General features: G+C 46.0%; 60 protein-coding genes and 6 pseudogenes (1 of these 66 cut by a window edge). 20 read left to right on the top strand and 46 right to left on the bottom strand.

Features of this window, described 5'->3' with window-relative positions:
- From W03_RS12870 to W03_RS12750, 25 genes and pseudogenes are all read right to left on the bottom strand, one after another.
- A protein-coding gene (locus tag W03_RS12870; protein ID WP_279600102.1) for a CcdB family protein crosses the window boundary here: on the bottom strand, window positions 1–281 show its 5' portion. The gene continues 28 nt to the left of window position 1, outside the view; 281 of the gene's 309 nt are visible here — the first part of the coding sequence; its start codon is at window positions 279–281; its stop codon lies off the left edge, out of view.
- The gene (locus W03_RS12865; RefSeq protein WP_244073788.1) at window positions 281–532 is read right to left on the bottom strand and encodes a type II toxin-antitoxin system CcdA family antitoxin; all 252 of its coding nucleotides are present in this window, start codon (window positions 530–532) and stop codon (window positions 281–283) included. The genes W03_RS12870 and W03_RS12865 overlap by 1 nt, the downstream gene beginning before the upstream one ends.
- Window positions 533–1021: 489 nt before the next feature.
- Window positions 1022–1303, bottom strand: a complete 282-nt coding sequence (locus W03_RS12860; protein WP_244073787.1) for an antibiotic biosynthesis monooxygenase — start codon at window positions 1301–1303, stop codon at window positions 1022–1024.
- Window positions 1304–1718: 415 nt separating this feature from the next.
- Entirely contained in the window at window positions 1719–2051 is a 333-nt protein-coding gene (locus W03_RS12855; protein ID WP_244073786.1) for a HigA family addiction module antitoxin, read from the bottom strand.
- Between the two features lie 16 nt (window positions 2052–2067).
- Window positions 2068–2352, bottom strand: a complete 285-nt coding sequence (locus tag W03_RS12850) for a type II toxin-antitoxin system RelE/ParE family toxin (protein WP_279600101.1) — start codon at window positions 2350–2352, stop codon at window positions 2068–2070.
- Window positions 2353–2386: 34 nt separating this feature from the next.
- Complete coding sequence (locus W03_RS12845; RefSeq protein WP_244073785.1) at window positions 2387–2563, bottom strand: hypothetical protein; 177 nt, start codon at window positions 2561–2563, stop codon at window positions 2387–2389.
- 56 nt (window positions 2564–2619) lie between these two features.
- On the bottom strand, window positions 2620–2934 hold the full coding sequence (locus W03_RS12840; RefSeq protein WP_090541825.1) for a DNA-binding transcriptional regulator: 315 nt from the start codon (window positions 2932–2934) through the stop codon (window positions 2620–2622).
- A complete protein-coding gene (locus tag W03_RS12835; RefSeq protein WP_244073784.1) occupies window positions 2921–3301 on the bottom strand; it encodes a type II toxin-antitoxin system RelE/ParE family toxin in 381 nt (126 codons plus the stop codon). The genes W03_RS12840 and W03_RS12835 overlap by 14 nt, the downstream gene beginning before the upstream one ends.
- A gap of 134 nt (window positions 3302–3435) precedes the next feature.
- Complete coding sequence (locus W03_RS12830; RefSeq protein ID WP_244073783.1) at window positions 3436–5718, bottom strand: zincin-like metallopeptidase domain-containing protein; 2283 nt, start codon at window positions 5716–5718, stop codon at window positions 3436–3438.
- Window positions 5719–5752: 34 nt separating this feature from the next.
- A pseudogene (locus tag W03_RS12825) lies at window positions 5753–5866 on the bottom strand (conjugal transfer protein TraD); the annotation flags it as partial.
- Between the two features lie 97 nt (window positions 5867–5963).
- On the bottom strand, window positions 5964–6293 hold the full coding sequence (locus tag W03_RS12820; RefSeq protein WP_244073782.1) for a KfrB domain-containing protein: 330 nt from the start codon (window positions 6291–6293) through the stop codon (window positions 5964–5966).
- A 137-nt stretch (window positions 6294–6430) separates the two neighbouring features.
- On the bottom strand, window positions 6431–6871 hold the full coding sequence (locus tag W03_RS12815; protein ID WP_244073781.1) for a transglycosylase SLT domain-containing protein: 441 nt from the start codon (window positions 6869–6871) through the stop codon (window positions 6431–6433).
- 6 nt (window positions 6872–6877) lie between these two features.
- Window positions 6878–7606, bottom strand: a complete 729-nt coding sequence (locus W03_RS12810; RefSeq protein ID WP_244073780.1) for an OmpA family protein — start codon at window positions 7604–7606, stop codon at window positions 6878–6880.
- A gap of 26 nt (window positions 7607–7632) precedes the next feature.
- Complete coding sequence (gene trbL, locus W03_RS12805; protein WP_244073779.1) at window positions 7633–8775, bottom strand: P-type conjugative transfer protein TrbL; 1143 nt, start codon at window positions 8773–8775, stop codon at window positions 7633–7635.
- 36 nt (window positions 8776–8811) lie between these two features.
- A complete protein-coding gene (locus W03_RS12800; RefSeq protein WP_244073778.1) occupies window positions 8812–9006 on the bottom strand; it encodes a hypothetical protein in 195 nt (64 codons plus the stop codon).
- Between the two features lie 21 nt (window positions 9007–9027).
- Window positions 9028–9825 (bottom strand): P-type conjugative transfer protein TrbJ, encoded by a 798-nt coding sequence (trbJ, locus tag W03_RS12795; protein ID WP_244073777.1) that lies wholly within the window; start codon window positions 9823–9825, stop codon window positions 9028–9030.
- 18 nt (window positions 9826–9843) lie between these two features.
- Entirely contained in the window at window positions 9844–11211 is a 1368-nt protein-coding gene (locus W03_RS12790; RefSeq protein ID WP_244073776.1) for a TrbI/VirB10 family protein, read from the bottom strand.
- A 3-nt stretch (window positions 11212–11214) separates the two neighbouring features.
- Window positions 11215–11652, bottom strand: coding sequence for a conjugal transfer protein TrbH (locus W03_RS12785; RefSeq protein ID WP_244073775.1), 438 nt, complete (start codon window positions 11650–11652; stop codon window positions 11215–11217).
- Window position 11653: 1 nt separating this feature from the next.
- Complete coding sequence (gene trbG / locus W03_RS12780) at window positions 11654–12565, bottom strand: P-type conjugative transfer protein TrbG (protein ID WP_244073774.1); 912 nt, start codon at window positions 12563–12565, stop codon at window positions 11654–11656.
- Window positions 12566–12577: 12 nt separating this feature from the next.
- On the bottom strand, window positions 12578–13333 hold the full coding sequence (locus W03_RS12775) for a VirB8/TrbF family protein (protein WP_244073773.1): 756 nt from the start codon (window positions 13331–13333) through the stop codon (window positions 12578–12580).
- Window positions 13330–15864: a VirB4 family type IV secretion/conjugal transfer ATPase gene (locus W03_RS12770; protein ID WP_244073772.1), complete on the bottom strand. Its 2535-nt coding sequence runs from the start codon at window positions 15862–15864 to the stop codon at window positions 13330–13332. The genes W03_RS12775 and W03_RS12770 overlap by 4 nt, the downstream gene beginning before the upstream one ends.
- Window positions 15861–16172 (bottom strand): conjugal transfer protein TrbD, encoded by a 312-nt coding sequence (locus W03_RS12765; protein WP_244073771.1) that lies wholly within the window; start codon window positions 16170–16172, stop codon window positions 15861–15863. Before W03_RS12765 ends, W03_RS12770 begins: the two co-directional genes overlap by 4 nt.
- 2 nt (window positions 16173–16174) lie before the next feature.
- A complete protein-coding gene (locus tag W03_RS12760) occupies window positions 16175–16597 on the bottom strand; it encodes a TrbC/VirB2 family protein (RefSeq protein WP_244073793.1) in 423 nt (140 codons plus the stop codon).
- Between the two features lie 31 nt (window positions 16598–16628).
- Entirely contained in the window at window positions 16629–17591 is a 963-nt protein-coding gene (trbB, locus tag W03_RS12755; RefSeq protein ID WP_244073770.1) for a P-type conjugative transfer ATPase TrbB, read from the bottom strand.
- Between the two features lie 65 nt (window positions 17592–17656).
- Window positions 17657–17983 carry a helix-turn-helix domain-containing protein gene (locus tag W03_RS12750; protein ID WP_244073769.1) on the bottom strand — a complete coding sequence of 109 codons (327 nt, stop codon included), beginning with the start codon at window positions 17981–17983 and terminating at the stop codon, window positions 17657–17659.
- Between the two features lie 337 nt (window positions 17984–18320).
- Here W03_RS12750 and W03_RS12745 point away from each other — a divergent pair, with 337 nt between their 5' ends.
- The 5 genes from W03_RS12745 (at window position 18321) to W03_RS12725 (ending at window position 22724) form a co-directional block, all read left to right on the top strand.
- Window positions 18321–19187, top strand: a complete 867-nt coding sequence (locus W03_RS12745; RefSeq protein WP_107803763.1) for a ParB/RepB/Spo0J family partition protein — start codon at window positions 18321–18323, stop codon at window positions 19185–19187.
- 177 nt (window positions 19188–19364) lie between these two features.
- Window positions 19365–20393 carry a hypothetical protein gene (locus W03_RS12740; protein ID WP_107803762.1) on the top strand — a complete coding sequence of 343 codons (1029 nt, stop codon included), beginning with the start codon at window positions 19365–19367 and terminating at the stop codon, window positions 20391–20393.
- An 817-nt stretch (window positions 20394–21210) separates the two neighbouring features.
- A complete protein-coding gene (locus tag W03_RS12735) occupies window positions 21211–21558 on the top strand; it encodes a KfrB domain-containing protein (protein ID WP_107803761.1) in 348 nt (115 codons plus the stop codon).
- Between the two features lie 185 nt (window positions 21559–21743).
- The gene (locus W03_RS12730; RefSeq protein WP_107803760.1) at window positions 21744–22373 is read left to right on the top strand and encodes a ParA family protein; all 630 of its coding nucleotides are present in this window, start codon (window positions 21744–21746) and stop codon (window positions 22371–22373) included.
- Window positions 22374–22439: 66 nt separating this feature from the next.
- Window positions 22440–22724: a ribbon-helix-helix domain-containing protein gene (locus W03_RS12725; RefSeq protein WP_110341141.1), complete on the top strand. Its 285-nt coding sequence runs from the start codon at window positions 22440–22442 to the stop codon at window positions 22722–22724.
- A gap of 1297 nt (window positions 22725–24021) precedes the next feature.
- Here the strand turns inward: W03_RS12725 and W03_RS12720 are convergent.
- From W03_RS12720 to W03_RS13430, 3 genes are all read right to left on the bottom strand, one after another.
- Window positions 24022–24420, bottom strand: coding sequence for a PIN domain-containing protein (locus W03_RS12720; RefSeq protein ID WP_107803759.1), 399 nt, complete (start codon window positions 24418–24420; stop codon window positions 24022–24024).
- A complete protein-coding gene (locus W03_RS12715; RefSeq protein ID WP_107803758.1) occupies window positions 24417–24656 on the bottom strand; it encodes an AbrB/MazE/SpoVT family DNA-binding domain-containing protein in 240 nt (79 codons plus the stop codon). Before W03_RS12715 ends, W03_RS12720 begins: the two co-directional genes overlap by 4 nt.
- Window positions 24657–24768: 112 nt before the next feature.
- Window positions 24769–24900, bottom strand: a complete 132-nt coding sequence (locus W03_RS13430; RefSeq protein WP_258193062.1) for a hypothetical protein — start codon at window positions 24898–24900, stop codon at window positions 24769–24771.
- A gap of 24 nt (window positions 24901–24924) precedes the next feature.
- Here W03_RS13430 and W03_RS12710 point away from each other — a divergent pair.
- Window positions 24925–25769 (top strand): annotated as a pseudogene (locus W03_RS12710) (IS3 family transposase); the annotation flags it as partial.
- Between the two features lie 30 nt (window positions 25770–25799).
- Here the strand turns inward: W03_RS12710 and W03_RS13490 are convergent.
- Window positions 25800–26008: pseudogene (locus W03_RS13490) on the bottom strand (recombinase family protein); the annotation flags it as partial.
- Between the two features lie 124 nt (window positions 26009–26132).
- On the opposite strand from W03_RS13490, the gene W03_RS13550 reads away from it, so the two are divergent.
- Both W03_RS13550 and W03_RS12700 read left to right on the top strand, forming a co-directional pair.
- Complete coding sequence (locus tag W03_RS13550) at window positions 26133–26417, top strand: BrnT family toxin (RefSeq protein WP_107803756.1); 285 nt, start codon at window positions 26133–26135, stop codon at window positions 26415–26417.
- Entirely contained in the window at window positions 26392–26646 is a 255-nt protein-coding gene (locus W03_RS12700; RefSeq protein WP_107803755.1) for a BrnA antitoxin family protein, read from the top strand. Before W03_RS13550 ends, W03_RS12700 begins: the two co-directional genes overlap by 26 nt.
- A 138-nt stretch (window positions 26647–26784) precedes the next feature.
- Here the strand turns inward: W03_RS12700 and W03_RS12695 are convergent, their stop codons facing one another.
- The 5 genes from W03_RS12695 to W03_RS12675 form a co-directional block, all read right to left on the bottom strand.
- The gene (locus tag W03_RS12695; protein ID WP_107803754.1) at window positions 26785–27084 is read right to left on the bottom strand and encodes a type II toxin-antitoxin system RelE/ParE family toxin; all 300 of its coding nucleotides are present in this window, start codon (window positions 27082–27084) and stop codon (window positions 26785–26787) included.
- Window positions 27065–27358: a type II toxin-antitoxin system Phd/YefM family antitoxin gene (locus tag W03_RS12690; protein ID WP_107803753.1), complete on the bottom strand. Its 294-nt coding sequence runs from the start codon at window positions 27356–27358 to the stop codon at window positions 27065–27067. The genes W03_RS12695 and W03_RS12690 overlap by 20 nt, the downstream gene beginning before the upstream one ends.
- A gap of 169 nt (window positions 27359–27527) precedes the next feature.
- Window positions 27528–27977 (bottom strand): hypothetical protein, encoded by a 450-nt coding sequence (locus W03_RS12685; RefSeq protein ID WP_107803752.1) that lies wholly within the window; start codon window positions 27975–27977, stop codon window positions 27528–27530.
- The gene (locus tag W03_RS12680; protein WP_107803751.1) at window positions 27974–28705 is read right to left on the bottom strand and encodes a conjugal transfer protein TraL; all 732 of its coding nucleotides are present in this window, start codon (window positions 28703–28705) and stop codon (window positions 27974–27976) included. The genes W03_RS12685 and W03_RS12680 overlap by 4 nt, the downstream gene beginning before the upstream one ends.
- A gap of 107 nt (window positions 28706–28812) precedes the next feature.
- The gene (locus tag W03_RS12675; protein WP_132467139.1) at window positions 28813–29238 is read right to left on the bottom strand and encodes a TraK family protein; all 426 of its coding nucleotides are present in this window, start codon (window positions 29236–29238) and stop codon (window positions 28813–28815) included.
- 352 nt (window positions 29239–29590) lie between these two features.
- Between W03_RS12675 and traJ the strand changes: the two genes are divergently transcribed.
- The 4 genes from traJ to traF are packed head-to-tail and all read left to right on the top strand — an operon-like array spanning window position 29591 to window position 34158.
- Entirely contained in the window at window positions 29591–30043 is a 453-nt protein-coding gene (gene traJ / locus W03_RS12670) for a conjugal transfer transcriptional regulator TraJ (RefSeq protein WP_244073768.1), read from the top strand.
- A 31-nt stretch (window positions 30044–30074) separates the two neighbouring features.
- Window positions 30075–31733, top strand: a complete 1659-nt coding sequence (gene traI / locus W03_RS12665) for a TraI/MobA(P) family conjugative relaxase (protein WP_244073767.1) — start codon at window positions 30075–30077, stop codon at window positions 31731–31733.
- Window positions 31730–33619: a type IV secretory system conjugative DNA transfer family protein gene (locus W03_RS12660; RefSeq protein ID WP_244073766.1), complete on the top strand. Its 1890-nt coding sequence runs from the start codon at window positions 31730–31732 to the stop codon at window positions 33617–33619. Before traI ends, W03_RS12660 begins: the two co-directional genes overlap by 4 nt.
- Window positions 33616–34158 (top strand): conjugative transfer signal peptidase TraF, encoded by a 543-nt coding sequence (traF, locus tag W03_RS12655; RefSeq protein WP_244073765.1) that lies wholly within the window; start codon window positions 33616–33618, stop codon window positions 34156–34158. Before W03_RS12660 ends, traF begins: the two co-directional genes overlap by 4 nt.
- A gap of 28 nt (window positions 34159–34186) precedes the next feature.
- On the opposite strand, the gene W03_RS12650 is transcribed toward traF, so the two are convergent.
- On the bottom strand, window positions 34187–34519 hold the full coding sequence (locus W03_RS12650) for a helix-turn-helix domain-containing protein (protein ID WP_244073764.1): 333 nt from the start codon (window positions 34517–34519) through the stop codon (window positions 34187–34189).
- Entirely contained in the window at window positions 34497–34811 is a 315-nt protein-coding gene (locus tag W03_RS12645; protein ID WP_106708193.1) for a type II toxin-antitoxin system RelE/ParE family toxin, read from the bottom strand. The genes W03_RS12650 and W03_RS12645 overlap by 23 nt, the downstream gene beginning before the upstream one ends.
- A gap of 201 nt (window positions 34812–35012) precedes the next feature.
- Between W03_RS12645 and W03_RS12640 the strand changes: the two genes are divergently transcribed.
- The 3 genes from W03_RS12640 (at window position 35013) to W03_RS12630 (ending at window position 37635) form a co-directional block, all read left to right on the top strand.
- On the top strand, window positions 35013–35168 hold the full coding sequence (locus W03_RS12640; protein WP_244073763.1) for a hypothetical protein: 156 nt from the start codon (window positions 35013–35015) through the stop codon (window positions 35166–35168).
- A gap of 27 nt (window positions 35169–35195) precedes the next feature.
- On the top strand, window positions 35196–36710 hold the full coding sequence (locus W03_RS12635) for a transposase (protein WP_244073762.1): 1515 nt from the start codon (window positions 35196–35198) through the stop codon (window positions 36708–36710).
- A 622-nt stretch (window positions 36711–37332) separates the two neighbouring features.
- Window positions 37333–37635 carry a putative quinol monooxygenase gene (locus W03_RS12630; protein WP_132467133.1) on the top strand — a complete coding sequence of 101 codons (303 nt, stop codon included), beginning with the start codon at window positions 37333–37335 and terminating at the stop codon, window positions 37633–37635.
- A gap of 119 nt (window positions 37636–37754) precedes the next feature.
- Here W03_RS12630 and W03_RS12625 read toward each other — a convergent pair whose 3' ends face one another.
- Entirely contained in the window at window positions 37755–38036 is a 282-nt protein-coding gene (locus tag W03_RS12625; RefSeq protein WP_244073760.1) for a hypothetical protein, read from the bottom strand.
- Between the two features lie 127 nt (window positions 38037–38163).
- Between W03_RS12625 and W03_RS12620 the strand changes: the two genes are divergently transcribed.
- Together W03_RS12620 and W03_RS12615 are read left to right on the top strand one after the other, a co-directional pair.
- Window positions 38164–38757, top strand: a complete 594-nt coding sequence (locus tag W03_RS12620; RefSeq protein ID WP_132467127.1) for a cytochrome P460 family protein — start codon at window positions 38164–38166, stop codon at window positions 38755–38757.
- Entirely contained in the window at window positions 38738–39364 is a 627-nt protein-coding gene (locus W03_RS12615) for a cytochrome P460 family protein (RefSeq protein ID WP_244073759.1), read from the top strand. Before W03_RS12620 ends, W03_RS12615 begins: the two co-directional genes overlap by 20 nt.
- Window positions 39365–39548: 184 nt before the next feature.
- Here W03_RS12615 and W03_RS12610 read toward each other — a convergent pair.
- The 8 genes and pseudogenes from W03_RS12610 to W03_RS12575 form a co-directional block, all read right to left on the bottom strand.
- A pseudogene (locus W03_RS12610) lies at window positions 39549–39871 on the bottom strand (transposase); the annotation flags it as partial.
- 157 nt (window positions 39872–40028) lie between these two features.
- Complete coding sequence (locus W03_RS12605; protein WP_132467128.1) at window positions 40029–41429, bottom strand: efflux transporter outer membrane subunit; 1401 nt, start codon at window positions 41427–41429, stop codon at window positions 40029–40031.
- Entirely contained in the window at window positions 41426–44542 is a 3117-nt protein-coding gene (locus W03_RS12600; RefSeq protein ID WP_132467129.1) for an efflux RND transporter permease subunit, read from the bottom strand. The genes W03_RS12605 and W03_RS12600 overlap by 4 nt, the downstream gene beginning before the upstream one ends.
- The gene (locus W03_RS12595; RefSeq protein ID WP_244073758.1) at window positions 44539–45762 is read right to left on the bottom strand and encodes an efflux RND transporter periplasmic adaptor subunit; all 1224 of its coding nucleotides are present in this window, start codon (window positions 45760–45762) and stop codon (window positions 44539–44541) included. Before W03_RS12595 ends, W03_RS12600 begins: the two co-directional genes overlap by 4 nt.
- Window positions 45763–45773: 11 nt before the next feature.
- Window positions 45774–46011: pseudogene (locus W03_RS12590) on the bottom strand (hypothetical protein); the annotation flags it as partial.
- A gap of 574 nt (window positions 46012–46585) precedes the next feature.
- Window positions 46586–49507: a tetratricopeptide repeat protein gene (locus tag W03_RS12585; RefSeq protein WP_244073757.1), complete on the bottom strand. Its 2922-nt coding sequence runs from the start codon at window positions 49505–49507 to the stop codon at window positions 46586–46588.
- Window positions 49504–50247 carry a carboxypeptidase-like regulatory domain-containing protein gene (locus tag W03_RS12580; protein WP_244073756.1) on the bottom strand — a complete coding sequence of 248 codons (744 nt, stop codon included), beginning with the start codon at window positions 50245–50247 and terminating at the stop codon, window positions 49504–49506. The genes W03_RS12585 and W03_RS12580 overlap by 4 nt, the downstream gene beginning before the upstream one ends.
- Window positions 50183–51001 carry a recombinase family protein gene (locus tag W03_RS12575; RefSeq protein ID WP_244073755.1) on the bottom strand — a complete coding sequence of 273 codons (819 nt, stop codon included), beginning with the start codon at window positions 50999–51001 and terminating at the stop codon, window positions 50183–50185. Before W03_RS12575 ends, W03_RS12580 begins: the two co-directional genes overlap by 65 nt.
- A 155-nt stretch (window positions 51002–51156) precedes the next feature.
- On the opposite strand from W03_RS12575, the gene W03_RS12570 reads away from it, so the two are divergent.
- The 3 genes from W03_RS12570 to W03_RS12560 all read left to right on the top strand — a co-directional run bounded on the left by W03_RS12570 (window position 51157) and on the right by W03_RS12560 (window position 55117).
- Window positions 51157–54222: a Tn3 family transposase gene (locus W03_RS12570; RefSeq protein ID WP_107803771.1), complete on the top strand. Its 3066-nt coding sequence runs from the start codon at window positions 51157–51159 to the stop codon at window positions 54220–54222.
- Between the two features lie 201 nt (window positions 54223–54423).
- Window positions 54424–54801, top strand: coding sequence for a type II toxin-antitoxin system RelE/ParE family toxin (locus tag W03_RS12565; protein WP_244073754.1), 378 nt, complete (start codon window positions 54424–54426; stop codon window positions 54799–54801).
- A complete protein-coding gene (locus tag W03_RS12560; protein ID WP_244073753.1) occupies window positions 54782–55117 on the top strand; it encodes a helix-turn-helix domain-containing protein in 336 nt (111 codons plus the stop codon). The genes W03_RS12565 and W03_RS12560 overlap by 20 nt, the downstream gene beginning before the upstream one ends.
- 113 nt (window positions 55118–55230) lie before the next feature.
- Here the strand turns inward: W03_RS12560 and istA are convergent.
- Window positions 55231–56087, bottom strand: a pseudogene (istA, locus tag W03_RS12555) (IS21 family transposase); the annotation flags it as partial.
- Window positions 56088–56200 lie beyond the last annotated feature (113 nt).

Here is a 56200-nt window from a genome sequence, read left to right as displayed (position 1 = left end):
GCTTCAATAATATCCGCGCGATGATTTTTCTCAATATTTATAACGAACTTTCCAAGTGATTTTCTTTTGATAGCAGCTATGTCTGTTGTCATTAAAATATAGTTTTCCTCTCGAATCTGAATAACAGGTTTTAGCTTGGAAGCAATCTCATTCCTGGCTGTAAATTCAGGAACCAACGGTACAACAATGCATGTCATAAGATCAGATAATAAATCCGCTTGCACATCCAATACGAATGGAACTGACTTACTCTTATATTCATAAACATCAAACCGTGCCACTATTCAGGTATCCAATCAGGTTTTAATAATGTGCCTTCTTTTTCCACCCTTAAATTATGAGCTAAAAGAGCTTCTTTGTTTGATTCTAGCCATTTACTGGTTTGGATTTCTTTAATTGCGTCTTCTATACCCGCCTCTGCTGCCTTAGATGTATTAAGATTAAGAGACTTTGCGCTCTCCAGCAAATCTTCTCGAATAGTCAAATTGACAGGACGACGTTTTGAAACATTCTGTTTCGATGATATGTGCATAATATACATGCCCTTATAATTACACTATAACTACAAGCATATCCGATATACAGTATGGGCGTCAATTAACCGCATAGTTACGAGGGTTCTGTCGCATTAAGCAAGATCATCGATACATTCGTGTAGACTGCTGACATCGAAAAAATGGTAAGGCTACAAACTGGTTGTAAAAGGAATGCGATTTCCGATTGAGGTGATTCTGGTCTGCATCCGCTGGTACGCGGCGTATCCGGAGTTGTAAGCCGGGACCATCGGAATTTTTGAGGGGGAGGTCATAATAGAGTTTATGAAAAAAACATCGCTAAGAAAAATAGGAGCTAAACACGTCTTGTGGGCTTATTAAATCAGAATAGAAAAGGCGATTTTTTAACGTAAAGCTAAGTGGCGCACCTTTCACGGAAGATTAGCGTAACTACCGAATCTGGAAAAAACAACAAACCTTAAGAACCACCACGAAAAGGCGCGTCCCGCTTGAGCGTAATGTTAGGGCTATAGTACATCACGCTCTATTTCTTGTAGATAGATAAAATCGGGCGCTTTTACGCCAGCCTTTTTTCTGATTTCCACCAACTCGGGGGATTCGAAGAAACGCCGTGCATTATCCAGTGATGACCATGCCGAGAAGTGGACAATGTTGTTTGCGTCGTTATCGTATCGCAATAATTGGTAGCTGATTTCTCCAGCGCTTTTTCTAATGTCCACTGCTTGATCAAAAATGGCTTTCCATGCCGGATAAGATTCAACTTCATGAATGATTAAAACGTATTGCATGCGAGCTCCAAAGGGGGGGGTGCTTTTTTTAATATGTCACGCTCCATCCTAGCAATCGCTAATTCTCGTTCAACTTCACGAATGCGCTGTTGATCCCCCGTAAGCTTGTAAGAGTGCACATTTAAGTTCACCACGCTCAGATTGGGCTATCCATGTACGTATGGATTTAGGATCAATATCTAATTAATTGCCTGCCAGCATTCCACTATAGTGAAATGCTGCTCTTCAACTAACTTTATGGCCTCTTTCTTAAATTCTTCTGTAAGCAAACGGCGCGGTACTCGTTTCATGGCTTCTCCTAACAAGTCGACAAAATATCATCAATTTGCCAGTCCACAAAATCAGACCTCGCTCACTTTAGAATATGTTTTCCTTCTCAAGGAATCAAATTATTCTATTATCTCAGAACTGAGAATTAGGTTGATTGTATGCCCTGCCCTACTCCTTGTTTTTTATTTTGTGCGATAGATGCCGCAGTTGGTAAAGCTTTAATCTCATCCCCCGCATTTCTATCAGCAGACACAAGATCAAACTGAGCTTGTAAGTTCATCCAGAATTGAGGTTCTGTATTGAACCAATGACCTAACCTTAGGGCTGTGTCACCAGTGATCGAGCGCTTGCCGTTGATGATCTGGCTCATTCGGTTGGCTGGCACATCAATTTGTCTGGCCAATTCTGTGAGAGTTACCCCTGTTTCTGCCAGTTCTTCTTTAAGAATTACTCCCGGATGGGCTGCACGTTTCAACATATTTTTGCTCCTTCTCTTAATGGTAGTCCGTTATCTCAACACGACTTGGCCCTGGTGATCCATCCGGCCATTTAAAACAAATACGCCATTGTATGTTAACTCGGATACTAAATTGCCCCTGCCGGTCACCACCGAGAGCTTCAAGGCGGTTACTAGCTAATTGTTTAAGATCATTGAGGCAAGTTGCCGCATCCAGGACGGCCAGTCGTCTTTCAGCCTGCTGTTCGAAGCCTTGAAAAGCCTTAACAAACTTCCCTGCCGCAAAGGCTTCTGTTTTCTTATCGTAATAATCAATAATCATTGATTGTCAATTTACACCATATTGACGATGTACGTCAAAGATAAATATCTAATAGTGCCCAGCCGCCATTCGGAAATTTACCGGTGGCTTCATCCTTGCGTCTGCCCCACGTTACCCAGGTAACATTACCATCTCGTAGCCGCACAGGTAAACACGCCCCTGGCTGCGGGAAATAAATCTTCTGATCCTGGTATTCAATACCACCGCACATCGGTGTCCCTGCTGCGTAAGTACATAGATTGCTGCAAGAGAAGGAAATTAAACCGATCAGACGACAGCTTCCAGACCGCGCTTTTGCACAAGATGTAGCAACTTAAGAGCGGTACCAGTTGGCCGTTTCTGTCCGATTTCCCATTTTTGTACTGTCGAAACACTTGTGTTTAGTATGGCAGCAAACACCGCCTGACTGACTCGTGTGGCTTCGCGAATTTGTTTTATCTGCTCCGGTCCCAACGGTTCAATAGGCGGCAAGCACAATCGATCGAATTCACGCAGCGTAACTTGATCCAGCACGCCGGCTTTGTGTAAACCCTTGGCCGTGTCATGTACAGCCTCAAGAATGGTTGATTTAGTCTTGCGCATCGCAATTAACCTCCATTAATTCTCCCGCATGTTGTGCTTTATCGAGCGCATGCGCTGTCAGTGATAGCAGGTGAGCAGCCAACAGCTTTAGCGCTACTTCTTCATCTTTGTCGATGTTGCTACGTTCGTTCTTTGGGAAGCCAAATAAGAATATCCAACAGTTTCCTTTGTTGGTGGCGACCAATGTGCGAAAGCCGCTTCTCTTTCCTTGCCCTGGTCGCGCAATTCGTTTTTTCAGCAGCCCGTTGCCGAGGTCGGCGTCATACAGTCCCTCAGTCATCTCGCGCACAGCTGCGCAAAGACTGGGCGAGGTCAATCCTTGTTTGTTTGCCCAACGAGCAAACCATCGTGTCTTGTATATTGTCATCCTGTATCTGCCTTAAATGCAATATAGCACTCAGTGATATATATAGCAAGCTGAAACCTATAACACAAATCATTTTGAGTGCCTTCGTATATTCCAATGGGGATGTCACCTAAAGAAATAGCAGCGGATTTATATTACCTGATCAATGCCCGTTTTTGCTTGATTTCCTGCTGCTTAGGTTCAATAGGGGCTTGTAACCTCAATAAACTGTCCTGTTTAGCCTGCTGAGATACTTTTTCAACAACCGATCCGACCTGACGTTTGACTGCTTCAATACCCAACACGCTTTTATTAGCCAGATCATTAAAGTCACTTAATTGTTGTGACATTTGCTCACCGGGTGCAAAAATGGGAAGAACTACAGCGCCATTCACCAGCTGGGCGGCTTCCATTGCTTTTTCCTTACCTGGATTTTTGCCATTTATTGATTCCTGTGTTAAATCATCATCACCGGCGATAACAATAGGTTTCTCCGGGTATTTTTTTTGCAAAACTTGAGCGACTTTAAGCAGATTGCCCGAATCAAATGCAGCCACAACCGGACAACTTAAGGCTTGCGATAAGGTATCTGCGGTCGCGTAACCTTCTGCGATCACAATCGCCGTCACAGCATCGAGTGCAGCCAACCCCCGATATTCACTATCAACCACATGAAAATTGCTTTCTTTTTTGCTACCTGTTACAAAAAACTTGGCACCACCCGGTTGTATCGTTTGCACTGTCCAGGTTTGTCCATTGATGTCTTCTGCCGGTAGCAACAAATCACCGGCTGTTAAAACGATGCTGCCTGGGTTTTCTTCACGTAATGCCTTGGCTTCCTTCCAGTCTTTACCAATTTTAATCATAGAATCAGCGGGCAAAGCATCTGCATTCTCAGGTACGATTCTCAAATCACCTGGCCGTGCATTCTTATCCAATAGGTAAGGATGCTCAGAATCTGCAAGTGGTGCGATTGCCAGTAATTCCTTGATAGCTTCCGCAACTTTCAATTGCTGCTCGTGTTGCTCGGTTTTTCTACTTTGCTGCTTGATGGCGGCCTTTGTCACAAGCACCGTTTTTTGTTCGTCAGTTAAGGAATATCCTTTGGCCTTCCAGCGTGTCTCAAGCCCTGACCGATTATTCTTGAAATATCCGGCAGGATGCCCATCCAGATGTGCCACATAAAACCCGGATTTTTCACCGGGCTTGTCACCGATAACCTTGACTCTGTGTTTGCTGCCATCCATTAGCGGATGATTGTCGTCAACAACGCAACCGTGAGAGCGCAGTAAGTCGGCAAATTCAGCTTCAGGCGACATAGCGGGATCCTGCTGTCCGGAAACATTCTCAGGCAGCCAACGCTGCAAGGTGCGAATATCCGCTTCTGGCCCTACATACCAGGCTTTGGCCGTGTTATCCCAGCAAGCACCAGCGGCTTTCGCCAGATCTTTTTCTGCATAAGGAACAAATAGGTATTTACGTGAGTCTGCATCATTATTCTGCTGGCTGGTCTGATCCATCGTGATTTCCTCCTGATCAACAATTTCCTGTTGCTGTGAGAATGATAGTACGTAATCCTTGATTTTTTCAGCATCAGCCGCCGCTCTAAAAATCTCTTTCGGGTCTTCTTCCAATACCTTGATCCATGAACCCACATAAGCAGCATGTTGTTCTGGATCATGACCAATGCCCAATTCTCCCCCTAGCAACATACTGGCAATCTCAGCGCGCAATTCTTCTTTTGCATAGCCTTCACTTCCAAATGGATGAGAGAGATCACGATTCAGACGTGTCTCTGATCCACTCCAATGTCCCAGTTCATGTAGTGCCGTTGCGTAATAGTGTTCCGGTGCTGAAAACTGGTGCTTATGCGGCAAATGAATGCTGTCCGTTGATGGCCGGTAAAATGCGCGATCATTTTCACCATGATGGATGGCGGCATTGGATTGTTGCAATATTTGTTCGGCACGATCCAGCGGCTCCCAATCGGGAGCTTTAATTTCAAGCTTGGGCAAGTTATCAATCTGTTCAGCATTGAATACGGATGCATAAAATACTCTCGGACGCTCAAGTTTTACCTGTTCTTTAATTTGCCTACCCTCGCTATCCAGAACAGGATTGCCGTTGTCATCTTTTTTGATGCGTTCATCCGCAAATTTCCAATGCTGCACCAGTGTGCTTTTTTCACCTTTACGAACCTGTGCGCCAAAGTTTACTGCCTGCTTGTACGTCAGCCAGCGCGGATCAGTGCGCCCCTGACACATCAATTGCAACACATTAATGCCCTTGTAGTTTTTGCCTGTTGTTGGGTTATTCGGTAATGTTAGAAGTGGATCTCCTGGCTGCCACGGCTTTTGCCAAGGTGCAGTGCCCTTCTTTAGTTGCTCAATCAAATTTTCGGCTATTTGCTCATGAAAAGTCTTTTTGATTTTTTCCATCACGCATTAACCCCTATGCTTGTTGATCTATCACGCTATCCAGTGCATCTTGCTCGCTCAGAGCATCTTCCTCAAAGGCCCCAATCCTTTCAGCTTCCATCGGATCAAATTCAGCTTGAAAGCCTGGTATTTCAGCGTCCTGAAGCTTCGCATCTATGATCTCGTCCATGATCTTCAGGTTTTCCACCGACATCCCATTTATCCCATTTTTTGTCTTATTCATGTCACTTACTCCTGTAAGAAATCTATAGGCAATGATTTTCTAAGGTTAGATTTAATTGGTTATTGTCGTACCGAATAGAAACATTCTTGCCAATGGTTGGTTTGGTTTTAAATGGTTTCAGTTTGTGTGTGATAAATTCTTTATCTACCTTTTGATAAACAATTTCTTTTTCTTTATCTATATAAAGAATAATTCCTTCATAAACGGTATTGTTTGCTTCAGCTTCTTTTGACAAAAACAGGTTATAAACACCCGCCACAATACCCTTCTCAACCTTCTTTATTGTGCCCACAGTTTCCCATCCCTGGCCATTGTGGCTTTGCAAAATTCGAAACCCATTCATTACGATCATTCTCTGTTTCATTCCTGGTCTATTCCCACAAAGGATTCATAGGATTTTGCCTGTCATTTAGGCACGGCTAAATAACATTATCGTTGCGTGACATAGGCCGGTTATTCACAGTTCTATCCACGGAATTTGTTAGTAACTTATTTTTTCTGGTTGTCCGCTGTCATGAAACGATTTTCCAGCCAATCCGCCCATTTAGCGGCTTTAGCCATCAAGTCAGCCCGATACTTTGCATTAACTTTTGGAGTACGCGAATGATAATTGGCCGCTTTTGTCCACAAATCGCCTTTATCTTGCTTGATATGCAGACGTATTCGCCAAGCTGCCAGATCATAGGGATAGCAACCGGGTTGTGCGACATCATTGGATGTGATCCCGTATCGGGCTAAATCGCCCAGGTAGGCCGTATTGAATTGCATTGAACCCACATCATGCGTTCCATTGCGGTTACTCACCCATTGCCCCGGTTTTCCCCCTTCTTTTTCCGCAACGGCCAAAAGTATATTGGCCGGTATTTCATACTTTATGGCCGCCGTGATTGAGCAAACGATTCTTTCTTGCTGATCGGGTGGCAAATCCATTATGGATTAATAGGCCGGTTGTTGAATATATTGTTGCTGTTCTTGGTGCTGCGGCAGTTCTTGTTGTCGCTGTTGTGGTTGTGGTTGTTGTGGCTCTTTCACGAAAATCTCTACACGACGATTCTTTGCCCTATTTTCAGGAGAAGTGTTGGCTGCCACCGGTTCTGATGCACCCCGACCATCAATACTGATACGATTGGAGTCAATACCCTGACTAACCAGATACGCACGTGTGCTGGCAGCACGGTTCACCGATAAGGGGTTATTAATGGAATCATTGCCGGTATCATCGGTATAACCAATAATGGTCGCCTGGGAGTTTGAATTACTCTTAAGTCCTGCGGCCAGGCTATTGAGTACTGGATGCATCTCAGGTTTTATGGTGGATTGCCCGGTATCAAAAGAAATATCACTGGGAACATTGAGTTTTAATTGATTGTCGGCTGTTTGAGTAACAGAAACTTTTGTGCCTTCGGTAGCCGCTTCCATTTTCTTTTTTTGTTCTTCCATCCGATTAGACCAGATATAGCCACCCACTGCGCCGACACCCGCACCAATTCCTGCACCAAGAGCCGGGTCTCCTGCTATGGCACCGATAATGGCACCAACCGCAGCACCCGCGCCAGTACCCATTGCCGTGCCTTTTGTTGTGCTTTGCTGTGATTCGCTCATATTGGCACAGCCACCCAGTATAAGTACAAGCACGATGGCAGGAAGAATTGATTTGTTAACCATAACAGCCTCCTCATTAAGTTTATTCATCACTTTGGTTTCCTTGTAAGATGATCATCAGGCACCTCCCACGGATCATGGGATACAGTTTGTGCGCTTCCATCCGGATTCGGTGTAGCAAATGGTGTTCCGCCGGATGTATTGATAGACTTTGCCGCATCGGCAGCAGTTGATGAAGCAGCAGCCATTTGACGCGCGCCTTCCGCTAAATAAGTCGCGCCCATACTGGCAACAGCCATCGTGGCTGCTGCTGCACCCACTACCTGACCACCGCTATAGTTTCCGACCCCTCCTGCATTAATACTGCTACCCGTAATAATTCCGGCCAGCATGGGCGGTAGCTTTGAAACCAGGAAATAAAAGGCAACAGCAAAAATTAACATGACTCCCAATTCTTCAAAGTTCATGATGGTTTTACTCATTTTTCCATAATAATTAGTCAGAAAATCGCCACCAATCCCAACAATCAACGTCATGGCCAGCAGCTGGATACCAATGCCTAATACTGTCTTGTAATAATTGATCGCGAAATCAGTTGTCCAACGCGCCCCGCCGAAACCCAAAAAGAAAATTCCCGCATACAGAAGCACCCATGACGAAATCAGCAGCAATAACATGTTGACTGCGACGACCGTCAGAATGATTACAATAATGAGTGAAAGGACGAAACCAATAAGGCTGTCAATGGGGTTCCAGACAGATGCACTCTGGAGGAATAGATACCAAATTTTGATAGCTACCTCAATAATATTGCCGTGTCCTGATCCGGTTAGCCCGGATGCCTTATTACCCAACATCTGCATGGATTCGATAATTGATCCGGCAATGTTTTGTCCTGATACAGCGTTGGTTAATAACCAGAAGAAAAAACCTGTGAATATGATGAAACGGGTGAATTCAGCAAAAAAATCACCAATGTCCGCTTTGCGTAATGCCATCATGCCAAACGTCCACACCATGGAAATTAACACCAGCGTCCAAAACAAACGTATCGCTGCGCCCTCTAAAATGGTGTGCCAGCCTTTGGCTTTAATTAGAAACTTTTGCGCAACCTGATCAAGTACACTTTGATTGGTTACTGGATCAATATAGGCCAACTCAGCAAATGCAGCAGTTGAGAGCAGCATCAGACCCAAGGCACTAAACAAAAGACATAGAGTTGATTTATTCACAGGCTTGGTCCTCTAATTAATTGGATTCTTAAATTGCTACTTTACTTCTTCAAGTACAATCGGATTACCTGATGCATCAACTGGGCCTTTCACAGTCCAGCGTATTGCGTCTCCTCTAAGTTCCGGTTTAGGTTCTTTAAGCTCCAAATATCCCTTGGGTTCCTGACAACCAGCCAAGGTTAGAAGTAATACCGCAGTCATCGCAATAATGATTGTTTGATTAGTTTTCATAATTGTGTCCTTTGGTTTAAGTTAAAATGCGTCTCTGACATTCCAGATTTTTGCCGCTGGAAAGTTAACCGGACTAAGCCGTTTGGTTGCGGCCTGATGTGCAGCTTGATTTATCGCTTCTTTGTCTACAAGCGCCTGATTTTTGGCATTCTCTGCGTTAAATTGTGCAATCATCATGGTTCGCAATTGTAAAAGTTGGTTTGACTGGTAAGCAGCCAGTTGATTGGCGTACTGAATCGCCTCCAGCTGCCCTCCTGCTGTTTCTGCCCGTGATTGCAGTAATTGTAAATGCGCGGCATCGAGGGGCGCCCCATCTTGATGTATTTCCAAGCCCCGTAATGACGCATCATTGGCGCTTTTTTGCGCGTTGGTGCTGGTGTTCTGCCCTTGTTTTATCAAATCCCAGGCTGTATCTGTGCAGTTGCCGCCCAAATTAAAACAGGGAGAACCACTGTAATAACTGGCGTTCCTGTACCTGTTTAAATAGTTCTCTACGCCGCCCTGATCTTGATAATATTTAAGTGTATTGGACGCTTGAACTAATCGATTCATCGTATATTCCGCTTTTGCCCAGACATAAGCTGCTGGCGCTACCGTGTTGCGGAGCATGTTTTCATATTGCTGCAATTGCGTCCGATACTGATCAATCTGTTTGAGTCGCATCTCTACATTCTCATAAGCGGTAATCGAAGTCTGTTTAATATTCGCCATATCAATAACAGCCATACCCCCTGCTCTAATGTTTGATGAATGACCGGCACTCCCCATTACGAACAGGATTGCTATCCACAGGGCGGTTAGATTTCTTCTGTTTATCATGTTAGATCACTCCTTTCGTTAATAATCAAATGATTGATACGGTTTAGAAAAGACCATGTCTTTGGTAACAATGACATTGAATCTAAAACCTGGGCGTATCTCTAGTGTTGGCGCAATATTCAGATTTTTCATCATTAGCCGCGTGGTCGCTTGCCCAAGTTGCTGGCCTAGCGACTGACTCAATATGCTACCGGCATTTTGCCGCCCGAATACGCCCCCTCCCCCAGCATCACGCTGGCTGTACGTGGCTCCTGCTATCACGGCTGACATCAATAATGCCGATCCGAATATTCGCAAATAATGATTATTGACTTGATCTTTGAATCCCGCTTGACCGATACCATCAGCTCCCGGCATCGCACCAATATCCATTGTCTTGCCGTCAGGAAAAATAATCCGTTGCCATGCAACCAATACACGCGATTGACCATAGGCAACATCACTGGAATAACTCCCGACCAGACGAGCGCCTTGAGGTATCAAGCGCCAACGGCCTACGGGTGTGTCATAAATGTCCTGACTGACTTGCGCCATGATTTGGCCGGGCAGTTCTGAATTAATACCGGAGATAAGCACAGCCGGTATTACAAATCCGTTCAGTAGGCTATACGGTGTTTCGGGTGCTGCTGGCTTGCTGTCCAGTTTCCAACGACTCCCCTGCCCTGTTGCATCAAAGTTTGCATAATTGTTATCAGGTCTTTTTGAATCCGCATCAATTAATTCTGGCGCTGAATCATCCAAACCATCGCGGCCACCGATATGCCCACTGTCCTTGATTTGTTGTAATCGCGCAAGATAGGCAGCAGCAGGATCATCTTTTGCTTGTGCATCGACTTGCTGTCTGACTGCTGCTATTCGTGCCAATGCTTCTTTCCTGCTGGGTGTTACGCCAGAAGGAGTATAGTTGGCGGATGGAGGTGAAGATGAACCAGCACTTCTTGGTGCTTCCATAGCCACATTGGTTTTTGCTTTTACCGCTTGCTCAAATAGTTGCAACTTCATCATACGAATATGCTCTGAAGCGGGATCTCTTTCGAGACTGTTCACTGGTGGTAATGGGGGTAAATCAAGATTACTGGGGCGTGCAATCATGATTTCTGGCGGCAAGTCCAGGGCAGGTTCTGTGGGTGCCGGTCTTTCCGGTTCAATGAAGCCATCCTTGTATTCGCCCGTAATAAACGCGGCCAGCATATTGCTTGATCCAGCTTTTTTGCTTTCTTCGGTATTGTTTGAGTCTTGTGGTTCTGAGCGATTTATTGCTACAACCATCATGATTAATAAAAAAACCAGCATGATACCGACAACAATATAAATCGGAAGGTTGTTGACCCGGCGCACGCCAGATGACGATATGGTTTCAGGAGATGCGTCAGCAGACATACTCATAACTTACTCCTTACGAACCCAGTAACCTGCCGGGTTTATTGTGCTCTCATTGAAAATATACGCGCGAGTTAGAACATGCTGATCAACAAAGACTGTGAGACGGTATAAGCCGTCCATTTGGTCAAAAACATATCCAAGCGTCATACCATCCGATGTAGGTGTATCCGTTGACTTGTTAAGGTTTGATTTTTTATGTTCATGGATGGCATAGCCGCCAGCTCGCAAATTATCTACTAAAGCATCACCCAATGAATCTACCGTTGGATGTTGCATATTAAATTGCGTGCTGGCCGGTGGATAAAGCTGTATTAGTTGCCCTGTCACATCACTGGCTATACTTTTGTTGTGAGCCTCATCGTTATGCGCCACAAAATTGCCAAATTGTGTTGTTGCACAACCAGTCAGAATGAATATCAAAACAAGCATTGATAACCGGAACATTTTAATTTCCTTGTGTTTTGGTGATCGTCACCCGGCTTTGATCGCTGCCTACACCCGCAATCAGATACGCTTTATCAAAAACCGCATCCACAATGTACCGGTCATGCTGCAAGCGGTAATTAACCATTACCTCTGTGTCTTGTGAGAACAAGCCACCTTCTTTACGCACCACCATCAAAACCGGCGCTTCTTTTTGCGAAAAGGTTGTCGGCATCTGAATAATTGTTTTCTTGCCATCGTTATAGACGCGCAGTGGCTTCCAGGCTGCGGATCCAGACACGCTATACAAAAAATCCAGATCGCCTAAATACTCTCCCGTCGAGGGTATTGTTCGAGATGATTTAATCTCCATTGCGTGGTTCTCTCTCATTTTGACGGCATCCCATTTTGCCTGTGCATCTTCGGGATAAATAAAAGCGACGCGCGGCATAAATTCCTGCCGATGGGATCTGAGCCGCATATGATAAGTACGCCGGTCGGTAGTCACAACCAGTGATGTTTCCAGTCCGACATCGAGGGGCTTCACAATCAAATGTTGTACTTCGAACGCGGCACGGCCTGTTATTGCCGGTTCGACTTGCCAACGCACTTGATCGCCTAGGTGAATAGAATTCACTTGTTCGCCGGGCTGTAATTGAATATCGCAAACCTGCAACACCGCGCAGACAATGCTAGGTTGTTGCGCACCAAACAAAAACCGGATGGTGCCATCGGGTCCAGCGACCGGCTTGATTCCCGTGGCGCTGGATTGTTGCCATTTCTTGGCTATTTCAATTGAAGCTCTTTCCTGTGGTGTTAATTGAGGATTGTCTTTTGCAAAATAGGAATCAGGAAAATTACTGCCTACCGCTAAAACAACAGAAGGAAGCAAACTAATATAGAGAGTAATAAGTGCATATCGAGCGTATTTCATTATCATTCCTTTTTATATTTGCTTTGCCCAAGAATAATCCCGAACATAGATGCCGAGCGGGTTATTGCGAATTTGTTCCTCAGTTGTATTTGCAGTTGAATCAATGCTATAGATAGTCAAAAGCGCGCGCATTATGAAGGGGGGTTCTTTGGGATGCCCTTGACGGTCATAAACCAATTCTCTCCAGATCACCTGCCAGGTTTCGGGGCTTTGCGGAATAACCGAGACAATCTCAATATTCACAGTCTCATTCGCGGCGCGTTTGAATGGGCTACTCGTATCCGTGCCGTTTAGCCAAACGTTGGTTTTGGCGGTTGCCGGATCATCCGATGAGAGCATGGCGTATGCCCGAAAAATTGCGCGGCGCTGTAGGGCAATGTCAGGTGTTACCATCCGCAAATCATTAATAAACGAAGCGACCGATGCGTGAATAACCCGAGGATCAGCCGGTGCCGCCATGTCTGCCCGTGACACGGCTATCGCCTCCCCCAGGTTATCAATTCGTACCACGTAGGGAATGAACTTCGACTGGCTGCCGATATGGATAATCCCCCCAACGGCTGCTAGTGTGATCATCAGTGAAAGTATTGCCAGTATCTGCCACATATTGCGCGATGCAGCCACAGATTCCATGTGATCATTCCACGAGCGCCGCCCCGATAAATAAGGATTCTCATTTTCCCCTTCGCGGCGGCCACCCTCTATGAATTCATCAGCTAATCGTGCATTTTTAGGATTAAGATTAAGTAGTGCTTGTATTGACTTCATGACATGGCCTCATTATTTAATTTCAGTCCTTTAATATCCAGCCATTCCTTGACCCATTTGTCGCCATGTTTTGCGACCAACTGCTTGATTGTGGCAATTGATTCTTTATCTGATGAGCCGACAAAGGCTAAAGCTAGTTTGCCTAATGCCAAGTCGTAGAGCCTTCTGCCATCTTCTGATACATAATAATATTGGCGCTTAGCAACCGCCGATGCAATGATTCCAATCTGGCGGGAATTCAGTCCCATGCGTCGATATAACGCCGCAGTATCCTGATCACGCGCGTGTACGTTCGGTAGGAATATCTTTGTTGCGGTGGATTCCACAATCACATCTAGAATGCCGCTGTTGGCTGCATCGGATAAGCTTTGCGTTGCCATCAACACGAAACAATTCGCTTTACGCATGACTTTTAGCCATTCACGGATTTTTTCACGAAACGCAGCATGACCCAACATAAGCCAAGCTTCATCCAGTATGATTGCCGCCGGTTGGCCGTGTAAGTCACGTTCAATGCGTCTAAACAGATATAAAAGGGTTGGCAATGCATATTTCTGACCCAGGTTCATTAGTTCCTCGATCTCGAATGTTGTGAATGACGACAGGGTTAACCCGTCATTTTCTGCATCCAGCAAATGACCCATCATGCCATCAATCGTGTACTGCGCCAGTACATCACGGATGGAGTCATCCTGAATCGTTACCACAAACTCAGATAAGGTTTTTGCACCACTTCTGTGCATACTGCTGATGGCGTTACTGATTTCATTACGTTGCGCTGGTGTAATCGTACTGTTGTTCAGTTCGATGATGGTGCTAATCCATTCCAGCGCCCATGCACGATCACCTTTTGTTTCCAGAAATTGAAGGGGGCAAAACGCCAGAGAATCATCATCTGCGGCAACGGAAAAATGCTTGCCGCCAACTGCTTTGGTCAGCGGATACATTGACATGCCCTTATCAAAACAATAGATGGACATGCCCTCGTAGCGCCGCAGTTGCGCAGCTATGAGGGCCAAATGCGTTGATTTACCCGCACCGGTTGGGCCAAACATGAAGGTATGACCCAAATCTCGCACATGCAGGTTTAGCCGAAACGGCGTAGCGCCTTGGGTAGTACAGTGCATGAGTGGCGGAGCCATTGGCGGATACATCGGACAAGGCGCTTCATTCTTTCCCGGCCATACTGTATTGCTCGGCATCAAATCAGCCAGATTCATTGTGTTTAATAGCGGGCGGCGTACATTCTCAACACCATGTCCAGGCAAGCTGCCCAAGTACGCATCTATCGTGTTGATTGATTCAATTCGAGCGGCAAATCCCAAATGATTAATTGCTTTGGCCACTTGTCGTGCGGAAGCCTCTAAATCCCCTCGGCTCTCACTCATCAACACAACCACACTGGTATAGTAACCTTGTGCCACTTCGCCGCTATTTGTCTCAGCAATTGCAGCTTGTGCGTCACTAACCATATTTATGGCGTTTTGATCGACATTACTGCTATGCGAATTAAATACTTGATCAAAGAAGCTGCGAATCTTTTGTTTCCATTTTTTACTGAACTTCTCCAGGTGGCCGACCGCCTCGTGTGTATCCATGAAAATGAAGCGCGTTGACCAACGGTATAAACAAGGCAAATCAGCTAGCGAATTAATGAGTCCTGGTGAAGATGCCAGCGGAAAACCCTCAATGGATACGACTTGTATGAAATTCTGTCCGATTTTAGGTACTACCCCACCCCAAAACTCCTGACCACTTAATAGCGCATCCAGATAGATTGGATTTTTGGGTAGAATCACTGGATGATCAAGGCCACTGATGCAAAATTGAATCCAGCGTAGAAAAGCATCATAATTAACAGACGAATTATCTTCTTTGGTTATCGTTTTACCCTTCAACCGCTTCATCCTGAAAACACTGGATAGATGTGATTCAATATTCGCGCATTCGCGCTTAAAATGGTTAAGCAAGGCTATTGTTCTGGTTTTGGAGTCAACCGGTACACCCTCGTCATCAAACATCAGTTCAACAAACTTCTGTTGTGCCAGTAGCGGCGGTAAATAGGTGGCTGTTATCACATAATTACTTTCGTATAACGTGCCCACACGCTCAAAAAATTCACGCCGTTCTTCATCAATGGCTGCTGAGACAGGATCCGGGAAATGCGAATCATCTTTGGCGGAATAACCGGGGGCGGGTTTACGAACAGCATCAATATGGATCATCCAACCGGAACCCATACGTGATAAAGCATGATTAATTTGTAAGGATACTTGGTCGCGTTCAGCTTCCGTGCTGCTATTCGAGTCTACGCCTTGATAGGCCCACGCCGCCATGAGCGACCCATCTTTGCCGACAATCACACCCTCATCAACTACAGACGCATAAATAAGCAGGTCAACAAAACCGGGTTCTTTAGAGCGATGCTTAACTAATTTTGATTTGCTCCCGACTACGTTAATACGCATAAACAAAATGAATAACATCACCATCCCGCTGCCGGAGAAAAAGAAAATTACGCTCTCTATCATCGGTATTGTTTCCCTTGTGACTTTGTGTTTTCGTAGAAAGGCGTACTACGTGCCGCATAATAGGTTCTGTATTTACGGTGCCGCAAATACACCTTGCGTAACAGCGGGTCATTCTTTGCCATCAGGCGCAATGCAAATAAGGCAAAAACCCATAAGGTGGTTCCAAATACAAATGCCTTGAATTCAAATGCACTGAATATCAACGCAAAAGCCAACAATCCGGAGAACATGACAAGTTCCCTATCACCACCCATAAAAAGATTGGGGCGATTCGCGGATTGCCTGATCTGCGTTAAGCGCAAGGACATGGCTATCCCCTGCCCTCACTTGTGTTACTTTCTGGCGTAATCAATTCGTCAGTCGATTCTAGCGTGAGTTGTAATACCTCGCCTCCAGATGAAATGACAGCACCACCAAACAGATTGGTCATGATGTTTTGTGCGCCGATCAATAGCGCCATGACCAAGACAATAAAAATCAATGTTCTGAAAAATGCGTTTAGTTCGCCACCAAAGATCAAAATACCACCGGCAACAACAATGCCGACAATGGAGAGCGTAAAAGCAACGGGACCAGTAACTGAATTTCTGAGACTCACAAGCCAGGTTTCATACGGTAATGCACCGCCGCCACCCACTGATGCAAGCGCTAGCTCCGGAACAAACAATAGAAACAGAATTAATACGATTAATGAGTTTTTGAGAACAGAAACTTTCGAGTTTTCCAGTGCCATGGCATATTTCATTGAATACCTCTTTTTTGATTTAGAATTTTTTGATGCGGAAACTACCCCGCCTGTGACCATCAACTTCTATGATTTCCTGAATACGACGTCCCGTTGGTGTGCGAAGTATATGCACGACCAAATGCACAACTTCTCCGATTAGTGCATCAATATCCGCAGGTGCTGATTTGTTACGTGTAATTAATGAATTTAATCTGGTTAGTCCTGAAAGTGCATCATTGGCGTGTAGTGTGGCCGCTCCACCTTCATGGCCTGTATTCCAGGCATCGAGTAAATCCAGTGCTTCCTCACCCCTCACCTCCCCTACCAGTATTCGATCTGGACGCATACGCCAGGTGGTTTTGAGTAGTTGGGTCATCGAAACATCTAATGACGTGTGGTATTGCACAAAATTCTCTGCAGCACATTGAATCTCCCCGGTATCTTCAATGATGAAAATCCGCTCAGACGGATCATGGTTGACCATTTCATTGATGATTGCATTAACCAGTGTGGTTTTACCGGAGCCGGTGCCACCCACAACAAGGATGTTGCGATGTTCTGCAACGGCAGATTTGATTTTCTGGCATTGCTTAACCGTCATCATTCTTTGCTCAACGTATTGTTCTAGCGTGAATATCGCAACCGCTTTTTTGCGGATAGCGAATGTTGGGGATGACACTATGGGGGGAAGTTGTCCGGCGAAACGAGAACCATCGAGTGGAAACTCGCCTTCAATAATGGGTTTTAGCTTGGTGACTTCTTTGCTGTGGTATCCGGCGACTGTTTTGATAATGGCTTCGGCCTGGGCTGGCCGCAGATCACCGATACACGCCATTGTCTCACCCAGTTTTTCAAGCCAGACGCGGCCATCGGCGTTGACCATTAGTTCAACCGTTTGGGGATCATTCAGCGCATTGATTAGTAATGGTCCCATGTCTCGATCCAGCTTTCGCTTGGCTCTGTCTTTCAGCGTCGCGCAACTATCTTCAGAATCTAACATGGATATATCCCGTTTATTCGTTAAACTTAATTAACAATATAACGAGATACTAATTAATGCAACTACTATTTTACTTTTCTTTTTTTACGGGTTAATACCTGCTTTTTATTTTCCGTGTCCCAAATTCGAACCTGATAAGCTTGAAACTTCGTGAGTGTCCCACACACGTGTAATAGCCCTTCTGGTAAGTTTGATTTTGGTGTCACGCTCATAAGTTCTTTCATTTCTGCTTCAGAAAGATTTGTTTGCTCTAAAAGGATAGGAAGTGGTGTTTCCAGAGCATTTGCAATAGCCTCCATAATTCTTAATGACGGGTTGGCCCTATCTTTTGTCAGGTCAGACAAAAAAGATAGTGAGATATTAGCTTTTTCAGCCAACTCTATTTTTGTCATGTTTAACTCATCCAGTACTCGTATTACATTTGTTAAAAATATCTGGTTGTACAAGCTTACTTTCTCCCTGCGTTTGACTTGATTCGGTTAGTACTCGCCATATGGGTTAATGTTTATCCTGTTAAAGAATCAGCTTTTGAATATTGATTCAATAATTTTTTGTATTACATTTAACTTTAACTTATATATCCATAAAGATACAATGATATCTTTATGTTTTCTAGGAGAGAATAACTGATATAGCAAAGAATTAATTTAGGTGCTTCCGGTTTATAAAGTAATAAATCTGTATTGATAATTTTATCCTTATAAATTCTAGAAAAAATACCAAAAGATAATGAATTACAGCACTAAAAATAGCCTTATTAAGGTAAGTTCATTAGAGCTTGATTTAAGCTTGATTGATGAAGATCCTAACCAGCCACGTACTGAATTTGATCCCGTGACCTTACAAGAACTTTCAGACACTATCCGTCTTCGTGGTGTGAAAACCCCAATTTCAGTACATCCTCACCCCCAAATAGAAGGCCGCTTTATTATAAATCACGGCGCCAGACGCTTTCGAGCATCTATACTCGCCAAGAAAAAAACAATCCCGGCTTTTATAGACACCGATTACTCTAAAGTTGATCAAATGATTGAAAACCTACAACGAGATGCTTTAACACCAAGAGAAATTGCTGATTTTATTGGTTATCAATATTCCAAAGGATTTAAAAATGTAGAAATTTCGAAGATGATTGGTAAATCTCCCGGATTTGTATCACAACACTACACACTCCTAAATTTACCAAAAACAATTGCAACTATATTTAATGCCGGGAGAACGCAAGATGTAATAGTAATAAATAGCCTTGTTAATGCGTTTAAAGAAGCTCCTGAAATTGTAATTGAATGGTTAAATAATTCAGAACAAGAAATAACACGCGGCTCCGTCAAACTTTTACGCCAATTCATTAAAACAGAAGAGAAACAAATTACTCAGACTACAAGCAATCCAGATACTAAAATTCTAAATAGCAAAAAGAAAACAAACCCACCACCCCATTACTCCAACGATAAATTACTAACTCTTTTAGGCCAGTTTCATGAAAAAATTGAAACACAAAATGATATATCAGCTAAAGCTCTTGATAGTCTGACAATACAGGAACGAACACATCTATCAACTTTACTAGATAAATTAGTTAACTTTGCAAAATAATAAAAAGATATATAAGATATTTAAAACTAATAAATAACCGATATATAAATATTTATTTGTTATAGAGCTCTGAATTAAAGTTTTAACTTATTTTCTAGGTCAAAGAGGTAGTAAGACATGCTTAACTCGCCGATAATTTATAGCCAATCTAATACATCAAATACCCACAGACCCCCAATGAAGAAACCACCAAAAGATCCAATAAAAAGTTTGCAGCTTGATTTATTTTCTCATTTTGTAACCAATGATTTAAGTCAAGTCTCAAATACTGTTGAATTATGGGAACGTATACCGAAGTATTTCTTTACAACTAAACAAGCAGAAAAACTGCGTACTATTGATGGATTAGCAAAACCTTATAAATGGACATATAAGGAAAACGGCAACGAATACTCTGTTTCTATTCAGCCCGCATTAATCGAGCAAAAGAACCGAGGCTATAAAGCTTATTTCCCTGGCGTTACAGAAGAACTCATAGAAGAGGCTCTAAAGAAGATATTTAGTGATCAACAATATGCGATTCATGACCCTGAAAAAATAGAAAGCTGGGTTAAGTTTACTTTGGGAATGCTACAAAAAGAACTTAAAATAAGGGGCCGAACACGTGATCTTGATCAAATAAAACATGCTATAGAAGTAATGAGTAAATGCAACATCACTCTTTCAAAAAACAATAAAGAAATTTGGAATGGAAACATCCTTCAAGACCTTGTTACAGTGGGTCGTAATGAATACTTGGCATCTACTGATACACATCACATCGCAAGACTTCCACTCTTCATTAGCCACAGTATAAACAATCTTGACTATCGTCAATTTAACTATGACCGCTTAATGAGTTGTAATGAACAATTAACTAGATGGATTTACAAGCGGCTCATAAACCGTTTTACCCAAGCCAGTCCCATAACTGAATATTCATGTATGTATTCAGATATAAAACAAACAAGTGGCTTGTTGCAACAAACACGAGAAATTGATAACAGAAGAAAAATACTATCTGCTTTTAATGAATTACAACAAAAAGGAATTATTCAGTGCCTTCAAATAGATGAGCGTAAAACAGGCCGTACTATTTCAGACGTAAAATACACAATTAAAGCAGCTCCACAATTCATTAGCGAACAAATAGCTTCTAATAAGCGTGCCACCGATACAAAAACAATAGCACAAAAATCAAACATTCGCATTATCAAAAAAGCATAGGAATAATTAATCTATACATAACTCTTATTTTGACTCATACATGTTATAGCTTTAACCCACATATGATATAGTTTTGACTCACATATGTTATAGCTTTAACCCACATATCATATAGTTTTGACTCACACTTAGTTATAGTTTTAACTCACATAGATACTAAAAGATATAGTTTCAGCTCACACATAAGTTAAAAAGTTATAGTTCTAACCCACACCTAAACTAAAAAGATATAGTTACAGCTCACACATCAGCTAAAAAGTTATAGTTCCAACTCACACATAAGTTTAAAAATTTAACTTCTCCCAATCTTTTAAACACTAGGTTATAGTTTTAACCCACAGATAAACCATTATTATCCTTATAACTAATTGATATTAGATAGTATTTAACCTGTGGATAACTTCTTATTCTTTTCTTCTTTTATTCATATTAATATATTAATCGTAACTGTCGACAAACATATTAATTAAGCCCGGTGAAGCTAACCATCCACCCCGCTTAATTAATTAAAATACCATTAGCCTGTTTATATCAAAAACAATATTACAAATCACAGCTTCGTTATATAAAATAATCCTTGCTCAAACAATTTAAGGCACATTTAAGACGATTTAAGCGCACAGTGAATGGGATACCATCAACCGATATTCTTTACAGCTTAATAATCTGCTAGAAATCAATTCTAGTTGCATTTAGTCCCCCACCTAAAATACAAAATGATTTTAAATCTAAAAAAATTAACGCCAAGAAATAAAAGAAAAATACAACTTTCGTTGTCTGGATTAACTATTCATGAAAGTGAAGGTCATTTGACACTATGAAAAAAAGATTACTTGTTATGAACGGACAAAAATTAACTCAAAATGATTCCACAGGCGAGTGGAAAACTGTCAATGTAAGCAAAGCTATAGGCATCAAGCCCGGTATATATAATTTATATAACGCTGTTGATGCAGACCCATCAAAAGATAACATTGGCGAAGTCATTCATATCGATAAAAAAGAGAATGTGCTTTATCAAAAAAATGGATTGCAATATATAAAACATGATCTAAGCTTTTTTGACCAAATCCCAGAAACAGGCTTAATGATAAATATCAAATATGAAAACAACAAAACAAGTACAAGTGAAGTTTCAAAAACACTTAGCCAAAAAATTAAATAACCATTTAGTGAATTCTATTCTTCCTTCCTCACCCTTAAATAAAATTATTTAACTCGCAATTCACCGCGGGGCAAATTTATTAATTTCTAATCAATATTATTTATATATTACAAAATATAAGAACACATGCATAATATCATGTGTGCACACATTTCAGTGTGATCAATCTAACGTGTGAGATTACCATGGAAACTATTGCTATCATTAGTCAAAAAGGAGGCTCAGGGAAAACAACCATTGCCTTACATTTAGCAGTTGCATCTTCAAATTCAGGATTAAATACTGCCCTAATCGATCTCGATCCACAAGCTTCTGCAACAAAATGGGCGGATCGCCGTGAAAAAGAATTGCCTGTAGTGCTATCAGCTCATGCTAGCCGTTTACATAATGAAATACGGCGTGTGAAAGAAACCGGAGGACAAAGACTTTTTCTTGATACTGCACCTCACTCTGATAGCGCAGCTTTAGAGGCTGCCAAGGTGGCTGATCTTGTACTTATTCCTTGTCGCCCTGCTATTTTCGATATGGAGGCGATTTCAAATACTCTTGCGCTTGTTCAAACCACAGGCACGCCAATTTTCGTTGTGATGAATGCCGTTGCGCCACAGGGACAAGAAGCAGAGGAAGCAATGGAAGCAATCGGAGAGTTAAATGTGGAAGTATGCCCTATTCAGCTTGTTAATCGTATTGCCTTTGCCCGATCATTGATTACTGGATTAACTGCACAGGAGTTTGAGTGTTATGGTAAAGCCGCAAAAGAAACGGCAAATTTGCACACATTCATGTGTGCACAATTGAACAAGATGAATCAATAAAGCACCCCACTGCAAGCAGCGAGGAATTAAACCCGAAGAGAAATTAAATGGAAGGACCATAAGAACATGACCAATAAATTTGCAACAGCTTTAAAAGGGCGTTCTGCTAATGAACGTGTCGAACCAATATCAGGCACAAGAGCTACTAGTAATGCACCTTCCCTACACGATCGACCTTCACGTAAAAATACTAAACACGTGGGAGGTTATTTTTCTCCAGAAGTATCAAAGCAATTACGTCAAATTGCTTTAGATGAAAATTCATCTGTTCAAGTTTTACTAGCCGAAGCAATTGATATGCTCTTTCATAGCCGTCAAAAACCGACAATTACACAAAAAACTGTAAGCTAGACATAATGTGCATGTATTCATGTATTCATGTATTCATGTATTCATGTATTCATGTGTTGAAGTGTGCACACGTTATAATATGAACACGATATACATTTTTATTTATTTAGTACCGCACTTTACGAATTTAAGCGCTGTTTAGACCCTATAGCATTTAAATATTTTTATTATAAAAACTTCCTATTTTTCCTTAATATAAACAGTTGGTGTGTTCATATGTTCATAATATATAGTGTGCACACATGAACTATTGCACGAATTATCACATGAACGAACGAACATATGAACACATTCAATTAATAGTATTAAATTTTTCGATAATTAGCGTATGGCTGAGACGACTAGTTCGATTACGGAAGCATCATTGCTATGGTTACTGTGCCTTAATGGATGAGTCGTTTCTGATTTATTAATTTTTTTGATTTTGAGTCAAGCTGAATCAACGGGTTTATTAGCAGACAAACATAAAAAATTTCCTTTCGTTTAACTTGCAATTCCCAGAGGTCTTGCCGCGGGGATAGGTGCAGCGCGCGTAGAGCAAATTTGTTATCCTCTAATCATAAAAAAATTTTATATATATAAAATGTGTGCACACTATATATAATGAACACTTGAACACAAGTTGCATTAATGATCCTATAGAAAGGTGTTCTTACTTATAACTTTCTATCAGTAGTGACGATACCTCCAGTTCATTAACATTAGAATTACCGTGTGCAGGATCGTTGTCTATCTGTTTAATTTCTCTTTCGGGTTTAATTCCTCGCTACTTGCGGTGGGGTGCTTTATTGAAGCGAGTCAAACTATTTATGCTCTTGTTTGAATTTCATGATCATGATTATGTATCACCCATTCACCTGAGAAACTCTACTTATCATACTCCGCGTCGCGATGTGTAAAATGGTATCTTCTGCTAAGAAGAGTCAGTTAAATTTAGAAGCTTAGTACTTTGAATAAGTCAGCCTGGGTAATTTCTAACAATAGTGCCTAGTGAGGTGCTGAATAACACAATGATATAAAGTTTCATATGAAATTAATCACGTATAGGATACTTTGTATGATTAACTTAGTATGTTACTGTTTAATCTACTTTAAACTGTTAAAAATAAGTGTTACAGAAACGGTCGTTTATGAAACAAGTAAAACTATATTAATTGGTTATGCAAGGGTCTAAAAATCGGATGGTTCTCAAGTTCTTGATCCTCAATCAATGCACTCATAGAGCAGGGTGTCTCACCGGATCATATGAGTTATAGAACGTTAGTGCAGGTATTTATTACAAAGCTACTAGGTGGATTCACCTTAACAGTTGAAAGCCAGGTTGTTTGGACGCTTTTTTATCAAACGTCATTGTTTCTGTGCAACCCCTCGCTTCATTGATCCTTGCCAATAGATGATCGGGAAAGTCCACATTCGAGTTTTGATAATCATTGAGTGCTCGCCAAACTACTTCTGACTCCATTACTTCCAATTGGCTGACTTGTAATATGTTTTCGACCATCGATGCAATGTCATCACGGCTCTGATTATAATTACTTTCCAATACCCACGCCAATTCACATAAAACTATCTGGCTTATAAAGCATGGGTTGTCATTCGTACAATGTGTTTCAATATATCGAGTGGCTTGAGCCGATTGTATGGGATCATCCTGCGCCAAATAGCGTACCAACACATTTGTATCTAAACCTTTCAAGACTGGCTGCCTTTGGCTCTAATCGTGTTCTTCATATCCTCGATACTTACTGCTTTTTCTGGTTTTGGGATAATACCTTTTAAAGTGGTAACATTTTTGGTCACAGGAATAAAATTGACTTGTCCACAATCACCTACAATAAAATTAACTTTGTCTCCATTCTGGAGATCTAATAAAGTGCGGATCTCAATTGGAATAGTAATCTGGCCTTTGCTGGTAATTTTCGCTGTCGACATAATTAATTTTTTCTTTCACTAAGAGATAGCTTTCATTATATTCCTTACATATCGGTAAGGCAACATGATGTTAAGATTTCCTCGTTATGCGCCAAGCACATAATGTCATGTTCTAAACTGTCCAGAACCATTTTGGCGGGAAGTGACAATAGAAGGTTGTTCTGCCGATACCAAGGGTTTTAATGATGTCGGAGATAAAAGGGTAATTTTCAGTATCTTTGAGCATGGCTTGTACTGTGCGCATTTTATCATCCTTCATTCAGACGAATTTGGTCAGCTTCCGCCCAGTCAGATTGTTCCCAGGCTAGCCGACTGCGGACAATACATTGCTTCCGAATCAACTTTCTATCGCGTACTGAGAGCGGAAAATCAGCTCAAGCAGCGCAGAGCGGAACGACCAGTAAAACAGCGTCACAAGCCGCGTGCGCTATCGGCAACGGCACCCAATCAGTTGGTCAGTTGGGATATTACTTACCTGCCCACACTGGTATTGGGAGTCTATTTTACCTGTATTTGTTCATCGATATTTTTAGCCGCAAAATCATTGGCTGGCAAGTTTATGATACAGAAAGCAGTGAACTGGCCAGCGACGTCATGCGCGATATTTGCATGCGAGAAAAAATCGCGCCGGACCAGGTGGTACTGCATTCGGACAACGGCAGCCCGATGAAAGGCGCAACGTTGTTGGCTACCCTGCAAGCATTGGGTGTGACACCATCATTCAGCCGCCCGGCGGTCAGTAACGATAATCCATATTTAGAGTCGCTATTCAAGACGATGAAATACCGGCCAGCTTATCCTAGCCAAGCGTTTGAAAGCCTCCTTGCCGCCAGGCGGTGGGTAGGCATGTTTATCCAATGGTACAACCATGAACATCGTCACAGTGCCATCCGCTTTGTAACCCCGGCAGAACGCCATGCCAACCTGGATACCGAGTTGCTGCAGAAGCGTGCCAATGTGTATGAAGAAGCGAAGAAGAGGCATCCGGAACGCTGGAGCGGCGTTACTCGGAACTGGCAGCCAGTTCGTGTCGTTCATTTAAACCCGGATCAACGCGTTCCCAAAAAAACCGATCAAAAGGAGGTTAATTCAGAACTCAAAAAGACAGCATAAATTCATACGTTCAGGCGACAACTAGCTTGACAACGACCGTGCCAGGCGTGAGAGTTTCCAGATTACCAGCGTATCACCTTCACGCATATATTTAAGAGCATCTTCTAACTGCAAACGTTTTGTACTTGCCCTGATATTTTTTCGGTAAATATCTTTTTACATCCTGCTTCATTTAGTGCCTCAATCTGTAATTGTGGATTTTGATCCAGAGTGGAAACCCGCGCATATCCGATCAACATATTTTCTGTTCCCAAAACGATCGTTTAGAGAATAACCAAAAGGGTGTTTCGGTATTTGTTCTGAGGATTTCTCACAAAATATATAATTCTTGACATATGTACATACATATTGTACATATAGAAAATGCGCTATGAATGGAGCCCTGATAAAGACATAACAAATCTAAAGAAGCACGGTATTAGCTTTAATGAAGCTTGCCAAATTTTCGAGAACGATGTTTTTACATGGATTGATAAGCGTAAAGATTACAACGAGACGCGAATAATAAGCATTGGTTCGCTTGATGGGGAAATCATCATTGTTGTTGTTCACACAGATAGAAATGGTATAACGCGCATTATTTCAGCGAGGCCAGCCAAGAAGAAAGAAAGGAGGTTGTACAATGAGCATATCAAAAAAACGTCTTAAGGAAATTAAAGCTATTAAGGATGAAGATATAGATTGCAGTGACATTCCTGAACTTGATGAGACCTTCTGGAAAAATGCTGTACTTGTTCACCCGGAGAAGAAAGAGCGCTTAACAGTACGCTTTGATGCGGATATGGTCGAATGGTTTAAAAATCAGGGTAGAGGCTACCAAACCAGGATGAATACTGTTTTGAGAAGCTTTTATGAAACTCATAAAAAAGAACTGTAAATTAATTGGTGTTGTTGAATAATTTGTATTAGCTCCGATACGATCTAGCCTTATTCGTTATATTTCTGGCCGTCGCTTGATGTCTGGGCCACATTCAACTTGCAATTCCCCGTGGCAAGACCACGGGGAATTGCAAGTTTAAAATGGATTTCGTTGCTGTGCCCCATGTTTTACGTGGAGGATCTGAACGGTTCTATCCTGTATACGGTATAACACGCGATAATTACCTATTATTAAGTGTCTAATTTCATATTCATAGTAACGATCTTCAAAAGCCATAGGGCAGCGCGCAGGAAAATCTTTTAGGGTCTGTATTTTGTCATAGATAGCAAAATACCAACTTGTTGCATTGTTCTGGGAATCCTTGGCAATATAGAGATAAATGTCTTCTATTTCTTTTGCGGCTTCTGGTGCAATGTCAATCTTGTACTGTGTCACGCTTTAAGCCATGTTTTTTCTCAAATTCTTTAAAAAACTCATTAGCAGGAATACTTTTACCTTCATCATGAGATTTGGCTGCTTGTGCTGTTTTCTCTAGCGTTTCTAATAAATCTATCATTTCTTCGTAGGCTCTTGCATCTTGAATGACTAACTCCGCTTTGCCGTTCACAGTCAGTATTTCAGGTTTTCCAGTTTCTTTTAAGCGTTTGATATGCTCCGCAGGTTTGCGGCTAAAATCTGAAACGGGGTTTATAGCATTCATTCTAAACATGATAAGGCCTCAACAAATTATTTACGGATTATAATCAGTTTATAGAATGCTATCTAGCTTGACAAGCTTAACGGGGAAAATTTAGAAAGCTTGCTTTCGAGTAGTTGGTTGGAGGAAGCGCATCATATTAAGGCATTGACTTTTAAATATTGATTTAAAGACCCCTATTTTACATTTTCAAATAGATAGTCAAAACAATTCCGGCAGCAATTAAAGTAATAAATGAAGCGATAATATTCAATATTGCGGTTTGTCTTGAAGTTGTCATTGTTTTGCAGGCTTCATTAAATTCAGCATGCAAATCAGCTTTCCAACGCTCAATAATAATATTGGATTGTTCTTCCATTACGCGTGAGATTTCTGTTTTGCTGGTTTGTATGGTTGAATTAAGAACTCGATCCGAATGATTTTTAGCTGCCATGGACAATTCAGAAACAGTCACTTCAAGCTGACTTCTAAAATTATCCAACAATTCCTGCTGAGCAGCCTTGCTATCCGAAATGAGGCGCTCATTCATGGTATGCAGTATCATGATGGGATCATCTTTGGATACGGCAACACCATGAACGGATGCGATTTGCTGAATTACTTTATCAATCTTTTCATCGGTCGTACTCATGCCAATACGGCTTGTGCACCTTCTAATTGCTCAAACAGATCGCTTTGTATTATTGTTAGCCGTTGGCGATTCATGATGGTTAATTCCGGTTTTTTGATCGCATCGGCAAAGGTCAACTTCGCTTGGAGCATTTCACTTAAATCACGACCAAAAGTTTCCGGCTTGTATTCTGGTATTTTGATAATGGCTGATACGCGGTTTTTGTTATCCAGATAAACACTCAAAGATTCAAAGCTTTTGCCTTCGAGCTCAATCTTTCCCCAAAAAGGATTAAGCCAGACAACAAATGAAACATCATCAGGAAACTGTTTTACCATCTTCTTAAATCCATTTAAGGTATCTGTCAGTGCCTGACCACCGGTAATAACGGTATGGACGATCAGCTCAATACCACTGTTTTTAAGCAGGGCAGGTATCTGATTGCTGATTAAGTAATGTGCCAAAGCCACAAAGGTACTGGCGCCATTATCAATCACCACATCGGTTTTACTTTTGGAGATGGATTCAATCAAATCATCAAATTTACGTGGATCAATTTCGTCACCTTCCATTAAATCCAATCGCTGAACATTTAATTTCTTAAATCCATGAAAAGTAGCATTCACCGGGTCAGTATCAATGCAAAGAACATTTTTCTTCTTGGCGTAATAATGCTGTGCCAGTATGGATGCGATGAAAGATTTACCAACCCCTCCCTTACCTTGCAAGATCATGTGTACTTTAGCCATTAGAATAATTCCTTCATAAAATTGTTGCGTTTAAATTGAAGCTTGCTACATCACGTTGTGAATCTTGATTCTTAATACGGGAATGAGCGCAATGATCTTGGCAGCTATTAAATAAAATCCTTAGGATCATAATCAGTACTCCACTCGAAACCTTTCGGGTTTCCATAATCCGGGGATTTTGGTGAGTCAGTTATTTTTATCCGATCTTGTGTCGATTCTGATTCAGGCTGGAGTTGCGCCGTCGATTCAGAATCAGGCAATGGCGCGGATTCTTTTTTAGCGATAATAGTTTTTGATTGTAGGGATGAATTAGTTTTATATTTATTTACTAAATTCAAGAAAGTTTGATAGCTAAATGTAATTTTTCCTTCTTCGTATAATACTTCCCAAATATATTTAACTGACCATCCATCATCGATGGCTTCATTTATTTCGTCGCGCAGAAGGAGAAACATTGCAAGATTGAATCTTGCATTGCTTTTGTTTTTCTTGACTGCATTCTCGGCCATCCGTTGAGATAACTTTTTTTCCATATCCGCTAATAGCCGCCGTACTAAAACGACAATGTCGTATTCATAATTCCATTCAAAAACTTTTTGGTTTGCATGATTTGAGAATTCAATTGTTTCATGAGCAAATCATACAACCAATTATTCAATAATCTATCCAATTATTAGCCAATAATGCAGTAGATATCCACTGTATAACAGGTATATAAGAATTAAACAAATATTAAATCAAGAAATGTCAGCTCGAATTAGATAACTACAAACTTAAATAATAATGCATAATTTAGTATATAGAGATAGAATACAGGGCAGGATATGTGATGTTAGCTAACAAGTAAACTTGTCATCCAACATCACAAGCTCTTATTCGCACGGTGTGCTCAACGATAATCCTGCTCTGCGAGGCAAGGGTAAAAGCCGAGGCAAAAGCAATCAAGAAAACGAAGAATCAACCAAAGCAATGAGTGAGACAAACCCAAAGAATAAAAGAAAATACAAACTCCATCTCAGGGTTCCAGTGGAACCGGAAGAAGGAAAAATCATCAGGGAGCAAGCCGAAAAATGCGGCCTGAGTATTTCAGAATATTTAAAAAAACTAGGCTTAGGTTATGAGCCCACCAGCATCATCGATAACCAAAAAGTAAACGAACTGGCAAAAATAAACGGTGATCTAGGCAGGCTAGGGGGGCTTTTAAAATTATGGTTAAGCGATGATCGGCGTGCAGCCCATTTTGACAAGAAAACAATTAATGGTCTGTTAAAAGACATTGAAGAAACCCGTACACAAATGACGGCCATCATGATGAAAATCATCAACTCAAAAAAATAGAAATCCAAGAGAATTCGATTAAAAAATAATCATGATAGCCAAACACATCCCAATCAATTCAGTTAAGAAAAGCAACTTTGCCGGACTGGTGAATTATATTGTTGACCCACAAAATAAGACTGAGCGCATCGGTTTAATCCGCGCAGTTAATTGTTACTCGGATCGTCCGGATTGTGTGGTTGCCGAAGTGCTTAATACGCAGCAGATGAATCAACGCGCGATTTCTGACAAAACCTATCACCTGGTGGTTAGTTTTCGTGATGATGAATTATCCGAAGCGACTTTGCAGCAAATAGAGGACCAACTCTGTGATGGCCTAGGCTTTGGTGAACACCAACGACTCAGTGTTGTGCATCATGACACTGATCATCTGCATATGCATATTGCGATCAATAAAATACATCCGGAAAGGCTTACGATACATAACCCCCATTATGACTATAAAGTCATTGGTGAACTTTGTGAAAAATTGGAACAGAAATATGGACTAACACCGGATAATCACGAAACAATCAAACGCGGTGCGCAGGGTAGGGCGTCCAATATTGAGTTCAAGGCTGGATCGGAGAGTCTTATCGGTTGGATGCAACAAGAATGCCTGGCGCAGATTCAAGCTGCGACAAGTTGGACTGAATTACACCAAGTGTTAAAGGATCATGGCCTCGAATTGCGTGAGCGCGGTAATGGTTTTGTATTTGTTTCCAGTAATGGGATTGGCGTTAAAGCCAGTTCTATTGACAGAGCCTTATCAAAGGCCAATTTGGTTAAGAGGCTCGGTGGTTATGTCGGGGTTGATGATGATACAACGACCAAAAAACAATATTCAAAGCAATATGAGCCCAGGCCACTGCGTAACAAAATTGATACATCAAAACTTTATGCGCAATACACAAAAGAGCAGAATGAGGCGGCAATACTTGGAAAAAACCAATGGAATAAACTGCGTAATAAAAAGAATCAAGCCATAGAAGCCGTCAAAACCAAAGCTAAGCTAAAACGACTACTGATCAAAAATGTTACTTCGGGTAGGCTGTCACAAAAAATAATGGTTGCGTCTGTTTATAGTGAATTGAGAACCAGCATTGGAGCGATTAATAAAGACTTTAGGGAAGGATATCAAGCCTCAAAAGCAAGCCATAAAAGAATGGACTGGTTGAGCTGGCTGGTGAAGGAATCCCGGCAGGGAAATCAGGAAGCGCTGGATATATTGCGATCCAGAAAACATTATAGCGCGCAGACAAATAATGTCTCGGGTACGCAGACTAATGACGATTCTCTAAAGAATAAGGATTTTATAGAGACGATTACTAGAACGGGCACGATTATTTGTAATATCGGATCAATCGCCATTCGTGATGGCGGCAATCGGTTGGTCATTATGGCTGGTGCGGCCAAAGAGAAAATGTCAGGAATATTACAAGAGGCTAAGATTAAGTACGGTAAGAAATTGACTATCAATGGGTCGGATGATTTCCGTGAAAAAGTTGTTCAAGTCGCTGTAGATACAAATCTTGATGTTACATTTGATGATGAAGCATTAGAACAACGCCGATTAGATTTAATCAATAACAGAACGGGTCAAGGATTAGAGGGTCGCGATGCGAATGGTTTAGATAAGGAAGAGAATCCATTGCAGCAGAAAGTGTTCAGAAGCAGTATCAAATCACCTCGAAAAGGACGGTCAAAATGAACCATTCAAACCAAAATTCGGGAAATCCTATAATAAAGAACGAAGGATTGGTTAAAACCAGGCTTACTCAGATTATGGCGATTTTCTTTATGTTGGGTGGGGTTCAGGTTGCAACGCAATATTTTGCCTATAGATTCCAATATCAACCGCAGCTTGGTGTTCACTTTAACCAGTTATACCCGCCTTGGTCGATTTTTGAGTGGGCTAATAAATGGTATGGCCAGCATCCGGATATTATTGAGCTATCCGGAAGTATGGGTGTTTTATTTGCAGGAGCGGGGCTGATTCTGACACTGATTGTAAAAATGGTTGCGGATAATTCATCGCGTCCGAACTCAAGTTTACATGGGTCAGCGCGCTGGGCGGATGAAATAGACATCCAAGCGGCAAGGCTGCTTCCTTTAAGACAATCCTTCTTCAAAAGATTAACCTCGAAAAAGATTCCACAAAATGATTATGTATATGTAGGTGCCTGGCAGGATAAAAAAGGCAAAACCCATTACCTTAAACATAACGGCCTCGAACATGTTTTATGTTATGCGCCGACTCGGTCGGGTAAAGGTGTTGGTTTGGTTATTCCAACCTTGCTTTCATGGGGGCATAGTGCGGTTATTACTGATCTGAAAGGCGAACTATGGTCTGTAACAGCCGGTTGGCGGAAGGTTCATGCCGGTAATAAAGTCATTCGCTTTGATCCTGCCTCACCCAAAGGGAGTGCTTGTTGGAATCCGTTGGATGAAATCAGGATGCATGATGGGCTTGAAGTCGGTGATGTGCAAAATCTCGCTACTTTAATTGTTGATCCAGATGGGAAGGGGCTAAGAGACCACTGGCAGAAAACCAGTCAGGCGCTTCTTGTTGGTGTGATTTTGCATGTTTTATATAAATCAGGAAATGAAGGCGCTGAAGGGACTGAGGCCACATTGCCGCTTGTTGATTCAATGCTATCCGATCCTGAGCGGGATATTGGTGAACTATGGATGGAAATGGCTACCTATCCGCATGTTAATGGAGAGAACCATCCGGTGGTAGGCGCCAGCGCACGAGATATGCTGGATCGTCCCTCTGAGGAAGCAGGGTCAGTTTTATCTACAGCTAAATCCTATCTATCCTTATACCGTGATCCATTGGTTGCAAAGAATATTAGCCGCTCGGATTTTGCAATTCGTGATTTGATGCACAACGCTGATCCTGTGAGCTTATATATTGTGACGCAGCCTAACGATAAAACGCGTTTACGGCCACTGGTACGCATCATGATGAATATGATTGTGCGGACATTGGCAGACAGGCTTGATTTTAAGGATGGTCAGCCGGTTGCGAACTATAAGCACCGGCTTTTGTTGATGCTTGATGAATTTCCCAGTCTGGGTAAACTGGAAATCTTTCAGGAATCCTTGGCGTTTATTGCTGGCTACGGCATTAAAGCCTATTTGATCTGCCAAGATATCAATCAACTTAAAAGCCGTGAGACGGGGTACGGCCACGATGAGGCCATCACGTCCAATTGTCATATTCAAAATGCCTTTCCACCCAACCGGATTGAGACAGCCGAGCATTTATCCAAGCTGACCGGACAAACCACGGTCATCAAGGAGCAGATTACGACCAGTGGTAGGCGGGTAGGGGTGATGCATGGTAACGTGACGCGAACCATGCAGGAAACACAGCGTCCTTTATTAACACCTGACGAGTGTTTACGCATGACTTCACCAGAAAAAGATGCTGAAGGCAAGATTACCAAGCCGGGTGACATGATCATTTATGTGGCGGGTTATCCTGCTATATATGGCAAGCAGCCCTTATACTTTCAAGATTCTGTGTTTTCTGCGCGGGCTGCTGTTCCTGCACCTGCTTACAGCGACAAAATAATCCAATCATCATGAGAAAAACATGCAATATTCTGGCAGGCATTGTTTTGTCTGTCAGTGCCGGTATATTTCTGTTGAGTATTGTTTTTCGACTCACGGGTATTTATTACAATAATACGCCGAGTTTTCCGGTGGGGTTTTACAAGATTGTTGATGAACCAGTAGGGAAGGGCGCATACGTCTCTTTCTGCCCACCACAAGACGAGGTTTTTGATATGGCCGTGGCACGAAATTACATCAATACAGGCAACTGTCCGGGCGGTTATGGGATGTTGCTGAAACGTGTTTTTGCACAAGCAGGGGATACTGTTTCTATTAATGAGGCGGGTATTACTGTAAATGATGGCTTACTGCCTAACAGTGCCCAGTTAAAAACAGATATTGATGGTTCTGAACTGCCGCAATATCATTTGGGTGAGCGGGTGCTGGATGATTCTGAATATCTGCTTATGTCTGATGTGAATCCGAATTCTTTTGATGCGCGGTATTTTGGGTTGATTGCGGGTTTGCAGATTCAGCATGTGGTTGAGCCGGTTTTTACTTGGGGAAAATGAGCGTCTGGCTTAGTCGAACTAATACAGTTTAAGCGTCAAAAGCGACGTTATGATAGGGTTCCCCTTGCTTATGAGGGCTTATTTGGATTGTTACTTTTTGATTCATCCGTTTTAGAAAATCGAGCAATTTATCAACGGTAAAACGGCTAAAATGGCCGTTTAGCAAGTGAGACACTTCAGTTTGTTTAATTCCTAACAGTTCAGCAATTTCCCGCTGTTTCATATCTTTTCTTTTAAGAAGCTCAACCACATGAAAACCAACCATGCCGCGCGCTTGTAGCTCCTCGGCATTATCTATTCCAAGATCATCAAAAACATTACCTGAGCTGTTTTCAAATTCAATGTTCCCTTGTTTTTTCATGGCTCTCTAGCTCCTTTGCTTCCTTGTAACGTTGCTTAATCAAATCCACGTCCTGTTTTGGCGTTGAAATACCTTTTTTGGCTTTTTTCTGAAAAGCATGGAGAATATAAATTCTTTCTCCTAACTGGACGGCCTGAATACAACGGTATGCCTCTTTGTCGTATTTTAATGCGATTTCGATGACCCCTGAACCAACACCCTTAAAAATCTTTGCATCCTTCGGTATTCCGCCAAATTGGATAAGTTGAAGCTCATCCCCAATCAGCTTCCTGACTTCCTCTGGAAACGCCATAATATTTTTTCTGGTGTTTCCCAGCCATACAACAGGCCGTAACTTCGGGGGTTCCGCAATATTCATAACAACCAATTTATCATCTACAGAGCCATGGTATAGGAAATATCCTATAATGTCAACTTATAAAGCTTTCTTGGGGTTTCGCCTCAGTTTTAATAATCTCTTCTTCCGTAGTTGCTTTGTAGCATAGCAGGCTGCATGGCTCAAGAGACACTCGTTAAACTTCCAACCCGGCCAAATAGTCGTATCGATGAGTTGCTACCAGATATCGCCGACCGCGTGGCGGCACATTCTGCTCAATGGACATTACACCTTCTGGATTTCAAGAAATGCATTAGCTGGTCGATACTTTGAGAACAAATGTTTTCGTTCTCAAAGATCATGTCGACGGCCACACCCCGCGCCCAATTCCACCAAAAGAACCTGCGCCAACCAGCTCAACACGCAGCGGTTGAAAATCAGCTCCACTATGAACGGCACCGACCGGAAGAAACCACTCTGTATCGGTTGGTGCAAGAACACATCGGAGCTTTCTTTGCACAGGTTGAGACGGAAACCGGTTCAGGGTTACCTGACTTTGTTAAAGACGAATTTGAGGCATTTCTTGAATGTGGTATTCTGGCCCATGGGTTCTTACGCCTGCGTTGTGCCAGCTGCGTCCATGAGAAACTGGTAGCCTTTTCCTGCAAGCGGCGTGGATTTTGTCCCTCATGCGGTGGACGGCGTATGGCGCAGACGGCTGCTCACCTGGTCGACCACATCATTCCCCGGGCGCCGGTGCGCCAATGGGTGCTCTCACTGCCGATCCCATTGCGTTACCTGTTGGCTGCCCATCCGCATCTGCTCACATCGATATTGCAAGTCATACACCGCGCTATTTCTACTTTTCTGATCAAGCAGGCCGGATTGAAACGATCCGAAGCACAGACCGGTGCGATTACGCTTATTCAACGTTTCGGTTCGGCGGCTAATCTCAATATTCATCTGCATTGCCTCGTGCTTGACGGCGTTTACCGTGTCCAGAATGGTGCGGCGGAATTCCACAGCGCACGGTCACCGACGGCTGAGCAGTTGCAAAGCCTGCTTAGCCAGATCATCCAGCGCATTATGAAAGCATTGACCCGCAACGGCGCGCTTATTGAGGAGGAGGGGATGAGCTACTTAGCTGAAATGGAAACGGATGCGGCGCTGAGTCCACTGCAATCGGCGGCCTGCACCTACCGGATAGCACTCGGTCGCCGGGCAGGGCAGAAGGTGCTGACGTTAAAAACCATTTCCACACAAAATACGCAACCACAGGAAAACAAAAAATACTGTGTCAATGCACATGGCTTTAGCCTGCATGCCGGGGTGCGTTGCGCGATGAATCAGCGTAAGGAACTGGAACATCTGTGCCGTTACATCACGCGACCGGCAATTGCCAATGAACGGCTAGCGCTAAACAGTGCCGGGCAGGTGGTGTTGACGTTAAAGACGCCTTATCGGGATGGCACGACGCATATTGTCATGTCGCCGTTAGAATTCATGCAACGCCTGGCCGCATTGGTTCCCCGGCCAAGGCTCAACCTCATTCGCTTCCATGGCGTGCTCGCACCGAATGCCAAGTTACGAGCCGAGATTATTCCTGACGGAATGAAAAACAAAAGTAAACCAACAGATGAGAATGACGATGTGCCGCAATCGACAACTTCTGTGCGCATCAGTTGGGCGCGTTTGTTAAAGCGGGTGTTTGATATCGACATCGAACATTGTCCGCACTGTGGTGGAACCCTGAAAATCATCGCCGCTATCCTGGAATCCGGCGCAATCACTAAGATTCTTGATCATCTCGGCCTACCTGCCAGGGCGCCGCCCAGATCACCTGCGCAGGCCTTTGAACTTTTCGAGCCAACCTGATCCCGTGCTCGCTCCTTTCAATCCTCTTCATCATTGGGCTGACCTTTACCTCTGGGCGTCTTTCGCCTGAAGTGCCAAAACGCAGCAAAATCTTTGACTTTTTTGTGCTAACTGAACCGGAATATAGTCATTTTTCGATCGATTATCACCGTGTTTGACAATTGAGCTAGCTTTCGGTACATTCAAAACTTATGGAAAGGTGGTTTATTTTTCCTATACCCGGCCATTTCGGCCTGGCTTTCTATCCCATCTATGAACTGAACGTGTAGCCGGTAGCGTCAAGTACCGGGCCACTATAAAAAGGAGGACCCGGGGCGACTATTCCGACAAGAACGACCCGATCCAGGGCCATACAGGCGAATCTTATTCTGAAAAGGGTTCATCCATAAAGGGGAAGGAGAGTTCAGAAAGCAAAATACCAGGATCAGTAAATTGCTTTACGAAGGGTCGCCAAAAACAGCTCAAAGGCTTAAATCCACTAAATCTTATAATCGATAGGAGAATTGAAATGAGAATTGAAAAATATTTAACCGGTTTATTGGTCCTGGCTGCCTTGGGATCTTCTTTAATATCTGGCAGCGTTGCTGCTAAAGAAGCTCAAGCTCAGAAAGGAAAAATCACCATGGTAAAAGTTGCCCTGTTCGTACGCTTGGAAGCCAAACCCGGAAAGGAAACTGACGTCGCCAACTTCCTTAAAAGCGCCCTCGCCATGGCGAATCAGGAAGCGACCACGCCAGTCTGGTTCGCGCTACGCCTGGGGCCCTCCACTTTTGGTATCTTCGACGCCTTCGCTGACGAAGCAGGGCGCAAGGCACATTTGGCCGGTCCGATCGCAGCGGCGCTGATGGCGAATGCCGACGAATTATTCGCCGTACCGCCGCAGATCGATCAGGTAGACGTGCTCGCTGCCAAACTACCCCACTAAAAACTGGAACCAGCAGCTCGGATGAAGCGTGGCGGAGTCCGAGCTGCATTTTGGCCCCTGAGGATTGGGATACCTGGCTTGATCCCATGCCATCGACGGATGAGATGCTACTGCCCCTGCTAAAACCCTTTTGCGCCGGATCTGATGCAGCTATGAGCAATATTACTGGATGAATAAGGAACAGGCGTGCCCTTCTCATCTATTTCAACCACGCGTTCGGCGGTAGTTGCATTAATTGTTTCCGGTATCGCTTTTTTTGGAATCTCTGGGTATGGCATATGCTCAAGGCAACAATACGTCGGGGCAGAGTGGCTATAAAAAGGAGGACCCGGGCGACTATTCCGACAAGAACGACCCGATTCAGGGCCATACAGGCGAACCTTATTCTGAAAAGGGTTCATCCATAAAGGGGAAGGAGAGTTCAGAAAAGCGAAATACCAAGAATCAGTAAATCGCTTTACGACGGGTCGCCGAAAATAGCTGCAAAGGCATGAATCCACTGAATCTTATAATCGATAGGAGAATTGAATGAGAATTGACAAATATTTAACCGGTTTATTGATCCTGGCTGCCTTGGGATCTTCTTTAATATCTGGCAGTGTTTCTGCTAAAGAATACTTTACTGTCAAAAATAACGTGCTCGAACGCCCGACGGGATTTCGCGAGTGGGTATACGTAGGCACGCCTCTCACCCCAAATGATATGAATAACGGAAAGGCCAACTTCCAAGAATTTCATACCGTTTACATTGACCCGGAGAGCTGGGAGCACTGGAAAAAGACCGGTAAAATTCGGGACGGCGCCATACTAATTAAGGAGATGACCAGTGTCGGCAGCAAGGTTGCAGCAAGCGGGAAGGGTTATTTCATGGGTGATTTCATTGGCCTGGAAGCGACAATAAAAAGCAAGCGCGAATTTCCCAATGAACCTGGCAACTGGGCTTATTTCAGCTTTACTAACGAAGACCACAAATCTATAAAAAAGACTGCGAACTTGGAACCAACGGCGAATTGCAACGGCTGTCACGAGGCGTCCGCGCAAGATGACTTTGTATTCACGCAATATTATCCTGTTCTCCGTGCCGGAAAGGCGAACGCGGAGAATGCGGTCGGAGGAAAATAAAATGAATCGCTTGAAAGAGAATACATATCCGTATCGAAACGAACACATCGCTGTTTTGTTGTCCGCAGTTTTGTTTACGGTGGCGTTGCTGACACATGCTGGAACAGCGATAGCCGACAAGGGGGATTTTTCCTTATATGTCGACAAGTCAGGCAACATCCGTCTGCCCGATGATTTTCGGCTGTCAATGACCCATTTGGGTTCCTGGTTTGTCCCAGAAGGCGAGGCAAGTGGTTTTCACGATGTCTACACAGAACCGGAAACGGCGAAGACCTATCGCAAAACCGGGAAATTTCCGGACGGCGCAACCCTGGTCAAGGAATTGCGTTCGTCAACTGCAGGCACATACACCACGGGCAACAATGTCAGCCATGCGACAGGTGACGTCAAGCAGTGGTTTGTAATGATCAAGGATACCAAAGCCCGTTTTCCCAACAATCCTGTCTGGGGCGATGGCTGGGGTTGGGCGCTGATTAAAACCGACAGCTCAAATCGAAGCGTAACCACTAATTACCGTACTGAATGTCTCCCCTGTCATATGCCAGCAAAAAACACCGATTGGATCTACGTCGAAGGCTACCCAACGCTAAGCAAACCTGATCGGTAATATTCCGGAAAAGTGTGCTAACACTATCGCTCTACCAGAGGCCGGTTGATTCGTGCCTGTCAAAGGCTGAATGTACACCCCAATAGGAGCGGCAGCAGGATAAGGAAGATCAGGATTAGTCAGATGTATTAGGGACTGCAGAATTGACAAATAGGCTATCCCGATGTATTAAAGAAAACTTGAAAAAGCGTCGTCGGAAAGCGGCAAGGGTGTCATGATCCGGATGGGAGTCGGCGGCAATGTAGCGGAAGGCAACCGAGTCGTGGCCCGCTCGATCTTGCGGCTGGCAAACAACCCAGTGGCGTAGCCGTAGATGAGCAGGGATAGCAGCAGCGAAGGGTGGTACGAGGCGCTTCCCGTGCTGCGGTACGCCGAAACAAATCGGGTGAGATCAAACTCCTCCACCGTCTCCACCACAAACCGCGCCAGATGTTTCTCCGGCAGCCAGTTGTTCATCGACGGCGGGAACAAGTAATCAGTTTGGCGGTTGATGGGGCGAAAACTCATGGTCGAAGGCTCACAATACTTGGATATGATTGTCCCCTATTCTCGGTCAGTAAGTCCGACAGCCTGCTAGGCTGGGAAAACCTCAGCAACAGGCTTCTTAAAATAGGAAATTTGTATCAGGATGCAGAGAGCCTCCTTGACACCATGTCAAGGGTATTCAGCCCGCGAACCATCCTCCGCCCAATGCTTTATAAAGCTGAACGACAGATACCAGATGGAAGCGGTGCGTTGCGGTGAGGGCAAATTCGGCGTTGAACAGGTTGCGTTTGGCAAGGAGCACGTCCACATAGCTCGTAATCCCTCCCTTGTAGCGCAGGTCGGACACATGCAAAGCTGAGCGCAGCGCTTCGACTTGCTCCTGCTGCGCCTTGCGTTGCTCATTAACGGTACGAATCGCCACCAGGGCATCTTCAACCTCCTTGAATGCGACCAGGATGGTTTGTTCGTATTGAGCCAATACCTGCCTCGCCTGGGCTTCCGCCGCCCGCTGCTCGAAACCCAGGCTCTGCGCGTTCAGCAACGGCCCTGCCAACCCGAGTCCGCCTGCGCCGAATTCGCTTCCGGAGAGCAAAAGCTTCGACAGTGCCGGACTCGCTACCCCCAGGAAGCCGGTAATCGAAAGCTTTGGGAACCGCGCAGCTTTTGCCATTCCGATTCTCGCCGTAGCTGCCGCAAGCGTTTGCTCCGCCTGTAGAATATCCGGACGTCGCTGCAACAGCTCGGAAGGAAGGCCGGTCGGTACTTCGGGCGGCATGAGTTGCTCCGTCAGCGCACGGCCGCGCTGAATCGGTGCCGAGTTTCTGCCTAACAACACCCCCAACTCATTTTCCTTTTGAATCATCTGTCGTTCAAGTTCCGCCACTCTGGTTACCGCGTTGGCTCGCTCCGCCTCAAACTGATCCAGATCGAGCCTGGAAATCAATCCACCCCGTAACCGCGCCCGGGCAATGGCGACCGATTCTTCCCACGATGATAGAGCGCGGCGAGCAATATCCAGCTGCATGTCAAACTGCAAAAGATCGAAGTAGGACTGCGCTACCGAGCTCACTAACGTAAGCACTACCGCCCGGCGGTTCTCTTCACGGGCCATCAGGTCGCCGCGGGCAGCTTCATTGGCACGGCGGATCCTTCCCCAGATGTCCAGCTCCCAATTCAGGTTGGCGCTTCCGAAATAATTGTAGGGCGTCGGAAACCCGCGAATGAGGAACCCGCCAAGGGTACCGAAGGCCGGCGCATTGGCATTGACATCGAATTTAGGAAGAAAATCCAGGCGCGCGATAGTCGCGCGCGCCTGGAGCTCTTCGACGCTTGCCACTGCCTGTTTGAGGTCTCTATTCTCCAGCAAAGCCTGGTTGATGAGCCGTTGCAGTTCCTCGTCGTGCAAAAGCTCCCACCAGGGAAGATTGGCGATGGATTGCCCTTCCGTTTGCGTCATCCGAAACTTTTCGGCTGTATCGATGGGGGGGCGGATGTAGTCCGGTCCCATGGCGCAGGATGCGACCAGCATTATTGGGAGCAATGACAGGATTCTGACCCACACGTTATAGTGTCGCATCATGCTGTTTCCTGTTGCACGTTTTCGGCTGGCTTTGCTGGGTGCTTACGGGTAAGCCAGGTAAAGAACAGAGGAATGAAAATAGTAGCGACGAAGGTGGCGAGGAGCATACCGCCAAATACCCCGGTGCCCATGGAGCGGCGGGCGGCGGATCCTGCGCCGGTGGCGATCACCAGCGGCACGATGCCCAGCATAAATGCCATGGAAGTCATCACAATCGGTCGAAAGCGCAATCGCGCGGCTTCAAGGGCGGCTTGGGCGACCGGCATTCCCTCCCGCATTTTCTGGCTGGCAAACTCCACGATCAGGATGGCGTTCTTGGCCGCCAGGCCAATCAGCGTGATCAGGCCCACCTGGAAGTAAATATCATTGGGCATTCCTCGCACTAAAATGGCAAGCAGCGCGCCCGTGAGGGCAAAAGGCACGGCCATGATCACGGCCAACGGGAGGCCCCAGGTTTCAAATTGCGCGGCCAGGATGAGAAATACCATAATGATGGCGAAACTGAACGCAAGGGTTGCCGCCGAACCGGTGCGTTTTTCCTGGTAGGCCTGGGCCGTCCAGGCAATCTGGTAATTATCAGGCAGATTCTTTGCCGCAATCTCTTCCACCAGCTTGATGGCCTCACCTGAGCTTACACCCGGTGCGCCGCCCCCCATTATTTTTGCGGAAAGAAGCCCGTTATACCGTTCCAACTGCTCCGCACCGACCATAGTGCTGATCTTGCTGAGTGCTGACATGGGCACCATCGCCCCGGATTGCGAGCGTACGTATATCCTGCCGAGATCTTCCGGTTGCATGCGATATTCGGGTTCCGCCTGTAATTGCACGCGGTAGGTACGGCCGGACTTATTAAAATCGTTGATATAGAGGGAACCGATGGTGCTTTGCAAGGTGGCGTACAGGTCAGCAATCGGCACCCCCTGAGAAATTGCCTTGGCTTCATCCACTTCAATGAAGAATTGCGGTACCGTAGGGCGGAAAAAGGTGGTGATGCCGGCGAGGCGCGGTTCCTGGTTCAGGGCTTCAATGAGATGATTCACCACACCCGACAATTGCAAGGGATCCGAGCCGCCACGGGCTTGCACATAAACTTCAAACCCGCCAGCGGTGCCCAGACCATGAATAGTAGGTGGATTAAATGCGATCGCTATGCCATCAGACTGCTGCATGCCGATATCAAACAACTTATTCACAATATCCTCGGCGGTGCCCGTACGCTCGGACCAGTCTTTGAATGTTACGTACATGCTGGCCGAGCTGGTTTTATTGCCGCCACCGATCAGGTCGAAACCATTGATGACGAACTGGTGGGCTACTGCCGGATCCTCCGCAATGGCAGCGCGCACCGCTTCAGTGGTTTTGGTTGTTCGAGCCAGACTCGCCCCATCAGGCAGAATCGTTGCGGAAACAACGTAGCCCTGATCTTCCGGGGGCACAAAGCCGCCGGGAACGATTTCGAGGAGATATATCGAAAGACCGATAATGCCGGTAAATACGAAGGCGCCGATGATTTTATGCCGAATGGTCACGCCCACCGTACCGACATAGAATTGCGTGAGCCGGTCGAACCCGCTGTTAAATGCCCGGAAGAATGCAGATTCGCCATGCGTGGTTTTCAGTATGATGGCGCACAATGCGGGCGTGAGCGTCAGCGCCACCACGCCGGAAATTACCACGGCAACGGCAACGGTCACGGCAAACTGGCGATAGAGTTCCCCGGCGATCCCGCCCATGAAGGCCACTGGCACAAACACCGCGCACAATACTAATACAATAGCGACCACGGCACGTGAAACCTGCTCCATGGACTTGATGGCGGCTTTCATCGGCGACAGGTTTTCTTCGTCCATCAAGCGCTCGATGTTTTCCAGCACGACAATCGCATCATCCACCACAATGCCGATAGACAGCACCATCGCGAAGAGTGTCAGCGTGTTGATGGAGAAACCAAACAACCACAAACCGGCAAAGGTGCCAATCAGGGAAATGGGAACCGCGACAATGGGAATTAGCGTGGCACGCCAGCTTTGCAGAAAAAGGTAGACAACCAGTATCACCAGTATCATTGCCTCGCCGAGTGTTTTGACGACTTCCCAGATGGAGGCTTTGACGAAGAGACTGGTGTCGTAAGGTATGACGTAATCCATTCCTTCCGGGAAATAGGCCTTTAATTCATCCATCTTGGCAACCAGGGCGTCTGCGGTCTCAAGCGCATTGGCACCGGGCTGCAGAAAGATGGGGCCACCTGCGCCAGGCTGGCCATCCAACGCAGTACGAACATCGTAGCTTTGCGCACCAAGTTCAATTCGGGCGACGTCCTTGAGATAAAGAACGCCCTCGGGGCCATCGGCACGCAGGATAATATTGCCGAATTGCTCGGGTTCCAGCAGCCGGCCTTTGGCATTGACGGTATAAACCAGCTGCTGATCGGAGGGGGCGGGTTCCTGTCCTATCTTCCCCGCGGCATATTGTGCGTTTTGTGCCCGGATAGCCGTCGCAATATCTGTTGTGGTGATCCCCAATTGCGCCATTCGATCGGGGCGCAGCCAAATGCGCATGGAATAATCCATAGCGCCGAACATCAGTGCTTCACCAACACCCTTGACGCGTCTTAGCTCATCCAGCACGTTAAGGGTGGCGTAGTTGCTGAGAAACAAAGGATCGTACTTTCCTTTCTCCTTGGAGACGAGCATAAGGCCAAGAAGAATGTCGCTGGAGCGCTTTTGTATTACCAGGCCCGTGCGGCGGACTTCATCCGGCAAACGCGGCAGGGCAATATTCACGCGGTTGCTGACGTTGAAAGTCGCCTGGTCGACGTCTGTGCCGACCTCAAAGGTCGCGGTAATTGTCAACGTGCCGCTTGAATCGGCGCTGGAGCTGAAATACAGCAGATCGTCAACTCCGCTCAGCTGCTCCTCGATGGGTGCGGCAACCGTTTTCGCCAGGGTATCGGCACTTGCTCCCGGAAAGGTCGCGGTGATCAACACGGTGGGCGGCGCGATTTGCGGATACTGCTCAATGGGCAATTGCATCGCGGCGGCCAGCCCGGCCAGAAAGATGATAATGGATACGACCGATGCAAAAATGGGCCGCGTGATGAAGAATCGGGTCATGATGATTCTCGCCCAGGTCCACTTGCCTGCTTATCGGGTTTGGGCTGGGCGGGGGGCTCGGCAGGCGCTTCTCCAAGCGCGTGAGGCGACACGGGGTTCCCAGGACGGAGCTTGATAATATTATCGACAATCACCTTGTCGCCCGCTTTCAGTCCCTCGAGAATCACCCAATCCTTGCCTAGCCAGTTACCCGCCACGACCGGCCGTACGGTCGCTTCGTTCTTTTCATTGAGGACATAGACACTCTTGCCTAGATCAGACGTCTGCACCGCAACCTGCGGGACGAGAAAAACCCCATCGCGTGTTCCCGTGGTGACGCGCGCGCGTACGAATTGTCCTGGCAGCAAACGTTGTTCTGCGTTATCGAACGTTGCGCGTAATTGCTGCGTACCAAGCGTGGGGTCAATCTTGCTGGCGGCAAAATTCAACTCTCCGTCCTTCCCGTACTCCGTGCCATCCGGCAGTATCAACGTGATTTGCTTTACTCTTTGTTCATTCAGGGGGCCGCCAAGCTGTACCAACTCGTTATCGGAAAGGCTGAAGCGCACCCATATGGGCGATATCTGCACAAGTGTCGTCAACAGGCTGTTATACGCTTCCACCAGGGCTCCTTCGGAGAACTGAAAGCGGCCCGACATGCCCTTCACCGGCGCCGTTACGGTTGTATAGGAAAGATTAAGCTCAGCATCGCGTACGCCAACCTCAGCCTGTTGCAAGGCAGCCTTTGCGATCGCGTTATCAGAGACGGCGTTGTCGTATTCACGCTGGCTGATGGCTTGCGTGTCGAGCAGATCGAGCAAACGCTTTTCCTCACGCTCGGTCTGCACAATGCGGGCTTTCTGCTCGGCGAGTTGCGCCTTTGCTTGCGCCAAGGCATTTTGGTAGGGAACGGGATCAATCAGAAACATCGGCTGGCCCGCTTTTACCGCGGCGCCCTCATCGTACAGGCGTCTGAGCAGAATGCCGCCCACCCTCGGCCGTATCTCGACTTCCTTGGCACCTTCGGTTTGCGCAACCGCTTCGGCGCTGATTGGCACGCTGGTAGGCTGCACCTCGATCATACTGACAGGAAGAGCCGTGCCGCCAGCAGGCAACCCGGCAGCCTGATCATTTTTGCCGCACGCCATCAACGCCATGCTTATAATCAGTGCAAGGGATAATTTTGGGCCCATAACCAGTAGTAAATCGTGAACTTTATTCTTGGAATTGACATCTGCCATTTTTTATTTAACTCCAGCGCCTCGCTGATCTGGCGTGTTAAGTGTTTGGTCGGGCTGCCCATTAGCCAGCTCTGCCGGGTCTGACCATCAGAACAAGCTCGGCGACAAGCGCGTACCAACGCTCACATGTTCCTGCTGAACCACCGTGCAAATCGCAGCACTCATCGCTGCTTCGAATTGCGTGAGTGCAGCGGCGATCAAAGTACGGATAGCCCGGTTGTGCACGATCAATAACCGATGCTCGTACAACCCAATGATGTGGACATGAGCGGGGCGATGATCATTCAGGTAAATCACCACGCGCAGTCCAGAGATTGTCAGTACGGTTGGCATTATAGCATAAACCCAAGCGTCTTGGGTTTATGCTAACGAGGATATTGAAAGCATAGCGTTGCCAGCCCAATAGGAATGAAAAAAAACGCCCCCGGTAGTTGTTCCCGCAACCCTGCAGCTCTTCCGAGCGCTCGTGGCGATCTGATCCCAAATTCGTCCGACACCCTGCGCTTCCAAAGCTGATTGAGCACCACTTCTCCTAGTTCGCCAAGCCATCCTTATCACCAATAACCTGGCAACAAATCCTAGCCGAAGCCGATATCATATCCTGCCATGTAAAATTGGTATGTTCAGGTAACAAATTGCCGCTTGAGCAATAGCTCATTTTTTGATCGCTCTGCGCATATAGCATGTGTGTTTATAATGGCTTGTGCATTTAATCAACTCAATCACAAATGCACAAAATATGACCGTCTTTACCTGTGCAGCTAGAGCATGATTCAAATGCACATCCCCAAAGATGAAGTAATGAATGGATCGAAATAAACAACTAGGGGTTGAGCCCGCTGGACAAAGGAGTTTGGAGTTTATTCAGCGCCCTCAGTCTCTTCTGTGCATCTTTCTCCTCCACAGCAGAAAAAAGATCTAGGAGCCAAGCGCGGTAGCCAACTAAGCTTGCTTCTTTTCCAATGAAATGCCTGCTGCCCTCGAAGTCCCAGCTTAAATCAAAATCGGAAGGCAAGTTTTTAACAAGGCCATGCAGGGCCGCAAAGGCTGTGGTGGCAAGCTCTGGCTTATTCATCACCAGCAGCGTGGCGACCTGTAACGTCCTTAAGGCGAGACTGCCGCTGGAATCCAGTTGAGGGTTCGCAAGCAGCGCTGCGATACGCGTTTGCGCTTCTTCAAAACGGCCAGTCGTGAAGTGCGCCTCCGCAAAATTGGCTTGAGCAGAGAGGTCGTCGGGTTGCCGCTCGAGCCACCGCTGGATGAGCGCAAAAGCCTCCGGGTAGGCAAACAGTTTCTCCTGGTACAGTGTAAAGGAATATTTCTCATAATCTGGATAAAGAGTCGATAAGTTGTGGTATGCCTCGGCCGCTCCTCGCCAGTCCTCAAGATTTAGCAATGCCTTTGCCAAGTTGTTCTGGGTTGCAGCCCAGTCCTGCGGCAGTTGCTCCTTCGTGTACACCGTTAGGGCATCGCGATAGGTCGCGACCGCCTCACCCAGCAGTCGCTTCCCCGCCTCCCCGCCGGTGCGGCTGCCCTGCTCCTGCAGCGCGACACCCAGGTGGTTCTGGATAGTAGCCCAGTCTTGCGGCAAGTGCTCCTTCGTGCGCACCGTCAGAGCGGCGCGATAGGCCACGACCGCCTCGCCCAGCAGCCGGATGCCGGCTTCCCCGCCGGTGCGGCTAGCCTGCTTCCACAGCACGATTCCCATGCTGTGCTGAGTTGCGGCCCAGTCCTGTGGTAGATGCTCCTTCGTGCGTACCGTCACGGCAGCGCGATGGGCCATGACCGCCTCGCCCAGCAGCCGGATGCCGGCTTCCCCGTCGATGCGGCTAGCCTGTTCCTTCAGCACGATTCCCAAGTTATGCTGCGTTGCGGCCCAGTCTTGTGGCAGATGCTCCTTGGTGCGGACCGTCAGGGCATCGCGATAGGCGCTGACAGCCTCACCCAGCAGCCGGATGCCGGCTTCCCCGCTGGTTCGGATTCCCCGTGCCTGCAGCGCGTTTCCCAGATTATTCTGGGTCGCGGCCCAGCCTTGTGGCAAATGCTCTTTTGTATACACCGTCAGGGCATCGCGATAGACGCTGACAGCCTCGGCCAGTAGCCGGATGCCGGGCTCTCCGCCGGTGCGGCTGCCCTGCGCTTGTAGTATATTTCCCAGGCTGTTCTGGATCAGGGCCCAGCCTTGTGGCAAATGCCCTTTTGTATACACCGTCAGGGCATCGCGATAGACGCTGACAGCCTCGGCCAGCAGCCGGATGCCGGGCTCTCCGCCGGTGCGATTTCCCTGCTCCTCTAGCACAAGTCCCAAGTTGTTCTGGGTCGCGGCCCAGTCTTGTGGCAGATGCTCCTCGGTGCGGACCGTCAAGGCAGCGCGGTAGGCGCTGGCTGCATCGGCCAGCAGCTGGGTGCCAGTCTCACCGGTGGTGCGAATGCCCTGCGCCCACAGCACGATTCCCAAGTTGTTCTGAGTCGTGGCCCAGTCTTGCGGCAGATGCTCCTTCGTGCGGACCGTCAAGGCAGCGCGGTAGGCGCTGGCTGCATCGGCCAGCAGCTGGGTGCCAGTCTCACCGGTGGTGCGGGTTCCCTGCGTCCACAGCGCGACTCCCAGGTTGTTTTGGGTCATGGCCCAATCCTGCGGCAATTGCTCCTTCGTATACACCGTCAGGGCAGCGCGATAGGCGCTGGCTGCATCGGCCAGCAGCTGGGTGCCAGTCTCACCGGTGGTGCGGGTTCCCTGCGTCCACAGCGCGACTCCCAGGTTGTTTTGGGTCATGGCCCAATCCTGCGGCAGTTGCTCCTTCGTATACACCGTCAGGGCAGCGCGAAAAGCAGTCGCCGCATCATCCAAGTAGCCATGAATCTCAGAGCCCTGGGTTCGCGTACCGATCTGAGCACCGGCCTTTCCAATGTCAATCTGGATCGCTGCCCAGAGTTGCGGCTCTTTCTCCTTCGAGACAAGCTGCTCAGCTTGCAGGTAGCTTTTGAGTGCCTCTAAAAACTGATAGTTGCTGTACTTGGCATCCCCTGACAAGCGAAAATCCCGAATGGCCTCTTCTAGCAGCCGCTGCCCTTTCGCGGTGGCTTCCGCACTCGCTTTAACCTTGTTTTCGCCTGATTCTTGAAACTGGTTGCCGGCTTCACGGAAATTTTTTCTGGCAAAAGCCGCAAGACCAAGCTGATACGGATCGTTTCCCTGTTCCGCCTCGTCTACCCATTTGTCAATCTCGTCCCTGGCCTGCTGGGCGCTAAATCCATACTTTATGCCCCAATCCTTGATGTAGCGGCTAAATTCTATCTCCTGGGGCCTGCCTTCAGGCCGCACCTGTTCCCTAGACTTTGCAGCAATACCAGCAATAAACTTTTCAAAACGGTCGGCCGACCAGAACTTCTTCGAACCTATCGGAAGCAGGCGGATTTCGACGAGCTCCTTTTCCAGATCGTCAGGGACTCTAGTTTCTCCGTCCAGCGGATATTGTATACGCCAGTCCTTCCTTTCCACGGCCAGGGTAATTTTTGCACCGGGCTTGAAGACGTCCTTGGTGAAGATACGAAATTTCCCGCCTTCCTTTGTACGAACCGTATCCCCGGACTCCAAGAGTTGCACGTCCTGTCCGACTGCTGGATTCAACTCGTCATGTTCGCCAACCAACATGACCCGCCCCTGAAGCATCCTGTCCTTCGCCTGGAGCACAAAGGGGAACAGCATCCCCAAAAGAACGCACAGAGCAATCAAGCGACGCTTCATGGCTTTTTCTTCATGGTGAAACTGATGTCGGTATTGCCCAGGGTAAAGTCATTCTCGTAGGGATCATAACCATTCTTCTGGGCCAGCAAACCCACGGTATCCTGCTTAAAGGCCGTAACGCGAAAGCGAAACTGACCGAGTGGATCGGTTGCAACCGTCTGGTTAAACTTTGGTAGTGACACTTTTACGCCTTCCATGGGTTGCCCCGTCCGGTCGCGAATTGACCCTTCGAGGCCTTGCTCCAGCATTAGATTCTCGCTGTCTTTCTTATCGCTAAGTCTAGTCTCATTCGAGAACAAAGCTTCAATCTTGTCCGGCAAGTCGGCCATCAGCGAGATCGCCGTCAGCAAGGTGACTGCCACCCCCGCCCAGGTTTGCCACTTGTCCAATAGTCCTTTGGGCGGCTCCTTATGCCCTTCTGCAAACGTTACCGTGACATTTTCGCCCTGTATGACATTCCCGTGCACTATCCAGTCTTTTTGTTCAAAAGTCGCTTTTGCCCGCGCCAGCACATCTTCTGGTTTGGTGTCCTGGATCTTATCAAGCCTGTTGATGACTTCGGCGCGGCGGACTGTACCTCGTGCGGGCGCAAATCCAGTCAGCGCAGTGAGGATCTCCGGAACGTTCTCGACCGGAATTGCGTGCGTTGCGGCAAGGGAGGGGGGAAGTCTTGTGCTATCCAGAAGACAGGGAATAACGGTCTTTTTCAGCGCGAGAGCCGTACACCACTCGAACTCCACGAAGTGGGAGTTTGCGGAATGTTTGGACCAGGCGAGCAGAAAGACGTCCTGGTCTCCAATGGCCACGCCAAGGATCTTGGGCCATTTCTGCCCGCCGTATAGCGGGTGAGTTTAAACAAACGACTTTGGTTATCTTCAACCCATTCTTTTTGAGCCAATTGTGAAAGTTTGCTTCTGTTGTGTGGTAACGCTGCGCGATGAACCGCTGCGTTGAGCCGTTCGCTAACAGACCCTCGATTTCCGGCCGAAAAATATCCAGCTTGCTTTTGCCTGGCCCTTTGGGTCGACCCAGCGTGATGCCCTGTTCCTTTTTAAAGCGCAAAGCTTCCTTGGTTCGTTGAGAAATCAAATCCCGCTCAATTTCTGCCGCCATCGAGAATGCCAGAGCAATGATCTTGCTCTGGATACTATGGCCCAGTTGCCAGCTTCCCTTCACCGAATAGACACAGATACCCTTGCGCGTAGCGAGCGCCAGAATCTCCATACATTCGAGCATACTACGGCCCAGTCTCGAAAGTTCGGCCACAATAATGGCATCACCACTCTGCAATTCTTCTAACACCTGTGCGATTTGACGTTCTCGCCAGGGCTTTCGTCCGGAGGCAATCTCTTCAACAAAATTCACCTTGCCCAGATCGCGATGGTTGGCAAAGTTCAGGATATCCGCCTTGTTCTTCTCAAGATCCTGGTCGAGCGTCGACACCCGCAGATAAGCGACCGTTTTGCGAGTGGCTGTAGTCACTTTAGTCGACATAATTACGTTATTCGATAAATACCTGAAATTCCAGATTATAAGATAAACATATCGATAGGAATATCAAGTATTTTTGTCTAATTTTTCTTATCGTATAAATGATCGTTTAAAGTATAAAGAATTTCTGTACATTTTTCATCTAGTGAGTTCGCCCCATGGCAAGAATGAAAATTTTCAACACCCCGGAGGAGGAAGCATTCGAATCTCCACCGGTGTTCAACAGCTCTGAGCGAAAACGGTTTTTCTCCTTGCCTTTGTTGCTCGAAGATTCAATGGTGAACTTGCGGACGCCTATTAATAAAGTCTGTTTTCTAGTGGTGGCAGGCTACTTCAAGGCACGGCGCAAATTCTTTGCCCGGCAGTTCCACCACACGGATATTGAGTATGTCGCCCGTCAAATAGGCATCAATCCATCTGAGGTTTGCATTGAGTCTTATAGTAAGGAAACCTATGCCCGCCATCAGCGAGCGATCCTGAGCTACTTCGGCTATAGCCCGTTCGACGAAGCAGCGAAGACCATCATTATCAATGAGATTGCCGCTCTGATCCGCGTCCAGTTCCGACCCAAGCTGGTTCTGCTGGAAATCATTCAGGTGCTGACAGTTAAGAAAATTGCGATCCCCAGCTACAATGTGCTGGCCGACCTGATCGTAGCTGCTCTTAATAGCCACCAACGCACCCTCAGCAAAATCATCGAGGCCTGCCTCACGGAAAATCAACGCACCAATCTCGACACTTTGCTGGAAAAAGAACCCAGTAACAGCACCGAAGAGGGTTGGCGTTACCGCCTCACCTTGCTGAAGAAGCCCAACCAATCGACCCGGCCAGCGAAAATTAGAGCCAATTTGGCAGACCTGGGTACCGTGCAGACACTGTATCTTGACCTCATGCCAGTTGTGCAGCGCCTGGACTTGAGCTACGAAAGCATCCGCTACTACGCCTATTCGGTCATCAAGGCCCAGATTCCCCAGGTTTCGCGTCGAGCGGACGAAGACCGCTTCCTGCACCTGATTGCCTTCATCGTGTATCAGACCTTCAAGCTGAACGACATTTTGATTGATATCCTGTTAAGCGCCGTGCAAGCGGCAGTCAATGCCGCAGAGAAAGAACAAAAGGAAGTCTATTTCCGAGAACGCGATCAGCGTAACCAGTCCTTCACCACGCTGGTTGAGCAGTTTCGGCAGAACGTCCAAGAGACACTATCGGCAATCAGGACTATCGTCGCCGATGCGAAACTGAACGACAGCCAGAAAGTTGTTTTGATCGACGGCGTGCTGAATGAGAAATCGGCCAAGCCAGCGCAGGTCGAACAGCAAATCGACGAGTTCAAGCAATCTGCGGTAAAGATTCAGCAGGGCCAAGACTACTTTGCGTTATTGGAAACACGTTCACTAAAATTGCAACATCGCGTTGCCTACATTATCCGCCAGGTGCAGTTTGCGCCGAACTGTAGCAAACCTGCATTGTGGGCTGCATTATGCCATTATCAGCAACAGGACGGCAATGTTGACAAGAGCGCTCCCGTGGACTTTCTGGCCGAGGATCAGCGCGCGGCACTGACCGCTACCGATGGCAAATTTCGCGTTTCGTTGTACAAGGCGCTGTTCTTTGTCGAGGTCGCCGAGACCATCAAGTCCGGTGCGTTGAATCTGTTACACTCTGAAAAATTCCGCTCTCTCGATGAATACATGATCCAGAAGGCGGATTGGGAAGCCAATCGGGCCGAATATCTGCAACGAGCTCGGCTCGAAGGCTTTGCCGACTGCAAGGCCACCTTAAAAGCCCTGGAAAAAACGCTTGATGCCCGTTATAAGGAAACCAACCAGAACTTGATAGCAGGCAATAATCCTTGCCTGACGATACGGGCTGACGGCAGCTTCCATGTCAGCACCCCCAAACAGGAAGAGGTGGAATGCTTGTCTCTTGGAACTTTCTTCCCGGAACGGAAATATATTTCCATGCTTGAGATGTTGGCGACAGTGGATCATGCTACAAATTTTCTCGACGAATTTGAGCATTGGCAGATCAAGTATCAACGAGCCCGGCCAGTCAAGAAGATTCTCTTTGCCGGCATTATCGGTTATGGCTGTGATATTGGCCACAGCAAACTGGCGGAAATTTCCAAGCAAATCGATGATGGCGAGCTGGACAACGCGGTCAACTGGTACTTCTCGCTACAGAACGTCCAGGGCGCCAATGATCGCATCCTGCGATTGACCAATCGGATGAGCCTGCCGAACATCTACCGTAATCAGTCCGATGTGCTGCACACCTCCAGCGATGGGCAGAAAATCGAGGTGGCAGTGGATTCCCTGAACGCCAATTACTCTTACAAATATTTAGGCAAAGACAAGGGCGTTAGTGTGGTGACGTTCATCGACATGCGCGATCTAATGTGGCATTCCACGGTGATCAGCTCCGCTGAACGGGAGGCCGCCTACGTGATCGACGGATTGATGCACAACGACGTCATCAAAAGCGACATACATTCGACCGACACACATGGCTACTCAGAAGTCATATTTGCGTCAACCTATCTCCTGGATTTTGAGTTCGCACCGCGAATCAAGGGCGTTAGTCGGCAGCAACTCTATGCTTTCAAGCACCGAAAACATTACGAGGAACAAGGATACTTGATACTGCCAGACCACTATATTCGAGAAAATTACTTCGAGGATCAATGGGATGATGTTTTGCGCTTTATCGCAACCATCCGATTGAAGGTCACGACCGCCTCACAGCTTTTCAAGCGCCTAAATTCCTACTCCAAGCAGCACCCGCTGTACCGAGCCTTGAAGGAATTCGGGAAGATCCCAAAGACGCTCTTTATTTTAAAATACTGTGACGATCTTCAATTCAGGCAGGCAATCGAAAAACAGCTCAACAAGGTCGAGGGCTCGAACAAATTTTCCAAGGCCGTTTCTTTCGGTCATAACCAGGAGTTCATTCAAAGCGAAAAAGAAGACCAGGAGATTGCCGAAGCTTGCCGACGACTGATCAAGAACGCTGCTGTATGCTGGAATTACCTCTATCTCTCACAGGAGCTTGCATCAGAAAAAAACGAGGAACGCAGGGCGGAACTGATCGAAGCGATTCGTAACGGATCGGTCGCCACCTGGAAGCATTTCAACCTGCACGGTGAGTTCGACTTCTCGGATGAGCGAATGGTCGATTCGATGGGCTTGGCAGTTCCCAAAAATCCGGACTGGAAATCGGACTAAAATTGGGAAGCTCTGATTTGGTTCAAAGCCACGTCAGCTGTGGTGTTGAAAAAAATCCTATGGGACTTTGGTGTCGTTTGTTTAAATGCACCCGATGATTTGGAGGTCTCCAGTCCCCCTGTCGGAAAACACTTGTTTTCCGACAGTTCATCAGTTACGACGGGGATTTGCAATATATACCTTTTCATATATAATAAAAACATGGGCGATAAAGAAAAGCCGCTGGAATGGATTGCAAGCAGTCACAAGGATTTGATGGCATTGCCGACGGGCGTGCGACGGCTCGTTGGTTACGCACTATCCTTGGCTCAGGTCGGAGATCAACACGATGCGGCGAAGGTACTTAAGGGTTTTGGCGGGGCTGGCGTTCTTGAGGTGATTGAGAGTGATGTTGGTGGCACTTACCGGGCTGTCTACACCGTTAAATTCAAGGAGGCTGTGTTTGTCTTGCATTGCTTCCAGAAGAAAAGTAAGCAAGGAATTGCAACGCCAAAAGAAGACATGGACATCATTCACGCCAGGCTTAAGGTAGCCGAGGCATGGGCAAAGGAGTTACGAAATGAAAACACGAATCATTGATGGAGTCGAGGTACAACGCAGTTCTGGCAATGTATATGCCGATCTGGGTCTACCCGACGCTGAAAAACTTAAAATCAAAACCGGCTTAGTCATCGAGATCAGGAAGGCGATGCGCAGCCTTGATCTGACTCAGCAGGCAGCGGCTAAACGTATGGGCATCACCCAGCCCAAGGTTTCCGACATGATGCGCGGCGACTTCACGAACTTGTCGGAGCGCAAATTGATGGACTGCCTAAATCGACTGGGCTATGACATCGAGATCAAAGTAAAACCCGCCACGGCATCACTCGGGCATTTGATGTTGGCCATCGACTGAACTTTCCATTCTGAAAATTTCGTGGATTTGGGCTTAGAACCCCAACAACGAATTTGCCACTAAATCCCGTGAAACTTTAGAGCCTTTTGTTTATTAGCACCCAGCGTAATGCCGGTATAGTCTGGATGCTGTATTTCTAACCACAAGGTGCGGCAACGCGCTTCAAGCCAACAGTTAAGTTCTTCGAATGAACTGAACTGCTGCTGTTTGGCCTCAGCCCAGATATGGCGGCGCATATCCTGAACATTCTTCTCGACAACGCCTTTCTCCCAGCCGGAAGCTACATTGCAGAAATCTGGATCAAACAGGTAATGTGCGGTCATGGCAAAGAAGCGCGTGTTCACCACGCGTCCATTGCCTTTGGAAACCTTATCCACGGCGGTCTTCATGTTATCGTAAATACCGCGTTTCGGGATGCCGACAAAAGCTGCGAATGCGCGGGTATGCGCATCAAACAACATCTCGTGGCTTTGTGATGGGTAACCCGACAGAGCATGAATGCACGGCTGGCGCATAGTTTGGTGTGTGCAGCTAACACTTTACGATGAATACCGCCGATCACTAGCCACTCCTCACTCCAGTCAAACTGAAATGCTTCACCAAATGCAAACTTGAGCGGCACATACGCAGTGCCTTTACTGCCTTGATTGCGCCAGTTCCGGATAAAGTCGCAAACAATCGTATAGCCACCAGTATAGCCTTCGTTCAAAATCGCTTTGAATAACATCTTCGCCGTGCGCCGATCCTTCTTCGGACGACGCGCATCCGCTTCCAGCGCCAATAACAGCCTGGGCTCAAACGGAGTCAATTTGCCTGATTTCTTTACTCTTTCATATTTAACAGCACTATCACCGGACGCTCTCAGCCACTTCTTTATCGTGTTTCGTGACAGACTTGTACGTCGCTGAATTTCATTAATCGACAGATGTTCACGATAATACATCCGCCGTATCTTTGCATACATAACCATAGTAATCACCTCTACTGTCTCCTGCCTAAAATTTAAGCAGAATACGTGAAATTACCTGGTCAATTTTCAACCGGCGTCAACAAGTATTTTGGGTGACAAAAAAGTGCAGGCCC

Origin of the sequence: Nitrosomonas sp. PY1, from assembly GCF_022836435.1 — a bacterium.
Lineage (GTDB): Bacteria > Pseudomonadota > Gammaproteobacteria > Burkholderiales > Nitrosomonadaceae > Nitrosomonas.
This window is presented reverse-complemented; position numbering and strand designations above follow the sequence as displayed.

What these genes read in the sequence shown, in the direction of transcription:
- W03_RS12865 (WP_244073788.1), bottom strand. Translation starts at nt 532, where the DNA reads ATGCACATATCATCGAAACAGAATGTTTCAAAACGTCGTCCTGTCAAT.
- W03_RS12860 (WP_244073787.1), bottom strand. Translation starts at nt 1,303, where the DNA reads ATGCAATACGTTTTAATCATTCATGAAGTTGAATCTTATCCGGCATGG.
- W03_RS12855 (WP_244073786.1), bottom strand. Translation starts at nt 2,051, where the DNA reads ATGTTGAAACGTGCAGCCCATCCGGGAGTAATTCTTAAAGAAGAACTG.
- W03_RS12850 (WP_279600101.1), bottom strand. Translation starts at nt 2,352, where the DNA reads ATGATTATTGATTATTACGATAAGAAAACAGAAGCCTTTGCGGCAGGG.
- W03_RS12845 (WP_244073785.1), bottom strand. Translation starts at nt 2,563, where the DNA reads ATGTGCGGTGGTATTGAATACCAGGATCAGAAGATTTATTTCCCGCAG.
- W03_RS12840 (WP_090541825.1), bottom strand. Translation starts at nt 2,934, where the DNA reads ATGCGCAAGACTAAATCAACCATTCTTGAGGCTGTACATGACACGGCC.
- W03_RS12835 (WP_244073784.1), bottom strand. Translation starts at nt 3,301, where the DNA reads ATGACAATATACAAGACACGATGGTTTGCTCGTTGGGCAAACAAACAA.
- W03_RS12830 (WP_244073783.1), bottom strand. Translation starts at nt 5,718, where the DNA reads ATGGAAAAAATCAAAAAGACTTTTCATGAGCAAATAGCCGAAAATTTG.
- W03_RS12820 (WP_244073782.1), bottom strand. Translation starts at nt 6,293, where the DNA reads ATGATCGTAATGAATGGGTTTCGAATTTTGCAAAGCCACAATGGCCAG.
- W03_RS12815 (WP_244073781.1), bottom strand. Translation starts at nt 6,871, where the DNA reads ATGGATTTGCCACCCGATCAGCAAGAAAGAATCGTTTGCTCAATCACG.
- W03_RS12810 (WP_244073780.1), bottom strand. Translation starts at nt 7,606, where the DNA reads ATGGTTAACAAATCAATTCTTCCTGCCATCGTGCTTGTACTTATACTG.
- W03_RS12800 (WP_244073778.1), bottom strand. Translation starts at nt 9,006, where the DNA reads ATGAAAACTAATCAAACAATCATTATTGCGATGACTGCGGTATTACTT.
- trbJ (WP_244073777.1), bottom strand. Translation starts at nt 9,825, where the DNA reads ATGATAAACAGAAGAAATCTAACCGCCCTGTGGATAGCAATCCTGTTC.
- W03_RS12790 (WP_244073776.1), bottom strand. Translation starts at nt 11,211, where the DNA reads ATGAGTATGTCTGCTGACGCATCTCCTGAAACCATATCGTCATCTGGC.
- W03_RS12785 (WP_244073775.1), bottom strand. Translation starts at nt 11,652, where the DNA reads ATGTTCCGGTTATCAATGCTTGTTTTGATATTCATTCTGACTGGTTGT.
- trbG (WP_244073774.1), bottom strand. Translation starts at nt 12,565, where the DNA reads ATGAAATACGCTCGATATGCACTTATTACTCTCTATATTAGTTTGCTT.
- W03_RS12775 (WP_244073773.1), bottom strand. Translation starts at nt 13,333, where the DNA reads ATGAAGTCAATACAAGCACTACTTAATCTTAATCCTAAAAATGCACGA.
- W03_RS12770 (WP_244073772.1), bottom strand. Translation starts at nt 15,864, where the DNA reads ATGATAGAGAGCGTAATTTTCTTTTTCTCCGGCAGCGGGATGGTGATG.
- W03_RS12765 (WP_244073771.1), bottom strand. Translation starts at nt 16,172, where the DNA reads ATGTCCTTGCGCTTAACGCAGATCAGGCAATCCGCGAATCGCCCCAAT.
- W03_RS12760 (WP_244073793.1), bottom strand. Translation starts at nt 16,597, where the DNA reads ATGGCACTGGAAAACTCGAAAGTTTCTGTTCTCAAAAACTCATTAATC.
- trbB (WP_244073770.1), bottom strand. Translation starts at nt 17,591, where the DNA reads ATGTTAGATTCTGAAGATAGTTGCGCGACGCTGAAAGACAGAGCCAAG.
- W03_RS12750 (WP_244073769.1), bottom strand. Translation starts at nt 17,983, where the DNA reads ATGACAAAAATAGAGTTGGCTGAAAAAGCTAATATCTCACTATCTTTT.
- W03_RS12745 (WP_107803763.1), top strand. Translation starts at nt 18,321, where the DNA reads ATGAATTACAGCACTAAAAATAGCCTTATTAAGGTAAGTTCATTAGAG.
- W03_RS12740 (WP_107803762.1), top strand. Translation starts at nt 19,365, where the DNA reads ATGAAGAAACCACCAAAAGATCCAATAAAAAGTTTGCAGCTTGATTTA.
- W03_RS12735 (WP_107803761.1), top strand. Translation starts at nt 21,211, where the DNA reads ATGAAAAAAAGATTACTTGTTATGAACGGACAAAAATTAACTCAAAAT.
- W03_RS12730 (WP_107803760.1), top strand. Translation starts at nt 21,744, where the DNA reads ATGGAAACTATTGCTATCATTAGTCAAAAAGGAGGCTCAGGGAAAACA.
- W03_RS12725 (WP_110341141.1), top strand. Translation starts at nt 22,440, where the DNA reads ATGACCAATAAATTTGCAACAGCTTTAAAAGGGCGTTCTGCTAATGAA.
- W03_RS12715 (WP_107803758.1), bottom strand. Translation starts at nt 24,656, where the DNA reads ATGTCGACAGCGAAAATTACCAGCAAAGGCCAGATTACTATTCCAATT.
- W03_RS13430 (WP_258193062.1), bottom strand. Translation starts at nt 24,900, where the DNA reads ATGCGCACAGTACAAGCCATGCTCAAAGATACTGAAAATTACCCTTTT.
- W03_RS13550 (WP_107803756.1), top strand. Translation starts at nt 26,133, where the DNA reads ATGCGCTATGAATGGAGCCCTGATAAAGACATAACAAATCTAAAGAAG.
- W03_RS12700 (WP_107803755.1), top strand. Translation starts at nt 26,392, where the DNA reads ATGAGCATATCAAAAAAACGTCTTAAGGAAATTAAAGCTATTAAGGAT.
- W03_RS12690 (WP_107803753.1), bottom strand. Translation starts at nt 27,358, where the DNA reads ATGTTTAGAATGAATGCTATAAACCCCGTTTCAGATTTTAGCCGCAAA.
- W03_RS12685 (WP_107803752.1), bottom strand. Translation starts at nt 27,977, where the DNA reads ATGAGTACGACCGATGAAAAGATTGATAAAGTAATTCAGCAAATCGCA.
- W03_RS12680 (WP_107803751.1), bottom strand. Translation starts at nt 28,705, where the DNA reads ATGGCTAAAGTACACATGATCTTGCAAGGTAAGGGAGGGGTTGGTAAA.
- W03_RS12675 (WP_132467139.1), bottom strand. Translation starts at nt 29,238, where the DNA reads ATGGAAAAAAAGTTATCTCAACGGATGGCCGAGAATGCAGTCAAGAAA.
- traI (WP_244073767.1), top strand. Translation starts at nt 30,075, where the DNA reads ATGATAGCCAAACACATCCCAATCAATTCAGTTAAGAAAAGCAACTTT.
- W03_RS12660 (WP_244073766.1), top strand. Translation starts at nt 31,730, where the DNA reads ATGAACCATTCAAACCAAAATTCGGGAAATCCTATAATAAAGAACGAA.
- traF (WP_244073765.1), top strand. Translation starts at nt 33,616, where the DNA reads ATGAGAAAAACATGCAATATTCTGGCAGGCATTGTTTTGTCTGTCAGT.
- W03_RS12650 (WP_244073764.1), bottom strand. Translation starts at nt 34,519, where the DNA reads ATGAAAAAACAAGGGAACATTGAATTTGAAAACAGCTCAGGTAATGTT.
- W03_RS12645 (WP_106708193.1), bottom strand. Translation starts at nt 34,811, where the DNA reads ATGGCGTTTCCAGAGGAAGTCAGGAAGCTGATTGGGGATGAGCTTCAA.
- W03_RS12640 (WP_244073763.1), top strand. Translation starts at nt 35,013, where the DNA reads ATGGCTCAAGAGACACTCGTTAAACTTCCAACCCGGCCAAATAGTCGT.
- W03_RS12635 (WP_244073762.1), top strand. Translation starts at nt 35,196, where the DNA reads ATGTCGACGGCCACACCCCGCGCCCAATTCCACCAAAAGAACCTGCGC.
- W03_RS12630 (WP_132467133.1), top strand. Translation starts at nt 37,333, where the DNA reads ATGGTAAAAGTTGCCCTGTTCGTACGCTTGGAAGCCAAACCCGGAAAG.
- W03_RS12625 (WP_244073760.1), bottom strand. Translation starts at nt 38,036, where the DNA reads ATGAACCCTTTTCAGAATAAGGTTCGCCTGTATGGCCCTGAATCGGGT.
- W03_RS12620 (WP_132467127.1), top strand. Translation starts at nt 38,164, where the DNA reads ATGAGAATTGACAAATATTTAACCGGTTTATTGATCCTGGCTGCCTTG.
- W03_RS12615 (WP_244073759.1), top strand. Translation starts at nt 38,738, where the DNA reads ATGCGGTCGGAGGAAAATAAAATGAATCGCTTGAAAGAGAATACATAT.
- W03_RS12605 (WP_132467128.1), bottom strand. Translation starts at nt 41,429, where the DNA reads ATGATGCGACACTATAACGTGTGGGTCAGAATCCTGTCATTGCTCCCA.
- W03_RS12600 (WP_132467129.1), bottom strand. Translation starts at nt 44,542, where the DNA reads ATGACCCGATTCTTCATCACGCGGCCCATTTTTGCATCGGTCGTATCC.
- W03_RS12595 (WP_244073758.1), bottom strand. Translation starts at nt 45,762, where the DNA reads ATGGCAGATGTCAATTCCAAGAATAAAGTTCACGATTTACTACTGGTT.
- W03_RS12585 (WP_244073757.1), bottom strand. Translation starts at nt 49,507, where the DNA reads ATGAAGCGTCGCTTGATTGCTCTGTGCGTTCTTTTGGGGATGCTGTTC.
- W03_RS12575 (WP_244073755.1), bottom strand. Translation starts at nt 51,001, where the DNA reads ATGTCGACTAAAGTGACTACAGCCACTCGCAAAACGGTCGCTTATCTG.
- W03_RS12570 (WP_107803771.1), top strand. Translation starts at nt 51,157, where the DNA reads ATGGCAAGAATGAAAATTTTCAACACCCCGGAGGAGGAAGCATTCGAA.
- W03_RS12565 (WP_244073754.1), top strand. Translation starts at nt 54,424, where the DNA reads ATGGGCGATAAAGAAAAGCCGCTGGAATGGATTGCAAGCAGTCACAAG.
- W03_RS12560 (WP_244073753.1), top strand. Translation starts at nt 54,782, where the DNA reads ATGAAAACACGAATCATTGATGGAGTCGAGGTACAACGCAGTTCTGGC.